This window comes from Microbacterium croceum (assembly GCF_023091245.1).
Lineage (GTDB): Bacteria > Actinomycetota > Actinomycetes > Actinomycetales > Microbacteriaceae > Microbacterium > Microbacterium croceum.
In genome coordinates, this window is record NZ_JAHWXN010000001.1 from 955,033 (window position 1) to 1,011,382 (window position 56,350).

Below are 56,350 nucleotides of genomic sequence, written 5' to 3' on the forward strand. Positions count from 1 at the left end.
CCGTTCCAGGATCTGGGTCGTCGCGGCATCGCCGTGGGCATCGACAACGGAGACCTCATCCGAGAGCACGTCGCCGAGCAGCGAGCCGTCCCAGGGCGTGCCGAGGGTGACCAGACGCGTCACCGAGGGGCCCGCGTCACCCAGCTCGCGGATCGCGGCACGGGAGAACAGACCGCCCATCGAGTGGGCGACGAGGTCGATGCGGGCACAGTGGTACTCCTCGCCGAGCCACCGCAGGAAAGCAGCCAGGCGGGCGCCGCCCTCGTCGATTCCGCCGACCGCGTTGACAGTCATCTCGGCGGGCAGCACGACAGGCACGTCGGCGAACCCCTGCCAGCCGGAGTCCTCCCTGACCTCTCCGGGGCCGAGACGCGCGGGTGCCGTGAAGACCGCCGCGCCGCGGGCGAGCAGATGGGCACGGAGCGCGGTGAGCGTGTTCCCGGCGGCGAGGCCGGAGCCGCTGGCGCGGTCGGGATCCGTGAACGGTGTCACGGCGGCGCCACCGGACACGAGGACGACGGCTTCGGACATGGGCGCTCCTTCTCGACGGGTACGCGGTCAGGATAGGGCAGGATGCCTCAGCCGCCGGATGCCGTCACGGGCCGAGTGCGGACGGGTGGGTGGGCCGCGACTGCGGTGACGGTGCAGATCTGGGGGGAGGAAAGACCTCGAAAGGCGCAACTGCGGTGCATTTCGCCCAAAGAATCCGCAAACGCGGTAAACTCGGCAGCATGCAGACCTATCGGATCGCCCGTGCCGCCCAACTTCTGGGCGTGAGCGACGACACCGTGCGGCGCTGGATCGACCAGGGTCTGCTGCCCGTGACCGACGCCGTGCCGGCGGAGATCCCCGGCGATGCGATCGCGGCGCGGGCCGTGGCCGTCGCGGAGGAGGCGGCGATCGCCGGAGACGCGCTCTCCAGCGCGCGCAACCGCTTCATCGGGATCGTGACCCGCGTGCAGATCGAGGGGCTGATGGCGCAGGTCGACATCCAGTCCGGACCGCATCGCGTGGTCTCGCTCATGTCGGCAGAGGCCGCGCGGGAGCTGCAGCTCGAGGTCGGCTCGCTCGCCGCCGCATCCGTCAAGGCGACCCAGGTCGTCGTCGAAGTCCCGAAGGGCTGACATGAACCGCACGCTCCGCCGCCCCGCCCTTGTCGTGCTCGCCGCAGCACTGCTCGCCCTCACCGGCTGCGCGAATGCCGCCGAATCGGCCTCGTCGCCATCCGCCTCCACCGGTGAGAGCGCCGTGAGCGGCGACCTCACCGTCTACGCCGCCGCATCGCTCACGGGAGCGTTCGACGCGATCGGTGAGGCCTTCGTCGCGGAGCACCCGGACGTGACGTTCAGCCCGGTGTACGACGGCTCGTCGACGCTGGTCACGCAGATCCTCGAAGGGGCGCCGGCCGACGTGTTCGCCTCGGCGGACGAGGCGAACATGGACAAGGCGGCGGATGTCGCGGTCGACCCCGTCCTGTTCGCCTCGAACACCCTCGTGATCGCGGTGCCGGTCGGCAACCCCGGCGGTGTGAAGGCGGTCTCCGATCTGGCCGAGGTGACCACGGTGCTGTGCGCGCCCGAAGTGCCCTGTGGCGCCGCATCCGCGACGCTCCTCACTGCGGCGGGGGTCACGGTCGAGGCCGCGAGTCTCGAGCAGAACGTGACCGCCGTGCTGACCAAGGTCGCCGCCTCCGAAGCCGATGCCGGTCTCGTGTACGCGACCGACGTGATCGGTCGCGACGACGTCGAGGTCATCGTGCCCGACGGTGCCGACGACGTCGTCAACCACTACCCGATCGCCGCGCTCTCCGACGCTCCGAACCCCGATGCCGCCGATGCCTTCGTGGCGTTCGTGCGGTCGGATGCGGGGCAGGAGATCCTGGCGGATTTCGGGTTCGGGACGCCGTGAGCGCGGCCGGGGCGCGTGGCTACGCTCCGCGTGCGCTCGCCATCCCCGCCCTGGTCGGACTGGCCTTCCTGATCGTGCCGCTGACCGCACTCGTCGCGCGGGTGCAATGGTCGACCTTCCTCGCCGACGTGACATCCGAGGTCGCGCTCTCGGCGCTCGGGCTCTCGCTCGGAACCGGGCTGGTGGCCACCGTGCTGTGCATCATCGTGGGGGTGCCGCTCGCGCTGTTCATCGCGCGATCGGGGCCGCGTCTGGCCGCCGTGCTGCGGGCTGTCGTCACGGTGCCGCTCGTGCTGCCGCCGATGGTGGGGGGCGTCGCGTTGTTGTACCTGTTCGGCCGCGCGGGCTGGCTCGGCGGGCTGGGGCTCTCCTTCAGCACACCCGCGGTCGTGCTCGCGCAGACCTTCGTCGCCCTGCCGTTCCTGGTGCTGGCCGTCGAAGGTGCGGTGCGCACCTCGGGCGTGGAGTACGAGCGCACGGCCGCCGCACTCGGCGCCGGTCGCTGGACGATCCTGCGTCGCATCACCCTGCCCCTCGCTGCCCCCGGCATCGTCGCCGGCGTCGTGCTGTGCTTCGCCAGGGCCATCGGGGAGTTCGGGGCGACCGCTCTGTTCGCCGGCAATCGGCCGGGGGTCACCCAGACCATGCCCCTCGCGATCTACACCGCCTTCAACGGCGCCGGAGTGTCGCAGGGCACGGCGGTCGCGCTCGCCCTGCTGCTGCTCGCCGCCGCGATCGTGGTGCTGCTGCTCGTACGCGGCTGGCGACCGGGGGCGGCGCGATGAGCGCCGGGGGCGTCGATGCCCGCACGCCGGGCCTGCGGGCGCACGTCGTGGTCGCCCGCGAGCACTTCGCCGTCGACGTGGAGGTGGAGGTCGCGGCCGGCGAGACCATCGCGGTCATGGGCCCGAGCGGCGCCGGCAAGTCGACCCTGCTGCAGGCGCTGGCCGGACTCGAGCCGTTGACGGCCGGCGAGATCGCGATCGAGGGGCGGATCGTGGACCGCGCTGCTGCTCCGCGCGTGCAGACCCCGCCGATGAATCGCGGCATCGTGCTGCTGAGCCAGGAGCCGCGGCTGTTCCCGCACCTGTCCGTGCGGGAGAACGTGGCCTTCGGCCCCCGCGCCGGTGGTGCCGATGCCCCGACGGCGCGCGACTCCGCGGACGAGTGGCTCGTGCGCGTCGGGCTCCCCGGAGCGGGGGACCGCATGCCGCGGGAACTCTCCGGCGGCGAAGGCCAGCGCGTCGCGGTTGCTCGGGCGCTCGCCGCATCGCCCCGCGCCGTGCTGCTGGACGAACCGCTCGTCGCCCTCGACCCGGAGACGGCAGGCGAGATCCGGCGGATGCTGCGCGACCAGCTCGCCGGAGTGACGACGATCGCGGTGACGCATGACGCGGCCGATGCGGTCGCTCTCGCCGAGCGGCTGCTCATCGTCGAGGCGGGCCGCGTCACGCAGAGCGGACCCGTGCGCGAGGTGCTGGCGGCTCCGGCATCCGGTTTCGTCGCCTCGATCGCGGGTGTCAACCGGGTCCTCGGTGTCGCCGACGATGGAGCGTGGCGCAGTGGCGAGGTGCGACTGCGCAGTGCGGATGCCGCGTCGACCGCGCGGGCGGCGGCGACAGGTGCGCCGCTTGCTGCCGTGTTCCGCCCGCATGCCGTGCGCCTCGTGGATCCGGACGCGGCCGGGTCCTGGCGTAGCCGCATCATCCGGCTCGAGCCCACGCTCGCGGGCATGCGCGTGCACACCGCGCTCTGTCAGGTCGATGTCGCCCTGCCGGATGCCGCGGGTCTCGCGCCGGGCGATGAGCTGCACCTGCAGGTCGACCCCGCGGATGTGCGGTTCGTCGCGGTCGGGTGAACTCCTGAGCGCGGTCCTTCAGGCGCGGTCGTGCAGCGTGATCTGGTAGCCGTCCGGGTCGGCGAACGTGAACGTGCGGCCGAAAGGGCCGTCGATCGGTGCCGACACGATCGTGTGTCCGTCGGCGACCAGCGCATCGTGGATCTCCTGCACCCCGGTGGCGTGCAGCCAGATCGCCGCCCCGATGCCGGGCTGCGCCGCGGAGTCGAGGTCGGTGCCGGGAACGACGTCGCGCAGGGCGAAGGCGATCGGCGTGGTCTGGAACACCACCGCGTGCGGCGGGCCGGCGGGCGAGCGGACGAGACCGAGGTACTTCTCGTAGAAGGCCTGGGATCCGGCGAGGTCGCGTGCCTGGAGGGAGAGGAAGTCGGGACCGGTGACGGGCATGAGAAGCTCCTTGGTTATGTGTCAGTTATCTGACACGCACCACTGTATGTCAGAATACTGACATGAGTCAAGACGGAGAGGTCATCCACCTGGAGACATCGCTCGGCTATCTGCTGAAGGAGGCGTCAAGCGCTCTGCGGGCGGCGATGGAAGAGGTGCTGCGGCCGCTCGGGATGACGGTCACGCACTACTCGTGCCTGGAGCTGTTGGCCCAGCGTCCCGGCCTGTCGAACTCCGAGCTCGCGCGGGGCACCTTCGTGACGCGGCAGTCGATGAACGTGCTGCTGCAGGCGCTCGAACGGGACGGCTCCGTGACGCGGGCGACCGAGGCCCCGGTCGGCAAAGCGCTTCCCACGCGGCTGACCCCGCTCGGCGAGCAGAAGCGGCAGCAGGCGAGCACCGCGGTGCGCTCGGTCGAGGTGCGGATGCTCAGCGGCATGACGGAGGACGAGCAGTCGGGTGCCCGCCGGGCCCTCCGCAGCATGATCCAGTCGCTGCGCGACCCCGGCGACTCCTGACCGCGGTCTCGAAGGACTTCGGGAGAGGAGCGAGGGGGAATGCTCCCCATCGCTCCTCTCCGGAGGCGACTATTAGATTTCCGATGTCGGGCGCATATCGTCGCCGCCCACGAAGAACCGGAGGGGGACGCGGGGCATGTCTGTGAAGGTCTCATGCGATCGGCTGGGAGAGCTGTACACCAATCTCCTGGCGATCTCGACAGAATTCGACGAGGCGTCGAACCGTCGCAGCGACCTCCAGTCCGACGTCGATCGTCCGTACGGACGCGGCGAGCTGCGTGACCTCGCCGGTGACTTCGAGTCCCAGTGGGACGACCGTCGAAACAAGTTGAACGAGGGCTTGAAGAAGGTCAGCGAGCATACGAAGGCGATCCTCGACGGTTTCGGTGACTTCGACACCGAAGCGGCGGCCGAGATGGCCTCAGCGATGCAGGAGGGTTCCTGACCGTGGCGATGCACAACTCTCCCAAGGGGCGGCCGGTCGAGGTCGTCGCCGGGCAACCTGATGACGTCCGGTCCCGCGGTGATCAGATCGTGCGGCTCGGCGGCATCATGCGCTCCGGGTACAACACCATCAGCGACGTCCTGGGCTCCGGTCTCGAGTCCGACATGGAGGGCGAGGCGATCGATTCGCTCGCCGAGGTGAGCCGCGAGATCCACGCCGAGCTCGGCCTTGCGGCCACCCTCTACGAGGAGGTCGGACCCTACATCCGCAACTACGGGCTGACGCTCGGCGAGGTGAAGAGCCGCATGACGGCCATCGTCCCCGCAGCGGATGAGGCGTGGAGGGCCTATCAGGGGGCGCTCGCAGACTATGGCGACGCGCAGCGTGTGCCTACGCCGACGGCGGCTCTGTCCGCTTCGCCGTCATCGACCCAGACGAGCGATGCCGAGCAACAGCGGCAGGACGACATCGACGAGCTTCGCTGGCTGTTCATCGCGGGCGGATGCACGCTGACCGCGATCGCCTCCCCCGTGGGCCAGAGCGCTGCGCTGAGCATCGGCGTGACCGTCGAAGACCTCCTCACCGCCCTGTCGGTCGGCGATCGAGTGCTGAGCCGATCGCCCGATTTCGACCCGGAAGCGCTCGTCCGCGTCGACGAGACGGCCCAGCCGAGGTGGTCAGCGTGACCCATGAGATGACACCCCGCAGTTACGTCGAGGCGCAGGAGCGCTGGAGCCCGGCCTCGTGGTGGCACCTCGAGTCCCACCTGTTCCGTGATGAGCCCGAGGTGCGGATGGCGCTGTGGTTCCGTGCGCCCGCCGACGCACGCCGCGCATTCGCTGCACGGCACTTCTCACTGGGTGGGCTCCTTCTCTCGCTGGCAGAGATCGCAAGCCTCCTCCTTCCGGCGCTCGCACTCGTGACGCTCGTCTCCCGGCACTGGGTCGACGGGCAGCCCGACCTCGTCCGTTCGGGAGTCCTTGCGGGTCTCGCGGCGGCGCTCTCCGTGGTCGGGATGATCGCGCGGCGCTCGCGTCCGGAGGGTGTGGACGCCAGGACGGAGCGGCTCGTCGCCGTGGTGCACATCGTGCCGTCGCTGATCGTCCTCGTGCTCGGTGTGATGTTCCTCACCTCCGGGGCAGTCGACGGCAGCGCCGCGTGGGCGCTCGCAGGTCCGGTCATCGACATCGCGCTGTCGGTCGTCCGCTGGAGGCGGAACCGCCCGGCTGCCGACGCGGCTGCCGAACGCGCGAGCAAGGAGGACGTTCGACTGGATCGTGCGCTCGCCACCATCGCCCCCGAGCGTTCTGTCGCTCTGCGCGCCGAGTTGCATGAGGCTCTGAAGCTGGCGTCGGCACGCGGCCTCGTCGGCCCTGAAGAGACATCTCGTGCCGAGCGGGCGCCGTTCGGACGCCTCGGTGTCACCATGGCGCCGGCGCGCCCTCCTGTCGCCGACGTGGCGCACGGCTGAGGTGGCAGCGGGTAGTCTCGAACGATGACGGGGAGTGCAGGGACGCGATGACCGCCGTGCCGGTCGTCATCGGGGTGCGCGCCCCGCAGGTCGGGCCTGCACCCGCCACCTCGATGGCCGGAGGCCTCGTCGACACGTACGGCCGGGTGCACCGCGACCTGCGCATCTCGCTCACCGATCGGTGCTCGCTGCGCTGCACGTACTGCATGCCCGAGCAGGGCAACGAGTGGCTCGCGCGCACCAGCATCCTCTCCACCGACGAGATCGTCGAGGTGGCGGAGGTGGCCGCTGCGCTCGGCATCCGCACCTTCCGGCTCACGGGGGGCGAACCGCTGCTGCGCACCGACATCGTCGAGGTCGTGCGTCGGATCGCGCGGATCGAGGGGGAGGACGGCCCCGTCGAGGTCGCGATGACGACCAACGGCATCAGCCTGGCCCCGAAGCTCCCCGCCCTGATCGACGCCGGACTCACGCGGCTGAACATCAGCATCGACACGGTGAACCGTCAGCGCTTCGCCGACCTGACCCGACGCGACCGCCTCGACGACGTGTTCGAGGGCATCGCCGCGGCCGCGGCCTCCTCGCTGCGGCCGCTCAAACTGAACGCCGTCGCGATGCGCGGTGTCAACGACGACGAGCTGGTCGAGCTGGTGGAGTTCGCGATCGGCGTCGGCGCGCAGCTGCGCTTCATCGAGCAGATGCCGCTGGATGCCGGGCACACCTGGGATCGCGCCTCGATGGTCACGCGCGAGGAGATCCTCGCCTCGCTGGGTGAGCGCTGGACGCTCGACCCCGTCGAAGGTCGCGGCGGCGCGCCGGCCGAGAAGTGGCGGATCGACGGCGGCCCGCACGAGGTCGGCGTGATCGCCTCGGTCACCGCGCCGTTCTGCGGGGCGTGCGACCGGCTGCGGCTGACCGCTGACGGACAGCTGCGCAACTGCCTGTTCTCCAACGCCGAGTACGACCTCATCGGGGTGCTGCGGGGCGAGGGCTCCGTGCCCGGCGACCGCTCGGGCGGGATCGCCGACATGCTGCGCTCGTGCATACACGGCAAGCTGCCAGGGCACGCGATCAACGACCCCTCGTTCCTGCAGCCGGCGCGCGGGATGAACGCGATCGGCGGCTGAGAGCTCGGCGGCTCGTCGGCTCGTCGTTCACAACTCCTCAGAGAACGAGCGTTCCGGGGGTCGAGCTGTGCACCCGGGCCGAAGGCGACCGGTTCTTGAGGAGTTGTGAACGCCGGCTCAGCCGAGGAACTCGCGCGCCGCCGCCGACAGGGCGGTCACGCCGACCTCGATCGTCGGGTGGATCTCCGGCGCGAAGTACGGGGAGTGGTTCGTCGGGATGTCCTTGTCGAGCGTGCCCGCCGCCATCGCTGCGGCGAAGGTCGCCGGGTCGACGCCGCCCCAGAACCAGAACACCAGCGGGGCGCCGGTGTCGCGCGCGAACCACGACACGTCCTCGCTGCCCGTGAACATGCCGGGGTCGATCACGGACGCCTCACCCAGCACGCGCTGCAGCGCCGTCGTCACGCGGGCCGTGGCCTCGTCGTCGTTGATCGTCGGAGGCAGGGTGTGGTCGGTGCGGATCTCGGGTTCCTTCTCGGCGCCGGATGCCGCGGCCTCCGCCCGCACGATGCGCTCGACGCTCGCGAGCACCTTGTCGCGCATCTCGTCGTTGGGGTAGCGCAGGCTGAGCTCGAGCTTGGCCTCGGCGGGGATGATGTTGTTCTTGAGTCCCGCGTGGATCGAGCCGACCGTCACGACGGCGACGTCGCGGGGGTCGACCTCGCGCGAGGCGATGGTCTGCAGGCGCATGACGGTCGCCGCGGCCATGACGATCGGATCGATCGTGGAGTGCGGCCGCGAGCCGTGCCCGCCGCGGCCGTGGAGCGTGACGGTCAGTCCGTCGGAGGCTGCCATCTGCGTTCCCGGTCGCACGCCGATCGTGCCGGCCGGGAGCGGGGTGACGTGCTGGCCGAGCACGATGTCGGGCTTCGGGACCAGGTCGAGCAGGCCGCCGTCGAGCATCGCCCGCGCCCCGGCCCCGTACTCCTCGGCCGGCTGGATGAGCACGACCAGGGTGCCCGTCCAGTCGGCGCGCTCGGCGACCAGCTTCTCGACCGCGCCGATCATCGCGGTCACGTGCATGTCGTGTCCGCACGCGTGCATGACGGGGACGGTGTTGCCCGCCGGGTCGATGCCGGTCGCGGTGCTGGCGTAGGGGCGACCGCTCTGCTCGCCGACGGGGAGCGCATCCATGTCGGCGCGCACCCAGACGACCGGTCCGTCGCCGTTGACGAGCACGCCCACGACGCCGGTGACGCCGATGCCTTCGTGCACCTCCAGGCCCAGATCCCGCAGATGCGCGGCGGCGATGCCGGCGGTGCGGGTCTCCTGGAAGGAGAGCTCGGGGTGCTGATGCAGGTCGATGTAGAGCGCTTCGAGATCGATCGTCATGGCCCGAGCCTAGCCGGGTGGTCTCCAGAGCCTTCCTGCGCCATCGAGACCCACCACCCGCATCCAGGCCCATCGTCGCCGACGTCGGGAGCGGTGGGTCTCGGTGGGGGTGGTGGGTCTCGGTGGGGTGGTGGAGCGGGCGGATGCCGCGAGCTCAGGACGGGCGCGCGTAGGTCGTGAGCGCGGGTCCGGGGTGCAGCACCGCGTTCACGATCGCCCTGATCGCGAACTCGCTGGTCTCGCCGAGTTCGATCAGCTCGGGGTGCAGCAGCCACTGCAGCTGCAGTCCGTCCATGACCGCGAGGATGCTGGCGGACGCGGCGGCGACCGTGTCGGGCTCGGTCACCCCCTCCTGTGTGCAGAGCTCGTGGAACGCGGCGGCGACCTCGCGGCGGAGCGTGGTGTACCGGTCCTCGAAGTATTCGCGCCCGGGGTGGTCGTCGGTCACGGATTCGGAGGACAGCACGGTGTACGCCTGCACGATGCCGGGGCGGAGCTCGTTGGCGAACGCGGTACGCACGAGGTGGAGGAACAGCTCGGGGCCGTCGGGGATGTGCTTGTCGGCCAGGTTCGCGACATCGGCCTGGTCGCGGTAGGCGAGCACTTCGAGCAGCAGCTTCTGCTTGGAGCCGAAGTGGTGCAGCACTCCGGCGTGCGTGATGCCGACCTGCTCGGCGACGTCGGCGAGGGTGCCGTTGGTCGAGCCCTTGTTGCCGAAGATCTCCACCGCGGCCTTCAGGATCTGCTCGCGTTTCGCTCGGGTCGCCGGGCGCACGCGGGACGTCTCGTCGGTGTCCTTCATCACGACCCCCTCTCGCTTGTGATCATGCACTTGCCATCCTACTTACCAGTGGGTAACCTCACGGAAGCTTACTTTCTCGACAGTAAGCAAATCACGACAGCCGCGGATCCCCATCCGACGGTGACGCAGCACAATGACCGTGCCCAAGGAGAAGCAATGAAGCTCAGAAAGTCTCTGATCGCCGTGACCGCGATCACCGCACTCGGCGTCTCGGCCCTCGCCGGATGCTCGTCGGGCGGTGGCGATGACGCCGCCGACGGCGATTCCCCCGCGCTGACCATCGCGAAGCCGGATGGCGCCATCACCGCCGAGTCGAACAACCCGTACGTCGGCGATTCCTCCGCGTCGAAGTACGGCTACGGCAAGGTGATCTTCGAGACGCTCGGCCTGGTGAACCAGACCGGCGACCGCAGCGTCACCCCCTGGCTCGCCGAGAGCATCGAGTGGAACGACGACTACACCGCCGTCACGGTCGTTCCGCGCAAGGACGTCACCTGGAGCGACGGTGAGCCGTTCACCGCGGATGACATCGTCTACACCTACGAGCTCGTCTCGACGCCCGCGCTCGACACCGCCGGCCTCAAGTTCGAGGGCGCCGAGGTCGACGGTGACGCCGTGACCCTGACCTTCGGCGAGTCGAAGTACGTCAACCAGGCCCGCGTGCTGCACGTGCCGATCGTGCCGAAGCACATCTGGGAGAACCTCGACGAGCCGGCGACCGACCCCGTCAAGGGCGACGACCTGGTCGGCACCGGGCCCTACGCGCTCTCCAACTGGTCCACCGAGTCGGTCACGCTCGAAGCGCGCGACGACTACTGGGGCGGCGACCTCGCCGTGCCCGAGCTGCACTACGTCTCCTACGGCGACAACACCGCTCTCACGACCGCGCTCGCACAGGGCGAGGCGGACTGGGCGCAGGCGTTCATCCCGCAGGTGCAGGAGCAGTTCATCGACGCCGACCCCGAGCACAACGTGTTCTGGGCTGCCCCGACCACCGGCTCCGCGACGCTGTTCATGAACCTGCAGCAGAAGCCGTTCGACGACCCGGCGTTCCGTCAGGCGCTCGCCTGGGTGATCGACCGCGACGCCTACGTCGACATCGCGCGTGAGGGCGCGAGCGAGGCCGTCTGGTCGGTGACCGGTCTCTCCTCGATCCTCGATGACGAGATCCAGCCCGAGTTCCAGGGCAAGGAGTACAAGGTCGATGCCGAGAAGGCGCGCGACCTGCTGACCGACGCCGGTTACACCTGGAAGGACGACGCGCTTGTCGACCCCGACGGCACCCCCGTCTCGTTCACGCTCTCGGTGCCCTCGGGCTGGAGCGACTGGAACACCGCGCAGGAGCTGATCGCCGAAGACGTGAACGAGGCCATCGGCGCCGAGGTCAAGATCGACATGCCCGACTGGGGCGGCTGGCAGGGCCCCCGCGACGACGGCACGTTCTCGGCCATCATCCACTGGCTGGAGGACAGCGGCACGGCCTACGGTCTGTACACGTCGACCATGGACCCGCGCTGGATCTCCCCGGAGGGCATCGCCGGCTTCAACTTCGGCCGTTTCGAGGACCCGGCCGCGACCGAGGCGCTGAACACCTACGCGAACGCCTCGTCCGATGAGGAGCGCACCACCGCGCTCGACACGCTGCAGACGATCTTCTCCGAGCAGGTGCCCGCCATTCCCCTGGGCGCTCACCCGCTGCTGGGCGAGTTCAACACGCGCAACTACGTCGGATGGCCCTCGGATGACGACCCGTACGCCTCGGCTGACCCGACGCAGCAGAACATCGTGCAGATCCTCACCAAGCTGAAGCCCGCCGAGTAACCCTTCGTCTGTGCGCCCTTCGTCTCGTCGCTTCGCTCCTCGCTCAGGGAGCGGGGGCACCTCCGCTCCCTGAGCGAGAGCAGCGAGACGAAGGGCGCACGGCACCCGGCCACACAAAGGACGCCCCATGCCAGACCCCCTGCTCAGCGTGCGCGACTTCTCGGTCGTGTACGACGTCGATCCGCCCGTCGAGGCGGTGAAGAACGTGTCCATCGAACTGCAGCGCGGCGAGATCCTCGGTCTCGCCGGCGAGAGCGGATGCGGCAAGACCACGCTCGCCTATGGCGTGCAGCGTCTGCTGCGCGCGCCGGCCGTCATCACCAGCGGCAGCGTGACCTTCCACGATGCATCCGGTGTCGACATCGACATCAACGCGCTCGACGTCGACGCGATGCAGCGCTTCCGCTGGGACAAGGTCTCGATGGTGTTCCAGGGGGCGATGAACGCCCTGAACCCCGTCGCGACGATCGGCTCGCAGCTCGAGGACGTGTTCGAGATCCACCGCCCCGACATGACCCGCCGCCAGCGCCGCGCCGAGGCGGAGGAGCTGCTCGAGATCGTCAAGGTCGGCAGGCAGCGCATCCGCTCGTTCCCGCACGAGCTCTCCGGCGGCATGCGGCAGCGCGTGATGATCGCGATGGCACTGGCGCTGCGCCCGCAGCTGATGGTGATGGACGAGCCGACCACCGCGCTGGATGTGCTGGTGCAGCGCGAGATCCTCACGCAGATCTCGCAGCTGCGGCACGAGTTCGGCTTCTCGGTCATCTTCATCACCCATGACCTTCCGCTGCTGCTGGAGATCAGCGACCGGATCGCGATCATGCGCGAGGGCGAGATCATCGAGCTCGCCGCGGCAGAGCAGATCTGGACGCAGCCGCAGCAGGAGTACACCCGGACGCTGCTGTCGTCGTTCCCCCGGTTGACCGGGGCGAGAGGAGTGCTGACGCGATGACCACGCTCGAGTTCAGGAACGTCACCAAGTCGTACACCGTGCGCGGAGCAGGGCAGTTGAAGGCGCTCGACGACGTCAGCTTCACCCTCGTCTCGGGTCAGACCATCGGCCTGGTCGGGCAGTCCGGCAGCGGAAAGTCCACGATCGCCAAGATCCTCACGCAGCTCGAGAGCCCGACCAGCGGAGAAGTGCTGCTCGACGGCGCCCCCATCCCGCGCCGAGGCAAGGGGCTGCGAAAGTACCGGCAGCAGCTGCGGATGGTGTTCCAGGATCCGTTCGCCTCGCTCAACCCGTACCACTCGATCCGCTACCACCTGGAGCGGCCCATCCGGCTCGACGCCGTCGTGCCCAAGAACGACACCGAGGACGAGGTGCGCCGTCTGCTCGACCGGGTGCGCCTGGATGCGGACGCGGTGATCGACCGCCGCCCGCACGAGCTCTCGGGCGGTCAGCGTCAGCGCGTCGCGATCGCTCGCGCGTTGGCCTCTCGGCCCTCGCTGCTGGTCGCCGACGAACCCGTCTCGATGCTCGACGTCTCGATCCGCCTCGGCGTGCTGAACCTGCTCGCCGATCTGCAGCGTGAGGAGGGCCTCGGCGTGCTCTACATCACCCACGACCTCGCCACCGCCCGCCACTTCAGCGACGAGATCATGGTGCTCAACCAGGGGCGCGTGGTCGAGCGAGGGGCGGCGGATGACGTCATCCTCCACCCGCAGGATCCCTACACGCGCGAACTGCGCGCCGCATCGCCCGATCCGGACAAGCACTTCGCGACGGCATCGGGTGGGGCCACGAACGGAGGGTCACTGTGAGCACCGCATTCCCGCAGCTCGACGACAACGACCTCATCCCGCGCGATGCGCGCGAGCTCGGCACCACGGCGACCGTCGCCGAGCAGGGGCGTCGACGTGTGCCCTGGCGCTTCTTCGCCGGACGCGCCGCGTTCTACCTGTTCACCCTGTGGGCCGCCATCACGATCAACTTCTTCCTGCCGCGCTTCATGAAGGGCGACGCGGTCAGCTCGTACCTGGCGCGCAACCGCAACGTCAGCCCCGAGGCGGCGGAGTCGCTGCGCATCCTGCTCGGCATCGACTCCGACAAGTCGATCTGGCAGCAGTACATCGAGTACTGGGGGATGCTGCTGCGCGGCGACCTGGGCATCTCGACCCTGCACGGTCTGCGGCCGGTGGCCGAGGTGCTCTCGGCTGCGCTGCCGTGGACGCTCGGCCTGGTCGGAATCGCGACGATCATCTCGTTCGCGATCGGCACGGTCGGCGGCGCGATCGTGGGATGGCGTCGGGGGAGCAAGCTCGACGCGCTGATCCCGATCACGACGTTCTTCAACACGATCCCGTACTTCTGGCTCGGGCTGATCGCGATCGCGATCTTCTCCTCCGCACTGAAGTGGTTCCCCTCGTCGCACGCCTACGACAAGGGGCAGTCGCCCGAGTGGAGCCTCGACTTCATCGGCCAGGTGATCATGCACGGCACCCTGCCTGCGCTCACGATCATCATCGCGTCGCTCGGCGGATGGATGCTCGGGATGCGCAACATGATGCTGACCGTGCTCGACGAGGACTACATCACGGTGTCGCAGGCCAAGGGCATGCCGAACAAGCGGGTGCTCTGGTCCTACGCCGCCCGCAACGCGGTGCTGCCGCAGATCCAGAGCTTCGCGCTCTCGATCGGCTTCATCGTCGGCGGCACGATCGTGATGGAGATGGTCTTCAGCTACCCCGGCGTCGGCAAGCTCCTGCTCGACGCCACCAATGCCAAGGATTACGCGCTCATGCAGGGTGTGTTCCTGGTGATCACGCTCTCGGTGCTCGTGGCCAACATCCTCGCGGATGTCGTCTACGCCTACCTCGACCCGCGCACGCGCCAGACGGAGGCTTGAGATGACCGTTCCCACATCCACCGGTAACGCCGCCCCTGACGGCACCCCCGTCGTCACCGGGATGCCGGAGACCGCCACACTGCGCTCGCCGGTGACCGCCGTTCCGCCGCGCAAGACCTTCTGGTCGCAGCTGGCTCAGGCATTCGCGATGTTCCGCAACCCGAAGTCGGTCGCGGGGCTCATCATCCTCGGGGTGTTCGTGCTCGTCGCGATCCTCGCCCCCTGGATCGCGCCGTACGCACCGACGCAGAAGGACCGCGACGCGCTGCGTCAGCCGCCCTCGTTCGAGCACTGGCTCGGCACCACGCATATGGGCGAGGACGTGCTGAGTCAGATCATCTACGGCACCCAGGGAGTGATCGTCGTCGGCTTCCTCTCGGCCCTGATCGCGACCGTCATCGCGATCACGGTCGGCGTCATCGCCGGGTACGTGCGCGGATGGAAGAGCGAGTCGCTCTCGGCGCTGACCAACGTGTTCCTGGTGATCCCCGGCATCCCGCTGATCATCATCATCGCCTCGCAGTTCGAGAACCCGCCGCTGATCGTGATCGCCGCCGTGCTGGGGCTGACCGGGTGGGCGTGGGGGGCGCGCGTGCTGCGCGCCCAGACGATGTCGCTGCGCAACCGCGATTTCATCCAGGCCGCGCGCGCCAACGGCGAGCCGCTGCGCCGCATCATCACGGTCGAGATGCTCCCCAACCTGATGGCTCTGATCGCGTCGAGCTTCGTCGGCACGGTCACGGCGGCTATCCTCGGCCTCACGACGCTGGCCTTCATCGGGGTGATCCCGGTGAGCAATCTGAACTGGGGGACCATCCTGTTCTGGGCGCAGCAGAACGGTGCCTTCCCGCGGCTCTGGTGGTGGTACGTGCCTGCAGGCCTGTGCATCGCGATCATCGGCGTCGCACTCTCACTGATCAACTTCGGCATCGACGAATACGTCAACCCGCGCTTGCGCTCCGCCGGAGAGCGGGCCAGGGCCATGAAGAAGAAGGGGCTGAACGTGAACGACGCGGTCACCGCCGTGCGCACGGCTGCCCTGCCGGACGAGAACTCCCCGAAGACCACGACATCGACGACCACGACACAGAACTCGAAGTGATGACCTCTCAGACGTTGACCACCGTCCTTCCCTACCAGGACCCCGCCCTCTCGATCCCGGAGCGCGTCGCCGACCTGCTCTCCCGCATGACGGTCGAGGAGAAGGTCGGGCAGATGCTGCAGCTCGACGCGCGCGATGACCTCGACGACCACGTCGCGCGGCGCCATGTCGGTTCGATCCTGCACACCTCGCCGGAACGCATCCTGCGCGCCAACGAGCTCACGGCGCAGACGCGGCTCCGCATCCCGCTGTTGGTGGGGGAGGACTGCATCCACGGGCACTCGTTCTGGCCCGGTGCCACGATCTACCCGACTCAGCTCGGCATGGCCGCGACCTGGGACGCCGAACTCGTCGAACGCGTGGCGCGGGCGACGGCCGAAGAGGTCGCGGTGACCGGCATCCACTGGACGTTCTCGCCCGTGCTGTGCATCGCCCGCGACCTGCGCTGGGGCCGCATCGACGAGACCTTCGGCGAGGACCCGTTCCTGATCGGGGAGCTCGCGTCGGCCATGGTGCGCGGCTACCAGGGCGAGGGGCTCGACGACCCGACCGCGATCCTCGCCACCGCCAAGCACTTCGCCGGCTACTCCGAGACGCAGGGCGGCCGTGATGCGAGCGAGGCCGACATCTCGCGCCGCAAGCTCCGCTCCTGGTTCCTGCCGCCGTTCGAGCGCGTGGCCCGCGAGGGATGCCGCACGTTCATGCTCGGCTACCAGACCACCGACGGCGTGCCGATCACCACGAACGACTGGCTGCTCAGCGATGTGCTGCGCGGCGAGTGGGGCTACACCGGCACCCTCATCACCGACTGGGACAACGTCGGACGCATGGTGTGGGAGCAGAAGGTGCAGCCCGACTACGCGCACGCCGCCGCCGCGGCCGTGAAGGCCGGCAACGACATGATCATGACCACGCCGCTCTTCTTCGAGGGCGCGTTGGATGCCGTCGCGCAGGGTCTGCTCGCGGACGACGCCTTCGACGGCGCAGCTGCACGCATCCTGACGCTGAAGTTCGAGCTGGGGCTGTTCGAGAACCCGCGCCTGCCCGGCACCGAGCTCGACGCCGTGGTCGGCAGCGCGGCGCACGCCGAGCTGAACCTCGAGGTCACCCGGCGCTCGATCGTGCTGCTCGAGAACGACGGCGTGCTGCCGCTCGATGCCGCAGCTCCCCTGAAGATCGCGGTCACCGGCCCGCTGGCTGACGACGCGCAGACGCAGCTCGGCGACTGGGCCGGGGGGTCCGGCCAGGCCGGGTGGCTCGACGGCCAGCCGCGCGAGATGATCACGACCGTGCTCGACGGGCTGCAGGCCGTCGGCGGCTGGACCGTCACGCACACCCGCGGCGCCGACATCCTGACGCTCGAGGACGACCCGCAGGGGGCGCTGTTCCCCGACGGGCAGCCGCGTCCGTCGGTCGTGAAGCCGTGCGCCCCGGACGAGACGCTGATCGCGGAGGCCGTCGCCGCGGCATCCGACGCCGACGTCGTCGTCGCGGTCGTGGGCGACCGGATCGAGCTCGTCGGCGAAGGGCGCTCGACCGCGACGCTCGAGCTCATCGGCGGGCAGAACGCCCTGCTCGACGCGCTGATCGCGACCGGGAAGCCCGTGGTCATCGTGCTGCTCGCCTCGAAGCCGCTCGTGCTGCCGGCATCCGCCGCGCAGGCCGCCGCCGTGATCTGGGCGGCGAGCCCCGGTATGCAGGGTGGGCGCGCGCTGGCCGAGATCATCTCGGGCGCCGTGGAGCCGTCAGGGCGTCTGCCGATCTCGTTCGCGCGTCACGTCGGACAGCAGCCGACGTACTACAACCAGATCCGCGGACAGCACGGCGACCGCTACGCCGACCTCACGCAGGCTCCGGCCTGGGGCTTCGGCGAGGGCCGCTCGTACACGACGGTGGAGTACTCCGACCTGTCGCTGGAGCAGACGTCGCTCACCGCGGCGGACACGATCGTCGGACACGTGACGGTGACGAACACCGGAGCCCGGCCCGTGCGCGAGACCGTGCAGGTGTACGTGCGCGACTCGGTGACGAGCGTGAGCTGGACCGACCGCGAGCTCAAGGCCTACCGCCAGGTCGACCTCGCTCCCGGGGAGTCGGTGCGGGTGCGCCTGGAGCTGCCGGTCGCCGACTGCACGATCGTGGATGCCTCCGGCGTCCGGATCGTCGAGGCCGGCGCCTTCGAGCTGCTCGTCGGCCCGTCATCCCGAGAGGATGTGCTGCTCTCCGCCGGGTTCGAGGTGGTCTAGCCGGCATCCACTCCTCGTCGAGACCCACCCTTCCCGTCGAGACCCCCTGCGGCCGACGCGCGCGGCGGTGGGTCTCGGCGGGGGCGGTGGGTCTCGGCGTCACTCCTCGTCGCGGAGACGGAGCGGGCCGACGCCCTGGGCGCCCAGGGTGTCGTCCGGGTTGAGCAGACCGCAGGCCTTCATCGACAGGCAGCCGCAGCCGATGCATCCGGTGAGCTCGCGCTCCAGGCGCTCGATCCCCTCGCGGCGCTTCTCGAGCTCGCGCTTCCAGCGACGCGAGGCGCGCTGCCAGTCGGCGTGCGTCGGGGTCTCCGTCAGCGGCACGTCGGCGAAGGCGCTCTGCACGTCGGCCAGCGGGATGCCGAGGCGTTTGGCGACCGTGATGAGCGAGACCCGTCGCAGCATGTGCCGTGGGTAGCGGCGTTGATTGCCCGGCGTACGCGTCGAGGCGATCAGGCCGAGCTTCTCGTAGAAGTGCAGAGCGGATGCGGCGACGCCGGTGCGACGCGTCATCTCGCCGATCGTGAGCGGCTCATCGGCGGTGTGCGGGTGCGTCTCGTCATCCATCCCAGACGTCATGCGCGCCTCCCCGCTGCTTGCCGATTTGACCTCAAGCATACTTGAGGTTTTACGGTGGAGGTATCCCGAGGAAAGCCGCCCTGATGACCTATGTGATCGCCCTGCCGTGTGTCGACGTGAAGGACCGCGCCTGCATCGACGAATGTCCCGTCGATTGCATCTACGAAGGCGAACGGTCGCTCTACATCCATCCGGACGAGTGCGTCGACTGCGGCGCCTGCGAGCCGGTGTGCCCGGTCGAGGCGATCTTCTACGAGGACGACCTGCCCGACGAATGGCAGGACTACTACAAGGCGAACGTGGAGTTCTTCGAGGACATCGGCTCGCCGGGCGGAGCAGCCAAGACCGGGATGATCGCCCATGACCATCCGCTCATCGCGGCGCTCCCGCCGCAGGAAGGAGCGGAATGAGCATCCTCGACCCTCGCATCGCCATCGTCGGCGCAGGACCGGCGGGGATCTACGCCGCCGATATCCTGCTCGGGCTCGCACCGACCGCATCCATCGACCTGTTCGAGAAGCTGCCGGCGCCGTACGGGCTGGTCCGCTACGGCGTCGCGCCCGACCACCCGCGCATCCGCAAGATCACCGATGCGTTGCACGACGTGATCCGTGACCCCCGGATCCGCCTGCGCTGCAACGTCGATGTCGGCACCGACATCACGATCGACGAGCTGCGTGCCGCCTACGACGGCGTGATCGTCGCGACCGGAGCCGACCTCGACGTACGTCTCGACATCCCCGGTATCGACCTGCCCGGCTCCTTCGGCGCCGCCGACTTCGTCGCCTGGTACGACGGACACCCCGATGTGCCGCGGGACTGGCCGCTGACGGCGGAGTCGGTCGCGGTGCTCGGCGCGGGCAACGTCGCACTCGATGTGACGCGCATCCTCGCCGTGCACGCCGCGGCGCTCGAGCGCACCGACACCCCGGATCACGTGCTGGCCCAGCTCGGCGCGAATCCCCTGCGCGAGGTGCACCTCTTCGCCCGCCGCGGACCCGCCGACGTGCGCTTCTCGGCCCTCGAACTGCGGGAGCTGGCCGCGCAGCACGACGTCGATGTGGTCGTGGATCCGGAGGATGTCGTGCTCGACGCGCACGCCGAGCGCATGATCGCGCAGTTCTCGCAGCGCCGGATCATCGTGCGCACGCTCACCGAATGGGCCGAACGCGACGAGGTCGGCACGGCGTCGCGCCGCATCCACCTGCATCTGCGCCAGCGCCCTGTGCGCGTGCTCGGCATCGACGGGGTCACCGGTATCGAGATGGAGCGCACCGCATCCGACGAGCTGGGGCGCATGGTCGGCACGGGCGAGCTGCTCCGCTACGACGTGGGCGCCGTCTACCGCGCCGTCGGCTACCGCTCGACACCGGTTCAGGGTGTGCCGTTCGACGACGAGCGCGGAGTGGTCCCGCACGACGAGGGCCGCGTGATCGACGAGAGCGGGACGCCGATTCCACGGCTGTATGCGACCGGCTGGATCAAGCGGGGCCCGGTCGGACTGATCGGCTCGACCAAGTCGGATGCCGCGCAGACGGTCGCGCACCTGGTCGAGGACCTGGAGTCCGCGGAGAGCGTCGCGCGTGACGGAGATCCGGTCGCGCACCTCACCGGCGCCGTCGACTTCGAGGGATGGCTGCGCATCGACGTCGCAGAACGTCATGCGGGCGCAGAACGCGGGCGCGAACGGACCAAACTGGTGGAACGGGCCGAGATGCTCGCCCATGCCGCACACGAACAGATGACGGAGATCGCTCGATGAGCACGAACCCGGTGCCGACCCCGGTCGGCGAAGCACTCAAAGCGGCCTTCCGCACGCACCCGGCGGGGGTCGCGATCATCACGGCATCCACCCCGGACGGGCCCGTCGGTCTCACCGCATCGAGCGTCGCCTCGGTGGCCGTCGATCCTGCGGCGATCATGTTCTCGGTGACCAGGGCGACCGGTTCGGCGGGAGCCATCCTCGGCGCCGACACCTTCGTCGTGCACCTCATCGATGACGAGCACTCCGCGCTCGCGATGAGCTTCGCCACCAGCGGTGCCGACCGGTTCACCCCCGAACAGGGCTGGACGGCGCTCGACACCGGCGAGCCGCATCTCGACTCCGCCCGTGCCGCGCTGCGCTGCCGGGCGCTGCACACCATCGCGGTCGGCACCTCCACGGTCGTGATCGCCGAGGTGCTCGACGTGATCGCCGGTCCCCAGGGGCGTCCGCTCGTCTACGTCGACCGTCGCTTCCACGCCCTGCCGTCTGCCTCCGACCTCTGAAGATCCGCACCACGAAAGGAACACGAATGTCCACTCTGTACACGCTCCCCGAACTCCCCTACGACTTCGCCGCCCTCGAACCGCACATCTCCGGCAAGATCATGGAGCTGCACCACTCCAAGCACCACCAGGCCTACGTCACCGGCGCCAACACGGCGCTCGAGCAGCTCGCCGCCGCCCGTGAGTCCGGCTCCCTGGCGAACGTGAACAAGCTCGAGAAGGATCTCGCGTTCAACCTCGGCGGGCACATCAACCACTCCGTCTTCTGGCAGAACCTCTCGCCCGAAGGCGGCGGCGCCCCCGAGGGTGAGCTCGCGGCGGCACTGGCCGACGCATTCGGCTCGATCGACGCGTTCCGCGACCACTTCACCGCTACGGCGCTCGGCGTGCAGGGCTCCGGCTGGGCGGTGCTCGCCTGGGACAGCGTCGGCGCACGCACGGTGATCTTCCAGCTGTTCGACCAGCAGGGCAACGCACCCCTCGGCGTCATCCCGCTGCTGCAGCTCGATGTGTGGGAGCACGCCTACTACCTCGACTACCTCAACGTGCGCGCCGACTACGTCAAGGCGTTCTGGAACATCGTGAACTGGGCCGACGTGCAGCGTCGGTTCGAGGCCGCGCGCACCGCGACGCAGGGACTCATCACCGCGGTCTGAGTGTACGGCCCCCGGGCCGAAAGGCCCCCGAATCCGAGGATTCGGGGGCCTTTCTCCGGAGTTGTGGACGCGGTCCGGCGTTCACAACTCCTCCAACTTCGCCCGCAGAGCCCGAAGAGACCCCCCGAGGCTGATGTTCAGGGGCCTTTTTGAGGAGTTGTGAACGGACCGGGAGCGAGAGCCTCGCCTCAGCCCTGCACCGGCAGCAGGCGCGAGGTGGTGCCGCGCACGTTGAGCTCGTACGGCAGGGCCGAGGGGATGCGCACGGCATCCGGCGCGGTGAGCTTGGCGAGCACGGCATCGGCTACGCGTTCGCCCTGGCCGAGCGGGAACTGGTCGACGGTCGTGAGGCGGAAGAACTCGCCGAGCTCGTGGCCGTCGATGCCCACGATCGACAGGTCCTCCGGCACACGGAAGCCCAGGTCGCGGGCGGCGAGCAGTGCGCCGATCGCCATCTCGTCCGACGCGGCGAACACGGCGGTCGGGCGAGGGCCCGGACGCCCGAGCAGCTGCTTGGCCGCCCGGTAGCCGCCCTCGACCGTGAAGTCGGCCGGCTCCAGGAACGCCGGATTCAGAGGGATGCCGGCCGTGGCCAGCGCGCGCTCGAAGCCCAGTCGTCGGTTGGTGGGGATGTGGAAGTCGAGGTCGAACTCGGGGTTCGCGCCGATGTGCGCGATGTCGGTGTGCCCGAGGCTGATCAGGTGCTCGGTCGCCAGCTGCGCCACCGCGACGTCATCGACCGTGAGGGTGTCGAGCTTCGGGTTCGGTCCGCCGATCGCGATGACCGGGAGTCCGAGGTCGAGCAGGTACTGCGTCTCGTCGTCGTCGAGCTCGATCGACACCGCGATCACGGCATCCACCCGCTGGCGGCGCAGGAAGGTGTCGAACACGTGCCGGCGCACATCCTTGTCGGCCGTGATGTTGTAGAGGGTGATGTCATAGCCCTCGCGCATCAGCGCGGCCGAGACGCCCGAGAGCACGGTGCTGAAGAACCAGCGGTCGAGGAACGGCACGACCACGCCGATGTTGCGGGTGCGCCCTGAGGCGAGGCTCGACGCGCGCGAGGAGACGACATAGCCGAGGGACTGCGCCGCTGCCTGCACCCGTGACCGCGCGGCCTCCGACACGTGACCGCGTCCGCTCAGTGCGCGCGACACGGTCGCCGTGGAGACCCCGGCCATCCGGGCGACCTCATCGATGCTCGCCATGTGTTCCTCTGTCGATTCCCTTCCGGTCGCGATCTCTGTCGGCTGTCGAGCGATGAGCGTCGGAGATCGCGACCGTAACCGGGCGGTGCGGGCTTACGCCTGGGTGTACCAGACGGCGGTGTCGACCGGGAGGGAAGTGCCCTCGAACGGCTGGCTCTTCAGCACGACGGTCGCTCCGGCGGGGAGCTCGAGCGGGGCGCTGCCGAGGTTCGCGACGACGTGCACGTCACCGCGGCGGAACGCCACGGCATCGTCTCCGGCGTCTTCCCAGACCAGCGAGCCGGAGCCGAAGCCGTGTGCGCGGCGAGCGGCCAGCAGCTCCTTGTAGAGCGACAGGGTCGACGTGGGGTCGGCCTCTTCGACATCGCGGGCGTAGGCCGCCCACTCCGCCGGCTGCGGCAGCCACGACAGGTTCGTGGTGTTGAAGCCGAACGCCGGAGCATCCGCCTCCCACGGCAGCGGCACGCGGCAGCCGTCACGACCGTAGCGCTCGTGCTGCGTGCGGAACCAGGTCGGGTCCTGACGGAACTCGTCGGGGATCTCCATCGCCTCGGGCAGGCCGAGCTCCTCGCCCTGGTACAGGTACGCGGAGCCGGGCAGCGCCAGCATCAGCGTGGTCGCCGCGCGGGCGCGGGCCAGACCGATCGCGGTGTCGGGCTTGTGCGGGGTCTTCGGGCCGATGCCCTCGCCCTGCGGGTTGTCGGCCGTGAGCGCGAGGCGCGAGGCGTGGCGCACGACGTCGTGGTTCGAGAGCACCCAGGTGCTGGGGGCGCCGACGGCACCGAAGTCGTCGAGCGACTCGCGGATGACGTCGCCGAGAGCCTTCGCGTCCCACGGAGTCATCAGGTACGGGAAGTTGAAGGTCTGGTGCATCTCGTCGGGGCGCACCCAGAGGGCGGTCTGCTTCAGCGTCGGCATCCACGCCTCGCCGCACAGGGCGCGGTCGCCGTCGTACTCGGCGAGCACCTTGTGCCAGTCGCGGTAGATCTCGTGCACGCCGTCCTGACCCCAGTACGGTACGTTCGCCTCGCCGCCGCCCATGGAGTCGGCGTCGGCGGGGGGCGTGTAGTCGGGCAGCCCCTCGGCCTTGATCATGCCGTGGGCGACGTCGACGCGGAAGCCGTCGACACCCCGGTCGAGCCAGAAGCGCAGGATGGAGCGGAACTCCTCGCGCACCTCTTCGTTGTTCCAGTCGAAGTCGGGCTGCGTGGCGTCGAAGATGTGCAGGTACCACTGGCCGGGGGTTCCGTCGGCCTCGGTGATGCGCTGCCACATGCCGCCGCCGAACACGGACTCCCAGTTGTTCGGCGGGAGCTCGCCGTTCTCGCCCTTGCCGTCGCGGAAGATGTAGCGCGCACGCTCGGGGCTGCCCGGGGCGGCCTTCAGCGCCTGCTGGAACCAGACGTGCTGGTCGGACGAGTGGTTCGGGACCAGGTCGACCACGACGCGGATGCCGCGGGCGTGTGCCTGGGCGAGCATCTCGTCGAAGTCGGCGAGGGTGCCGAACAGCGGGTCGACGTCGCGGTAGTCGGCCACGTCGTAGCCGGCGTCGCGCTGCGGGCTCGTCATGAACGGGCTCAGCCAGATCGCGTCGACGCCGAGCTCCTGCAGGGAGTCCAGGCGGCTGGTGATGCCCGGCAGATCGCCGATGCCGTCACCCGACGCGTCCGCGAAGGAGCGGGGGTAGATCTGATAGATGACGGCGCTGCGCCACCACTCGGAACCGGGGGCTGCGATCTGCTCAAGCTGTGCCATGGGAACAGGCTAGTGCAAACGCTTACATGGTTGCCAGAGCAGGGATCGAATCGGTTCGATCAGGTCACAGTCGCACGATCAGGTGACGGATGCGCGACCTCACCGGCTCGGTGGTCGTGCATCAGCGACACGGCCGTGCATCCGCGACACGGTCGTGCATCCGCGGGCGCACCCCCGGGAGTAGTCTGACCGCACCGATTCGAGGAGGAATCATGGTTCCCGAGATCAACTACTGGGCCGTTCTGCTGGCCACCGCATCGAGCATGGTCGTCGGCTCGATCTGGTACGCGCCGAAGGTGTTCGGGACGCGGTGGTCGAAGCTCGCGAAGGTCGACATGGACCGCCCCGCATCGAGCGCGACCATGGCCATCATCACCACCGTGATCGTGAGCTTCATCACGGCGTGGGTGCTCGCCGGGGCATCCGCCATCGCCTGGCACTTCTACGGCGGATCGTTCTTCTGGGGAGCGATCGTCACCGCGGTCACACTGTGGGCGGGCTTCACGGCCGCGCGCTTCATCACGCACGATGCGTTCGAGGGGCGGCCGACCGCGCTCACGACGCTCAACATCGCGCACGAGCTCGTGACGGTCGTCATCATGGGTGTGCTGATCGGGGTATGGCCGCCGGCGCTCGTCTGACGGCTCCATGACTTTCCTCCACTGCGGCCCGCACGCGCGGCAGTGGACGCGGATCGCCAAGAATTTGCCTGGCCCCGAGCCTTCCCCGATGCATGGAAATATGCCAGTATTTCGCTGCGACGGTTTACTCCGCGCTCGCGGGCTCCCCCCGGCTCGCGGACGTATCCGAGAGGTCTCGATGTTCGGCCCGCTCCGCAGATCCGCCCCCTGGGCGAGCGCAGCCGCGCTCATCCTCGCCGGTGCGTTGTCGGCGGGAGCCATGGCCGCCGCAGAGGAGCCCGATCAGGGATCCCTCCTGGACCCCACGCTCTCCGTCGCCCGCGCTTACGAGTTCCTGGACGCCCGCGTCGATGAGTTCTGCGACGGCGACGGGCACTGCCTCCCTCGCAGCTATCAGGGCGGATTCTTCACCACGCCGACCTGGGACTTCACCCCGTCGTTCGTCTACGACGATGCACTGGTCGTCATCGCCTACACCGCGAGGGGGCTGCCGGACGACATCCGACGCGCCAGGACGATCGGTGACACGTTCCTGTTCGTGCAGGCGAACGACCCGATCGGCGACGGCCGCACGCGCGCGTCCTACGAGCCGCACGGCATCCGCCAGGGGCGGGTGGAGATCACGGGGCCCGGCACGTTCACGGGGAATCAGGCGTGGGTGGGGATGGCGCTCGCCCGGCTGTTCCACGCGACCGGCGACCAGAAGTACCTCGACGGTGCCGTCCGCGTCGCGCAGTGGATCCAGACGAACACGGCCGACATGGTGCGAGCGCCCTACGGCTACACCGGCGGGCAGCTCGAGGACGGCACCTCGCTCGTGTGGAAGTCCACGGAGCACAACACCGACATCGCCGGCTTCTTCTCACAGCTCGCCCAACTCACCGGAGACACGGTCTGGGCGGATCGGGCGGCCGTCGCCGCGAACTTCGTGACGGCGATGCAGGCCGCAGACGGGCACGTCGACACCGGCACGCTTCTCGACGGCTCCACCGTCAACACCTACCCCGTGCCCCTCGATGCTCAGACATGGAGCTACCTCGGCACCGGCGATGCTCGCTACGGAGCCGCCCTCGACTGGACGCTCGCGCACCTCATCGCGACGGACGGCCCGTACAGCGGTCCCTCGATCAGCGGCACCGACGTGTCGAAAGTCTGGTTCGAGGGGAGCGGCCACCTGGCGCTGTCGCTGACGCTGCGCGCAGGCCCGGGTGATGCGGCGAGCGCGGAGTCGCTGCTGGCCGGCATCCGTCTGGCGCAGCGTGACGCCCCCAACGGCGACGGGAAGGGCATCGTCGCGACATCGACGGACGGCCTGGACTCGGGCTTCGGCGACCTCTACTACGCCAGCCTGCACACGGGCACGACCGCGTGGTACCTGCTCGCAGCAGCGGGGGACAACCCCTTCGCCCTGCCGTCGAACTGAACCGACCGACCGCTTGCCGGACCGGCCGACGAGTCCGAGGAGGCTACGCGGCGACGCGGGCGATCGCGGCGATCGCGCTCGCGAAGAAGCCGATGCCGTCGACACCGGAGCGCATCGCGACCGCGGTGTCGGGACCGAAGCCGGGCTCGACGGCGTGCTCGGGGTGTGGCATGAGGCCCACGACGTTGCCGGCTTCGTTCGTGAGGCCCGCGATGTCGCGCAGCGAGCCGTTCGGGTTCACGCCCGCGTAGCGGAAGGCCACGAGCCCCTCGCCCTCGAGGCGGTCGAGCGTCTCGTCGTCCGCGATGTAGCCGCCGTCGCCGTTCTTCAGCGGGATCACGAGCTCCTGGCCGGTGCGGAAGGTGTTGGTCCACGCCGTGTCGGAGTTCGCGACCGTGAGCTTCTGGTCGCGACGCACGAAGTGCTGGTGGTCGTTGCGGATCAGGCCGCCGGGCAGCAGGTGCGCCTCGACGAGCATCTGGAAGCCGTTGCAGATGCCGAGCACGGGCATGCCCTTCGCCGCGGCATCCTTGACCTCGCTCATGATCGGCGACAGCGCGGCGATCGCACCGGCGCGCAGGTAGTCGCCGTAGCTGAAGCCGCCGGGCAGCACGAGTGCGTCGACGCCCTCGAGGTCGTGCGAGCCGTGCCAGAGCGCCACCGGCTCGGCGCCGGCGATGCGCACGGCGCGCTGGGCGTCGCGGTCGTCGAGCGAACCGGGGAAGGTGACGACGCCGATGCGTGCGGTCATTCGACGACCTCGATGCCGACGACATCCTCGATCACGGAGTTGGAGAGCACCTCGTCGGCGACGCGCTTCGCCTCGGCGAGCAGCTCGTCGGTGACCTCGCCCTCGACGGTGAGCTCGAACCGCTTGCCGATGCGGACATCGGTGAAGCCCTCGACGCCGAGACGCGTGAACGCGCCGGAGACGGCCTTCCCCTGAGGGTCGAGAAGTTCGGGCTTGGGCATGACGTCGACGATGATGGTGGGCATCTTGATCCTCTTGGCGGCCGAAGGCCGCACCTCTCGGTCATTGAGCGACGAGCGCAGCGAGGAGTCGAAACGCCGGAAGTCGCGGGAAGCTGGCGCGCCCAGTCTACCGTCCCTCGTCGCACCCCTCCGCCGTGCGACGAGGCCCGCCGTGACGCCGAGTGCACGGGGTGTTGCCCGGTGCACGGGCTGTCGACGCGTGGATGCCGTGCACTCGATACGATCCCGTCCAGTCGGCGAGAGCCTGCGGGCGTGCGGGGGCTACTCCGCGTGGAACACGGTGTGCAGGTCGCCGATCAGCTCGCGGCCGCCGAGACCGTCGATCTCGAACAGCACCGAGATGCCGATGACATGGCTGCCGAGCTGCTCGACCAGCTGGCGTCCGGCGGCGAGGGTGCCCCCGGTGGCGAGCACATCGTCGATCAGCAGCACGCGCGATCCGGCCGGCAGGTCGTCGTGCATCTCGATCGTGGCGGTGCCGTACTCGAGCGCATAGTCGACGGATGCCGCGGGCCGGGGGAGCTTGCCCGCCTTGCGGATCGGGATGAGCCCGACCCCCGCGGCGATGGCAGCGGCGCCGGCCAGGATGAACCCGCGTGCCTCGATACCGGCGACGACGTCGAACTGCCCGGCGAACGGCTCGAGGATCGCCTCGGTCGTGGCCTTCAACGCCTCCGCATCCGCGAGCAACGGCGTGATGTCGCGGAACACGATGCCGGGTTCGGGGTAGTCCGGGATGCTCCGGATCAGCGAGGCGGCGCGGGCGAGGGCGGGGGAGAGTTCGGCTTCGGGCACCGGGCAAGGTTACCCGCGTTCACAACTTAGCAGAAATGACGCGGTTCGGGTCGGAACTGCCCCGATCCGGGCGGATCGCCCCGGTTTTTGAGGAGTTGTGAACGCGAGATCCCGGTGCCGGCTCCCGATCCGCCCGGATGATCGTTTCGAGAACCGAGCGTCAGACGCGCGCTTGACATTCATGGGAGCGCTCCCATAGAGTGACTGGTCAGTCCGTGGGAGCGCTCCCATGGATCCCCGAAAGCACCATCACCGCACGAAAACCCGCACAAAGGAGTGACTTGTGAACACACGTGCCCGCCGCCGGATCCTGACGATTGCCGCCGCGGCATCCGTCTCCGCCCTCGCCCTCGCCGGCTGCTCTGCCAACACCGGCGGAACGGACGGGGCCGATGGCGACGAAGACGTCACGCTGACCGTGACCACCTTCGGAACCTTCGGCTACGAAGACCTGTACAAGGAGTACGAGAAGCTCCACCCGAACGTGAAGATCGAGGCCACCAACATCGACACGGGTGGCAACGCCCGCACCGATGCCTTCACCAAGATCGCCGCCGGCTCCGGCCTCAGCGACATCGTCGCGATCGAGGAAGGCTGGCTCGGCGCGATCATGGACGTGTCCGACACCTTCGTCGACCTGCGCGACTACGGCATCGAGGACCGCAAGGACGACTGGGTCGACTGGAAGTACGGCCAGGCCACGGATGCCGAGGGCCGCGTGATCGGCTACGGCACCGACATCGGCCCCTCGGGCATCTGCTACAACGGCGCCGCGTTCGAGGCCGCAGGGCTCCCGAGCGACCGCGAGTCCGTTGCCGAGCTGCTGAACGGCGACTGGGAGAACTACTTCGCGGTCGGCGCCGACTACACCGCCAAGACCGGCAAGGCCTGGTACGACCACTCCGGCTTCGTCTGGAACGCCATGGTCAACCAGCTCGACGAGGGCTACTACACCTCCGACGGCAAGCTGAACGTCGAGGGCAACGACCAGCTCAAGGAGCGCTTCGAGCTGCTGGGCGCGGCAACCGAAGGCGGCCAGTCCGCTGCGCAGACCGCGTGGGACTGGAACGGCGGCAAGTCCTTCGTCGACGGCACATTCGCGACCTTCGTATGCCCCGGCTGGATGCTCGGTGTCGTGCAGGGTCAGGTCGAGGCCGGTGGCGGAGACGCCTCCACCGGCTGGGACTTCGCGGACGTCTTCCCCGGAGGAGCCGCGAACTGGGGTGGCGCATTCCTGTCGATCCCGGAGTCGTCCGAGCACAAGAAGGCAGCCGCTGAACTCGCCGACTGGCTGACGCAGCCCGAGCAGCAGGTCAAGCAGTCCGAGGCCGCAGGCAACTTCCCCTCGACGGTCAAGGCGCAGGAGACGCTTGCCGCCGATGCCACGCCGAACGCGTTCTTCAACGACGCTCCCACCGGCGCGATCCTGGCTGAGCGTGCCAAGGGCGTCGTGGCGCAGTTCAAGGGTGCGGATGACTCGGTCATCCAGGAGAACGTCTTCGGTCCGGCTCTGAACAGCCTCGACCGCGGCGAGACCGACACCAAGGGCGCCTGGGATCAGGCCATCCAGCTGCTGAACGACCTGGTCGGCTGACACCTCCCCTCGACAGGCTCAGCGACCCATCGACATCGGGTCGCTGAGCCTGTCGAATCATCCCGCCCTTCGATGAGCTCGGGGACCCAGGCTCTTGGACAAGGAAGATCTCATGACTCTCACCGCGGAACGCCGCGCGACGGCATCCGACACGGCGCCTGATGCGTCGGCGAAGCGCCCCTGGCGTCACCGGCTCTCCCGGTTCGACCAGAACGCCTCCCCGTACTTCTACATCTCGCCCTTCTTCCTGCTGTTCGGACTCGTGGGCCTGTTCCCGCTGCTGTACACGGTCTACGTGGCCGTGCACGACTGGGATCTGCTCAAGGGCGAAGGCGACTTCGTGGGCGCCGGGAACTTCGTCAAGATCCTCGGCGACGCGATGTTCTGGAACTCGATCGGCAACACCCTGAGCATCTTCCTGCTCTCCGCCATCCCGCAGCTGGCCGTCGCCCTCGTGATCGCCTACCTGCTCGACCGTGGCCTGCGGGCGCCGACGTTCTGGCGCATGAGTGTGCTCATCCCGTTCGTGGTCACTCCCGTCGCGGTGGCCATCATCTTCTCCAGCATCTTCAACGAGGCGGACGGCCTGGCCAACAACCTCCTGAACCTCATCGGCATCGCCGACCAGGAGTGGAAGCACAACACCGCCCTCTCGCACCTCGCGATCGCGGTGATGGTGAACTTCCGGTGGACGGGATACAACGCCCTCATCCTGCTCGCCGCGATGCAGGCGGTGCCGCGCGACCTCTACGAATCCGCCGCTCTCGACGGTGCGGGGGCTGCGCGCCGCTTCTTCTCCATCACGATCCCCACCATCCGTCCCACCCTGATCTTCGTGATCATCACCGCGACGATCGGCGGGCTGCAGATCTTCGCCGAGCCTCGCCTGTTCGACGTGTCGACAGCGGGTGGCATCGGCGGCAGCGACCGGCAGTTCCAGACCACGGTGCTGTTCCTGTGGGAGCTGGCGTTCTTCCGCCGCAACCTCGGGGAGGCATCGGCGGTCGCCATCCTGCTGTTCGTGCTGATCGTCGGGATCGGCGTGATCAACTTCCTGATCTCACGCCGCATCTCCACCGGCGACTCCCCCAAGAACCGCGCCGCGCGCCGCCGAGCCCGCATCACCACCGAGAAGGACGCACGATGACCGCGACCCAGGCACTGAGCGTGCCCGAGAAGATCCGCCGTCGTCGGAGCATGTCCGTCGGCACGGCCGGCATCGGCAGCCGCCCCGGCTTCCTCACCTACGGTCTGCTGGCTGCCTTCATCATCGGCAGCGTCTACCCGCTGTGGTGGTCGGTCGTGGTGGCGAGCGGCACGAACGCGACCAGGGGCGAGACCCTGCCCGTGATCCCCGGCGGCAACTTCTTCACGAATGCCGCGAAGGTCTTCGACGCGATCCCGTTCTGGCTGGCGCTGGGCAACTCGTTCCTCATCTCGTCGATCATCACGATCTCGGTCGTCACCTTCTCGACCCTGGCGGGCTACGCCTTCGCGAAGCTCAAGTTCAAGGGTCGCGAGGGTCTCATGATCTTCGTCATCGCGACCATGGCGATCCCCACGCAGCTGGGCATCATCCCGCTGTTCATGGTGATGCGCGAGCTGGGCTGGACCGGGTCGATCGGCGCGGTGATCGTGCCCACGCTCGTCACCGCGTTCGGGGTGTTCTTCATGCGGCAGTACCTGGTCGACGTGATCCCCGACGAGCTGATCGAGGCGGCCAGGATGGACGGGGCGAACCAGTTCCGCACCTTCCTCACGGTCGGCATCCCTGCGGCACGGCCCGCGATGGCGATCCTCGGACTCTTCACGTTCATGACCGCGTGGACGGACTACCTCTGGCCGCTCATCGTGCTCTCCCCGCAGAACCCGACGCTGCAGACCGCGCTCAGCCAGCTGCAGTCCGGTTACTACATCGACTACTCGATCGTGCTCGCCGGTGCGGTGCTCGCGACCCTTCCGCTTCTCGTGCTCTTCGTGGTCGCGGGCCGGCAGCTGGTCAGTGGCATCATGGCGGGCGCGGTGAAAGGATGACCTTCATGACCCGCCCCTTCCCTTCGAACTTCCTCTTCGGTGCCGCGACCGCCGCCTACCAGATCGAGGGCGCGGCTTTCGAGGACGGCCGCACCGCGTCGATCTGGGACACGTTCTCGCGTGTGCCCGGCGCCGTGATCGGGGGAGATAACGGCGATGTGGCGTGCGACCACTACCACCGGTATGCGGAGGACGTCGCGCTGATGGCCCGACTCGGACTGCAGACCTACCGCTTCTCGACGTCGTGGTCGCGCGTGCGTCCGGACGGCGGCGCGGTGAACCCCGCGGGTGTCGACTTCTACCAGCGCCTGGTCGACTCGCTGCTCGACGCCGACATCCTGCCCTGGCTCACGCTGTACCACTGGGACATGCCGCAGGCTCTGCAGGAGAAGGGCGGATGGACGAACCGCGACACCGTCGACCGCTTCCTCGAGTACGCGGGCACCATGCACGACGCGCTCGGCGACCGGGTGAACGTGTGGACGACGCTGAATGAGCCGTGGTGCTCGTCGTTCCTCTCGTACACGGGCGGTGAGCACGCGCCGGGGCACACCAGCGTCGCCGAGGGGCTGCTCGCCTCGCACCATCTGTTGCTCGCTCACGGCGAGACGGTGCGAGAGCTACGTCGTCGTGACTCCTCGCTCGACCTGGGGATCACCTTGAACCACACCGTCGCGGATGCGGCGGACCCGCAGAACGCCGGGGATCTCGACGCGGTGCGCCGCATCGACGGACAGTTCAACCGCTGGTTCCTCGACCCGATCTACCGGGGTGCCTACCCGGCCGACATCGTCGAGGACATCCGGGCGGTGGATGCGGATGCCGTCGCGCAGTTCGAGGCCGCGATCCACGAGGGCGACCTCGAGACGATCTCGCAGCACATCGACACGCAGGGCGTGAACTACTATCACGGCGACTTCCTCTCGGGCACGGCGCCGGCCGAGGCTGCGGTCGAGAGCGTGCCGGACACCGAGCGCAAGGTGCGCAGCCCCTACCCGTCGTTCGAGAACATCCACAACGTCGAGCGCGGTCTTCCCCGCACGGCGCAGAACTGGGAGGTGCAGCCCGAGGGGCTGACCCGCCTGCTGCAGCGCGTGTGGACCGAGTACGCCGAACCCGCAGGAACCGTGCTGTACATGACCGAGAACGGCGCGGCCTACGATGACGTCGCGGTGGTCGAGGACGGCGAGACGCGCGTGCACGATGCCGAGCGCACCGAGTTCCTGCGCCTGCATCTGGGCGCGGTGCTGGATGCCGTGGATGCTGGCGTCGATGTGCGCGGCTACTTCTACTGGTCGCTGTTCGACAACTACGAGTGGGCCTGGGGTTACGACAAGCGATTCGGCATCGTGCGGGTCGACTACGACACACAGGAGCGGAGCGTCAAGGACTCGGGGCGGGAGTACGCTCGCATCATCGCCGCACGCAGCCTCTGAGCTCGGGCGGCTCGGGTCCGGAGCATCCGGCCCGCTGTCGGATCAGAGGGAGAACTGTGTCGTCACGAGCGACCATTGAAGAGGTGGCTTCTGCCGCCGGGGTGTCCCGGTCGACCGTGTCACGTGTGGTCAACGGCTCGACGGCCGTGAGCCCGGAGGCGCTGATCGCGGTGCGCACCGCGATCGAGCGGCTCAGCTACGTGCCGAACCGCGCGGCGCGTTCGCTCGCGTCGAATCAGACGCAGGCGATCGCCCTGATCATCCCCGAAGACACCACGCGCGTGTTCGGCGACCCGTTCTTCGCGGCCATCGTCGCGGGCATCACCGGGGTCCTGCGCACCTCCGACTACCTGCTGAACCTGCTCATCGCGAGCGACGACCCCGGCGACAAGATGACCAGCTTCGTGCGCAACGGTGGCGTCGACGGCGCGCTGATCGTGTCGCACCACACGAGCGACGCCTACATCGAGCGGATCGCCGACGCGATCCCGGTGGTCTATGGAGGCCGTCGGCGCGAGGGCGACTACGTCGTCGACGTCGACAACGTCCTGGGGGCCAGAACGGCGACCGGGCGACTGATCGACATCGGACGCACCCGCATCGCCACGATTTCGGGAACGCCCACCATGCTGTCGTCGCGCGACCGCATGCAGGGTTTCCGTGACGCACTGGCAGAGGCCGGGCTCGCCCCGTTCGCCGAGGAAGCGGGCGACTACAGTGAGGCGAGCGGGGTGGATGCCGCACGGCGCATCCTCGCTGCGGGGAGGCCGGACGGGATCTTCGTCGCGAGCGACCTCATGGCCCGTGGTGCGCTGACGGTGATCCGCGCCGCGGGGCTGCGCGTGCCCGAAGACGTCGCGCTGGTGGGATTCGACGACTCTCCCGTCGCCACCACGACCGATCCGCAGCTCACCACGATGCGCCAGCCGATGTATGCGCAGGGCGAGGCGATGGCGAGTGTGCTGCTGTCGCGTCTGGCCGGCGGAGACCCGGCTCACACCACGATCCTGTCCACCGAGCTGGTGGTGCGCGCCTCGGCGTGACCGTGTCGCAGCACCTGTCCTGACGCCATCGGCCGTGGCGCGACACAGGACCGATCCTGTCGCCCCTCCGGACAGGATCGGCCCCGTGCGTGTGCGGTCGCGGCACCGCAGGGATATGGCGCGGTGGTCCGGCGGACCGACGGAACGTGGTCATGCCCCCCGGCATGACTCATATTCTTAGACTGAAGAATCGTTCAGTCATTAATCTATAGGGCAGATGGCCGAACCGGAAGTCAGCCGGTGCCGGGAAGGGGGAGGTGGCCGTGGCACGCTCCGAGGAGCAGAACCGACTCGCCCGTGAGCGTGCGCGTGAGCTGATCCTGGAATCCGCGATCGAGCTGTTCGCCGAGCGGGGCGTCTCGGGTGCCAGCATCGCCCAGATCACGCAGCGGGCCGGCGTCGCCCAGGGCCTCGTCAACTACCACTTCGGCGGCAAGGAACAGCTGATCGTCGCCGTGATCGACGCCTGGTTCGAGGCGCTGTTCGGGCTGCCGGGTGTCGAGGGGACAGCGGACGAGCGCCTGGCCGGCCTGATCGACTCCGTCGTCATGGCGACCGGCTACGCGCTGCCGCTGCAGCGCGCGGTGCTGGCCATGCAGCAGCAGCCCTCCACGCACCGGCTGTTCGCCGAGGCCGAAGAGCGCTACGCCGACCGCGCGCTGATCGCCGAGGAGTCGGTGCGCGACGTGTTCCGCGAGCGCGGTGCGATCGACCCCGAGCTCGAGGAGATCATGCTGCGCAGCACGCTCGAGGGCATCCTGGTGAAATTCGCAGTGTACGGCGACACCTTCCCGCTCGAGGATGCGCGTCGTTGGATGTACCGCATCTATGCGCTCCCCGAGCCGTCAGACCGCCTCCCGCTCGACGCGCCGCCGCGGGCGGGATCGATCCGGCTGCGGGCGATGGGCGCGGTGCGCGACCCCCTGATCTGACGCGCGCGGTGCGCCACCCCCTGATCTGACGCGCGCCGTCGCGCTCGCTGAGCCTTCATGCCCTGTCGGGCGGGCCGCAATCTCGGCTCCATGCATCTTCTGCGGCCTCGTGGGCGGCGGATGGCCGCAGAAGGCGTGGGCTTCCGAAATCTCGGCACGGCGCGGATGCCTGTCGCCGCCACACGCAGAGATCCCGGACGCCTCGGGTGAGGCATCCGGGATCTCCCGATTCAGCGCGTGTGCTGATCAGGCGGGGTCGCCGCCGAGCGGTCCGACCGCCGAGAGCGGCTTCGGGTCGTCGGCGCCGGTCTTGCGCGCGCGGGCGATCAGGTTGCCCAGGTGGTAGATGAGGAGAGCTGCGACGGTGCCCAGCACGATGCCGCCGAAGGCGAAGTCGCCGAGCTGCATCGAGAAGCCGGCGATGCCGATGACCAGCGAGACCGCAGCGGTGTACTGGTTCACCGGACGCGAGAAGTCCACCTTGCTGTCGACCCAGATCTTGATGCCGATGATGCCGATGAGCCCGTAGAGCGCGGTGGTCGCACCGCCGAGCACGCCCGCGGGGATCGAGTTGAAGACCTCGCCGACCTTCGGGGAGAACGCGAGCAGGATCGCGAAGAGCCCGGCCACCCAGTAGACCGCGGTGGAGTACACACGAGTCGCCGCCATGACGCCGATGTTCTCGCCGTAGGTGGTGGTGCCGGAGCCGCCGAAGCCTCCGGCGATGGTGGTGGCGACGCCGTCCGCGATGAGCGCGCGTCCGGTGTGCTTGTTGATCGCGGGATCCTCGGTCATGGTGGCGACGCCGCGCACGTGGCCCACGTTCTCGGCGACGAGCACGAGCACGACGGGCAGGAACATCGCGATCGTCGACCAGGTTCCCGGGGCGATGAAGTCGGGCAGCTGGAAGTGCGGCAGGCCGATCCACGGCGCCTCGGCGATGAGCTCGGAGGGGGTCTTGCCGCCGCGCAGGGCGTTGGGCACCTCGAACGAACCGGTGAAGGCGGCGTAGATGAACCCGACCGCGACGCCGAGGAAGATCGAGATCCGGCCGAGGAAACCGCGGAACAGCACGGCGAACAGGATGATCGCGACGAGGGTGATCGTGGCGGTGACCGGGTCGATCCGGAAGTTGTTCCAGGCGGTCGGGGCGAGGTTGAAGCCGATCAGGGCGACGATCGCGCCGGCGACCACCGGGGGCATCAGTGCGTCGACCCAGCGGAGCCCGGCGAACTGCACGACCAGGCCGACGACCGTGAGCAGGATGCCGACCGCGACCACGCCGGCGAGGGCGGATCCGGTGCCGCCCGCGGCGACCGCGGCGGTGATCGGGGCGATGAACGCGAACGAGGAGCCGAGGTAGCTGGGCAGCTGGTTCTTGGTGATGAGCAGGAAGAGCAGCGTGCCGACACCGCTGAACAGCAGTGTGGTCGGGACGGGGAAACCGGTGAGGGTCGGCACCAGGAACGTCGCGCCGAACATCGCGATCACGTGCTGAAGGCCGATCGCGATCGTGGCGGGCCAGTTGAGGCGTTCATCGGGACGGACGACGGCGCCGGGTTCGACGGTGCGGCCGTCTCCGTGCAGTTTCCACAGGGCCATGCGGGCTCCTCAGGTTCGGGGGATGTCGGGAGTGCTGGAGCAACCCTATCGATTCCTGAGTGTTCCCTGGGTGCCCTCCGTCTCGCCGCTGCACCACCTCGTCGTGCGACCTGCAGGAGAATGTGCGGACTGCAGGACGGATGGGCCCTCATCCCTCCTGCATCCGGCGGATCATCCTGCACGTCGCGGGAGAGTCGCGCCGGAAGAGCGCCCGTCGTCTCGTCGCTGCGCGCCGTGCTCGGGAGCCGCGGGTCTCCGCACCGCCTGCGCCGAGCCGCGAAGCGAGAAGAAGGGCGTCAGACCCCGAGGCGGGCGAGCAGCTCGCGGTAGCGGTCGGCCGTGCGGCCCACGATGTCGTCGGGGAGCAGCGGGGGCTCGCCCTGCTTGTCCCAGTTCGCGGCGAGCCAGTCGCGCACGATCTGCTTGTCGAAGCTCGCCATCCGCTCGTTCGGAGTGGTGCCGGTCTTCCAGGCCGCGGCGTCCCAGTAGCGCGAGGAGTCGCTCGTGAGCACCTCGTCGGCCAGGCGCAGCACGCCGTCGGCATCCGTCCCGAACTCGAACTTGGTGTCGGCGAGGATCAGGCCCTTCTCCTCGGCGATCGCGGCGGCGCGGGAGTAGATCGACAGCGCGGCGTCGCGCAGCTCGTTCGCCCGCTCGGCGCCGACCAGATCCACGGTCTGCGCGAACGTGATGTTCTCGTCGTGCTCCCCCATCGGCGCCTTGTAGGCGGGGGTGAAGAGGGGCTCGGGAAGGCGGTCGCCGTTCTGCAGGCCGGCGGGGAGGGGAATGCCGCAGACGGTGCCGCTCTCGGTGTACTCGGCCCAACCGGACCCGGTGATGTATCCACGCACGACGCACTCGATCGGCAGCATCTCGAGCGACTGCGCGAGCATGGCGCGGTCGGCGACGGATGCCGGGATGTCTCCTTCGGCGAGGTGGTTGGGCACGTCGTCCAGCTGCGCGAACCACCAGCGGCTCAGTCCGGTGAGCAGGGCGCCCTTCTCGGGGATGCCGGGGGAGAGCACGAAGTCGAACGCGCTGACGCGGTCGCTCGCCACGACGAGGATGCGGGTGTCGGACGGATCCTCCGAGGCGTACAGGTCGCGGACCTTGCCCGAGTAGATGTGCCGCCAGCCGGGGATGCTCTGTGCCGTGCCTTCTGAAGGTGTGCTCACCCGCCCATTATCCCGGTGATCCGCCCCGCTCCGTGGCCCTGTGTCGGCGTCGGGCGCAGAGGCGCGCCCTGAGCTGTTGACCTCTGCGATCGGATGGGCGTATAGTCCACGTGGACTAATTGGGATGGAGTAGGTGATGAAAGACCCGGTGGACACGTTGACCCCCATGGGTGTGATGGTGCTCGCACTGCTGCGCGAGAGCGACATGCACCCCTACGAGATGGTGCGTCTGCTGCGCGCGCGCCACGACGACCGGCTCCTCACGATCACCAACGGCACGCTCTATCACACGGTCTCGCGCCTGCAGAAGGCCGGGCTGCTCGACGAGGTGGGCATCGACCGCGACGGCAACCGTCCGGAGCGCACGACGTACACATTGACGGATGCCGGGCGCTGCGCCGTGATCGCCTGGGTGCAGCGTGAACTGCCCAGGATCGATCGCCCCACCGACTTCCGGATCGCGCTTGCCGAAGCGCACAACCTCGAACGCGACGAGGTGATCGCGCTGCTCGGCGAACGTCGGGTCGCTCTCGCCGACGATCATGCGGTGCACCGCGACGGCCTCGCCAGAGCGAGGTCCAAGGGCGTCCCTGCCCAGGTGCTCGTCGAGATCGAGCGCCAAGAGGTGCTCCTCGAGGCCGAGCTGCGCTGGCTCGACTCCCTTCTCTCCCGCCTCGACACCGACAGCATCCCCTGGGGCCCGTCGGCGTTCACCGACTCAGACCGCTATCTCGCTCAGCGAAAGGTTGCACAGCAATGACCGATCCACGCCAGAAGGCCGGCACCGACACCGGCCCGTTCGCCGCAGGGCACGCGCCCCAGAGTCCGTGGCCCGCCCTGTGGGCGCTCGTCATCGGCTTCTTCATGATCCTCGTCGACACCACGATCGTCTCGGTGGCGAACCCGGCGATCAAGGCCGCGCTCGACCCGAACACCAACAACCTCGACAACGTGGTGTGGGTCACCAGCGCCTACCTGCTGACCTACGCCGTGCCGCTGCTGATCACCGGGCGCCTCGGTGATCGCTTCGGCCCGAAGAACATCTATCTGATCGGTCTCGCGATCTTCACCGCTGCTTCGCTCTGGTGCGGTCTGTCGAGCTCGCTGGAGGGGCTGATCGCCGCCCGCGCGGTGCAGGGGCTCGGCGCCGCGTTCATGACGCCGCAGACCATGGCCGTCATCACCCGCACCTTCCCGCCCGAGCGCCGCGGTGCGGCCATGGGCCTGTGGGGCGCCACGGCCGGTGTCGCGACGCTGGTCGGGCCGCTGCTCGGCGGGGTGCTGGTCGATGGCCTCGGTTGGCAGTGGATCTTCTTCGTCAACGTGCCCGTCGGCGTGATCGCCTTCGTCGCTGCCTGGATCCTGGTGCCCAAGCTCACGACGCACCCGCACCGGTTCGACATCCTCGGCGTCGCCCTCAGCGCCATCGCGATCTTCCTGGTGGTGTTCGGCCTGCAGGAGGGTGAGAAGTACGACTGGGGCGTCATCTGGGGACCCATCTCGGTCTGGGGCCTGATCATCGTCGGCGTCGTCGTGCTCGCGCTGTTCGTCCTGCAGCAGTGGAAGACCAAGAACGAAGCCCTCGTGCCCCTCGACCTCTTCCGCGACCGCAACTTCTCCGGCGCGAACATCGCGATCGCTGCGGTCGGGTTCGCGGTGACGAGCATGTCCTTGCCCCTGATGTTCTTCCTGCAGATCGCTCGGGGGCTCACCCCGACCGAGGCCGCGCTGCTGATGATCCCGATGGCGGTGTTCTCGGGTGTGCTCGCCCCGCTCGCGGGCAAGATCCTCGACCGCACCGACCCGCGCCTGATCCTCATCCCCGGCCTGCTCGCCTTCACCGCGGCGCTGATCTGGTACTCGGCGCTGGTGAACATGGACACCGAGATCTGGATGTTCCTGTTCCCGTCCGCGCTCCTCGGGATCGGCAGCGCCGGCATGTGGGGGCCGCTGGCGACCACCGCCACCCGGATGCTCCCGATGCGTCAGGCCGGTGCCGGTGCGGGCATCTACAACACCACGCGCACGATCGGCTCGGTCGTCGGTTCCGCGGCGATCGCGACCTTCATGCAGGCGCGACTCGAGGCGAACCTCCCGGGGATGGGGGATTCCGCCGGCTCCATCAGCTCCGGAGGGACCCTGCCGGCTCCCGTTGCAGAGGGCTTCGCGGCGGCGATGTCGCAGGCCATCCTGCTGCCGGCCGGCGTCATCGTGATCGGACTGATCGCGGCGCTGTTCCTGCGCGGCGCCCCGCAGAAGCGCCCCACCGCGGCCGACGTCCCGGCGCCGGCATCCGCACCCGCTCCCGCCGAGTGATCGCGACGGGTCGTTCCGGTCGCGGAGGAGCATCCGTCCGCCGCGACGAGCGTGCTTCTCCGCGACCGGAACGGGCCTGACCTCGCCGGGAGCATTCCCAGGCGTTTACTAAGGTTGATCCTCGGCGACTGTCCGGTCGTCCTCGCCGATCCGAGGAGCATCCGTCGTGATCCGAAATCCATCCCCCGCGCTCGCGCGGCTGCGCCTGCTCGGGCGCACCGCCGTCGCCACCGCGCTGACCGCCTTCGTCGCGGCCGGCGCCCTGCTCGGAGGAGCATCCGCCGCGTCTGCCGCAGACGCCCCCGACACCTACGTGATCGGCACAGACACCACGTTCGCGCCGTTCGAGTTCACCGACAAGAACGGCGACCTGGTCGGCATCGACATGGACCTGCTCCGCGCGATCGCTGCGGACCAGGGCTTCGAGGTCGAGATCCGCCAGCTCGGCTTCGACGCCGCCGTGCAGGCGCTGCAGGCGAACCAGGTCGACGCCGTCATGGCCGGCATGTCGATCACGGACGAGCGCAAGCAGGCCTTCGACTTCAGCGATCCGTACTTCACCAGCGGCATCCAGCTCGGTGTGCTCGCATCCAGCGACGTGCAGTCCCTGGATGACCTCGACGGCAAGGCCGTCGCCGTCAAGACCGGCACCCAGGGCCAGACCTTCGCCGAGGAGAACCAGGAGAAGTACGGCTTCCGGGTCACTCCGTACCAGGACACGACCGACATGGTCGACGCGGTCAAGGCCGGCCAGGCCGTCGGCTACTTCGAGGACTTCCCGGTGCTCGCCTACGGCATCCAGCAGGGGTCGGGCTTCCGCCTGATCGGCGAACCGGAGCTGGGCGGCGAGTACGGCTTCGCGGTCAACAAGGGGCTGAACCCCGAACTGCTCGAGATGTTCAACGCGGGCCTCGCGAACCTCCAGGCCTCCGGCGAGTACGACACGATCGTCGACCGGTACCTGAGCGGCGGCGAGGAGAGCACGCAGCCGACCGACATCATCTCGGTCGCGGTGCAGTACTGGCCTGCGCTGATGGAGGGCCTGTGGCTCACGATCCTCGCGACCATCGTCGCGATCGTGGCCGCGTTCATCCTCGGCATCGTGTTCGGGTTCGGACGGATCTCGAAGTTCGCCCCGTTCCGCTGGATCGCCACGGCCTACGTCTACGTGTTCCGCGGCACCCCGATCCTGGTGCAGGCGTTCTTCGTGTTCTTCGCGATCCCGCAGCTGTTCCCCGGTCTGACGTTCAACCCGTTCGTCGCCGGTGCGATCACGCTCTCGCTCAACACAGGCGCCTACATGACCGAGATCATCCGCGGTGGTATCCAGGCCGTCGACCCCGGGCAGAACGAGGCGTCTCGTTCGCTCGGCCTCGGGCACTGGAAGACGATGCAGAAGGTCGTGCTCCCGCAGGCGTTCCGCATCATGATCCCCTCGTTCGTGAACCAGGGCATCATCACCCTCAAGGACACGTCGCTGATCAGCGTGATCGGTCTCGCCGAGCTCACGTTCGTCTCGCGCCAGATCATCGCCTCCACCTACCTGTCGGCACAGGTGCTGACCATCGTCGCCGTGATCTACTTCGTCGTGATCACGCTGCTGACGCTGCTCGCGAACCGCCTGGAGAGGAAGTTCAACGCATGAGCAAGATCGAAGTCCGGGACCTGCACAAGTCCTTCGGAGACAACAAGGTGCTCAAGGGCATCGACCTCACGGTGGAGGACGGCGAGGTCATCGCGGTCATCGGTCCGTCCGGTTCGGGCAAGTCGACCCTGCTGCGCTGCCTCAACAAGCTCGAGGAACCCACGTCGGGACACGTCGTGATCGACGGGGTCGACCTGACGGACAAGAGCGTGAAGCTCGATGAGGTGCGTCAGCGCATCGGCATGGTGTTCCAGCACTTCAACCTGTTCCCGCACATGACCGTGCTCGAGAACATCACGCTCGCGCCGATCGAGCTGGGCAAGCTCTCGAAGGCGGATGCTCGCGCCCGCGCGACCGCTCTGCTCGAGCGCGTCGGTCTCGCGGAGAAGGCGGATGCCAAGCCGGCATCCCTCTCCGGTGGTCAGAAGCAGCGTGTCGCGATCGCCCGGGCGCTCGCGATGGACCCCGAGATCATGCTCTTCGACGAGGCCACCAGCGCGCTCGACCCCGAGATGGTCGGCGAGGTGCTGCAGGTCATCCGCGACCTGGCATCCGGCGGCATGACGATGGTGCTGGTCACGCACGAGATGGGCTTCGCCCGCGAGGTCTCGGGCCGCACCGTCTTCATGGACGGCGGTGTCGTGGTCGAAGAGGCCCCGCCCGCTGAGCTGTTCGGCGCCCCGAAGAACGAGCGTCTGAAGGACTTCCTCTCCAAGGTGCTCTGAGCGCTCGCGCCCCGGCGGGCGCTCCGGCGCCCCGGCGCGCCCGGCCTGTCGAGACCCATCGCCCTCGTCGAAACCCACCGGTTTCGACGCTGAGGGCGGTGGGTCTCGGTCGTTGTGATGGGTCTCGGCGCGGCGGAGCGCCGGGCCGCGGGACTACTCCGCGACGCGGGCGGCGATGTCGGTGCGGTAGTGCGAGCCGTCGAGTCCGATCAACGCGATCGCCTCGTAGGCACGGGCGCGGGCCGTGTGGAAGTCGGATGCCACCGCGACCACGTTCAGCACGCGTCCACCGGTCGCGATGAGCGATCCGCCGGGGGCGTCAGGCGACGCGGTCGCGGCATGCACGAGGCGCACGCCCTCCACGGCTCCGGCCGCGGCGAGGCCCTCGATCGGACGACCGGTCTGCGGCGCCTCCGGGTAGCCCTCGCTCGCCAGCACGACCGTGATCGCGACGTCGTCGCTGAACTCCGGTTCCGGCTGGTCCTCGAGCGTACCGGATGCGGCGGCGAACAGCAGCTCCGACAGCGGGGTGACCAGACGAGGCAGCACGATCTGCGTCTCCGGGTCGCCGAAGCGTGCGTTGAACTCGATCACCCGCACGCCGGCGGGCGTCAGGATGAGCCCGGCATACAGCAGTCCGATGAACGGGGTGCCCTCGGCGTCGAGCTGGCGGATGACGGGAAGCGCGACATCGCGGGTCACCTCGGCCACGAACTCCTGCTCGCTGCCGAACTGCTCGGCGAGCCAGGGCAGCGGCGAGTAGGCCCCCATGCCGCCCGTGTTGGGGCCGGCGTCGCCATCGAGTGCGCGCTTGAAGTCCTGCGCCGGGCTCAGCGCGCGCACGGTGTCGCCGTCGCTGAGGAAGAACAGCGAGACCTCGGGGCCCGAGAGGAACTCCTCGATCAGCACCGGGCCCGCTGGCAGGTAGTGCTCGGCGTGGGCGAGCGCCTCGGCGCGCTCGGAGGTCACGATGACACCCTTGCCCGCGGCCAGGCCGTCGGCCTTCACGACATAGGGCGCGCCGAGGTCATCGAACGCGGACTCGACGTCGGCGACGGTCGCGGCCCGGACCGCGCGTCCGGTGGGCACTCCGGCCGCGTCCATGATCCGCTTCGCGAACGACTTCGAGCCCTCGAGCTGCGCCGCCGCCTTGCCGGGGCCGAAGACCGGGATGCCATGGGCCCTCAGCGCGTCCGCGACGCCGGCGACCAGCGGAGCCTCGGGGCCGATCACGACGAGGTCGATCGCGTGGGTGTTCGCGAACGCGGTCACCGCACCGCCGTCGAGGGGGTCGAGCGTGACGGGTGTCGCATCCTGCGCCATGCCGGCGTTGCCGGGAGCGACGAAGATCTCGTGCTCCGTCTGCTCTGCCCGCAGGGAGAGGATGATCGCGTGCTCACGGGCACCGGAACCGAGGACGAGAATCTTCACAGGTCCAGACTACCGACGCTCGTGCGCGGGGTTTCGGTTCGTAACTCCTCAAGAAAGCGTGCCTGCGGGCCGTCTGGGCCGGATCCGGACGCAGAGCCTGCCGAATCTGAGGAGTTGTGAACGGGCGACGGCGTCCACAACTCAGGAAGATCGGGTCGGATGGGGGCCTGGAGGCGCGAAATCAGGCCGATGCCCACCGGTCCTCCTGAGTTACGGACGCCGCTGCGCCCAGACCGGGTGGAGCGCAGACCGCCGCTCCGCGCAGACCGGGTGTCGACCGGAGGCCGGCAGTCGGTTCAGACCGGCCGCTCGTCCTCGACGTTCCACGGCACCGTCCAGCCGGCGGCGTCGAACAGGCCGCTGAGCACCATGGCGGTGAAGCCCCACACGATCGTGCCGTCGACGTCGAACGCCGGCGCGCGGAAGGTCAGGTCGCCGTAGCGCCGTACCGAGGTGTAGCGGGTAGCGGGGTCGAGCAGTTGCGCGACCGGCACGCGGAAGACCTCCACGGTCTCGGCATGGTCCACCGCGGCGACGCGGGACGGCGTCTGCCACCAGCCGAGCACCGGGGTGACGCGGTGGTTGCTCGCGGCGAGCGGGATCTCGGGCAGAGTAGCCAGGACCTCGACGCCGGAGGGATCGAGTCCGGTCTCCTCCTGGGCCTCGCGGAGCGCGGTGGCCACGGCATCGGAATCGTCGGGCTCCGCGCGACCACCGGGGAACGAGACCTGACCGGGGTGCGACGAGAGGGTCTCCGCGCGTCGCTGCAGCAGCACGTCGAGGTCGCGGGCCACAGCGGCGTCTGCGGTCGGGGCGGGGATGCTGTCGAGCACACCGAACAGGATCAGCACCGCGGCGTCGTGCGCCGCGTCGGGGTCGGCGAGCTGCGGGAACGGTCCGCCCCAGGAGTGTGCGGCGACGCCGGCGAGCAGTTCGGCGCGTGCGCCTTCCGGATACTGCGTGCTCATGGCATGAGCCTAGACGCCGCCCGCCCGGCTGGGCCCGCTGGCGCGTCGAGGATAGGCTCGGCGGATGAGGCGATGGCAGGCTGCGGCGCTCGGTGCGCTGCTGGTGATCGGACTGAGCGGGTGCGCGGCGCCCGAGGTCGACCCGGATGCGGTGCAGGAGTGGCTGCAGCAACAGGAGGCCGTCGAGGTTCCTGGTGCGCTCGGGTCGATGAGCGGCCTGGCGTCCGAGGCCACCGATGCCATCGATGCTCACGGGATCGCGATCACCTTCGAGAAGCCGACGGCCGTCACGAAGATCGTGTTCTCCTGCGTCGGTCCGGAGAAGATGAGCGTCGATGTCACGATGAGCGCGCAGGAGTCTGAGACGGAACTGTCTCAGGGCATCCGCACGGAGGATCTCGTCTGCGCCGATAGCCCGCATACGATCGAGCAGGTGCAGGATGCTGCGACGAAGGTCCTGATCGATGGGCTCAGCGCCGATGGTCAGGGCGCCTGGTCGGCTGTCGTGGTCGGGGAGGACTGACGCATGGCGAAGAAGATCGACATCATCGATGGCCGTGCCGCTCTCGATGCGGTGCGCGCGGCGCAGGCCACCGACGGGAAGCCGGCGCGCACCGACCTGGCCACCGCGGTGCGGTACCTCCTGCAGCTGCTCGACGAGAAGGCTCCGGGCAACAGCGTCGAGGTGCGGGTTCCGCCGTTCGGTGCGGTGCAGGTCATCCAGGGTCCTCGGCACACGCGGGGCACTCCGCCGAACGTGGTCGAGATGGATGCTGCGACCTGGATCGCGGTGGCGACCGGGCAAGAGGCCTGGGACGACGTCGCGACCGCCGGGCGCATCCATGCATCGGGGACGCGCGCCGACCTCTCCGACGTCCTCCCGCTGCGGCCGTAGCGCACCGCGACCGGTTCCAGAGTCGCGACCGGTTCTAGAGTTGACGGATGGGCTATCTCGTCGACGACTCGCGCGATCGTATCGACCCGGATGCGGTCTGGGCCGCGCTGCGCGAGGCGTACTGGGGGAAGTGGCGCAGTCGAGAGGATGTCGAGACCCAGATCCGTGAGGCGTGGCGGGTCATCGGCGTGTACGACGAAGAGACCGGCGTGCAGGTCGGCTTCGCCCGTGCGGTGTCGGACGGCCTCGGTTTCGCGTATCTCGCCGACGTCATCGTGGCCGAGGGGCACCGGGGGAACGGCCTGGGCAAGCGGATCGTCCAGGCGATGATCGACGACGGTCCCGGAGCCCACTTCCGGTGGACGCTGTTCACGAGCGATGCGCACGGTCTGTACGAGCAGTTCGGCTTCGAGGCTCCCGACCGCACCGCACTGGTGCGTCCGGCGCCGGCGCTTCCGGTCCACCCGACGCAGGCGCCTGCCGACCGCTGACCCTGCTCAGCGTCGCGCGACCACCAACGGCACACCGGTCGTGGGGTGCGGGAAGACGTCGACGGACTGGCCGTACACCGCCTCGATCCGCTCCGCCGTGAGCACCTCCGCCGCCGTCCCTGAGGCCGCGACCCTGCCGCCCGCGAGCAGGGTGACCCGGTCGGCGTGGGCGAGAGCCGCGTTGAGGTCGTGCAGCACGATGGCCACGGCGGTCCCGGCATCCGCCTGCGCTCTGATCAGCCGCATGACGTCTTCGTGATGCTTGAGGTCGAGCGCCGCGGTCGGCTCGTCGAGCAGCAGGATGCCGGTGTCCTGCGCGAGCACGCGTGCCAGGGCGACGCGGGCGCGCTCGCCGCCGGACAGCGAGGTCACCGGACGCGACGCGAGGGGCGCGACCTCGGTCGCGGTCATCGCCGCGGCGACGAGCTCATCGTCCTGCGCGGCGGACTCGGTGCGGGCCCAGGGCGCACGGCCCATCCGCACGACCTGCTCGGCGGTGAACGGGAACGACACCGCGTTCTCCTGCAGCAGCACGGCGCGCGCGCGGGCGAGCGCCGGGGGGCGGATGCCGGCGATCGGCGCCTCGTCGAGGGTGACCGCTCCGGTCTGCGCGGCGACGTCGCCGGCGAGCACGCCGAAGAGCGTCGACTTGCCGGCGCCGTTCGGTCCGACCAGCGCATGGATCTCTCCCGCGCGGATGTCGATCGCGGCGTCGTCGAGGATGGCTCTCCCTCCGCCGACGCGCACCGTGAGCCCCGTGCCGCGCAGTCGCACGCTCATGCCCAGCCTCCCGAACGGCGCCGCGTGCGCACGAGCAGCCAGAGGAAGAAGGGACCGCCGACGAGTGAGGTGATCATGCCGATCGGCATGTCGGCCAGGGGGACAGCGGTGCGGGCGACGAGATCGGCGACCGCGATCAGCAGCGCTCCACCGAACGCCGAGGCGACCATCAGCGGCAGGTGCGCGGGGCCGATGATCATGCGCATCAGGTGCGGGACGACGAGGCCGGCGAAACCGATGATCCCGGCGAAGGCGACCGCCGCGCACACCAGGATCGCGACCGTCACGATCACGACCATGCGCAGCAGCTCCACGTTCACGCCGAGATGTCTGGCCGTGCGCTCGCCGAGGGCGAAGAGGTCGAGCTGCGGCGAGACGACCAGCGCGATCACGATGCCGATCGCGACGAGCGGAGCGACGAGGGCGACGTTCGACCACAGCGCGCCGTTGAGCGAGCCGAGCTGCCAGAACACGATCTGCTCGCGCGTGGAGGTCGTGCCGAGGAACGTGAGGAAGGCCATGCCGGCACCCGCGATCGCGTTGATGGCGATGCCGGTGAGCAGAAGCGTGACGACCTCGGTGCGTCCGCCCGATCGGCTGATGAAGTAGACCGCGAGCACCGCGATGAGACCGCCGAGGAACGCGAAGAGCGGCGTCGTCCACATCCCGAGCGACGCGATGCCGAACGTGATGCTGGCCGCGGCGCCCAGTGCGGCGCCGGAGGAGACGCCGACCACGCCGGCGTCCGCGAGCGGGTTGCCGAAGATCGCCTGCATGAGCACGCCCGAGACCGCGAGCGCGGCGCCGACCAGCAGGCCCAGCACCAACCGGGGGAGGCGCAGGTTGTAGATCACGCCGTAGTCGGTCGCCGATGAGGGAGCCCAGGCCGTGTCGATGCCGATGCCGCGCAGCAGCACCCCGATCAGATCGGTGGGTGAGAGCGAGTACTGGCCGCTCGTGATCGACACGACGCAGGTGATCGCGAGTGCCACGAGCAGCCCGCTCGTGACCAAGGTGAACCGCAGTGTGCGGTGCGTGGCGGGCGTGGAGGTGACGACCTCTCCGGTCATTTCTCGGACTCGGCTGTCGAGTGTCCTGGTGCGTACAGCGCGCGGGCGATCGCTCCGATCACCTCGGCGGACCGGGGCCCGAAGCTCAGGATCTCGCTGTCGGCCATGTCGATCACGCGGCGGTTGATGCCGGCGGGTGTCTCGGCGACGGCGGGCACGCGCTCGATCAGGCCGTCGATACCGCCGACCGACTCGAGCCCGTCGGTCATCATCACCAGCACGTCGGGACGAGCGGCGACGAGCGCCTCGGCGGTCATGGGCTTCATGCCCTCCCAGCCGATCTCGGCGGCGACATCCACTCCGCCGACGGCGTCGATGAGGGAGTCGGCGCCGGAGTCCTCGCCGAAGATGTAGTACACGTTCGCGCTGCCGCGCACGTAGAGGAACAGCATCCGTGCGCGGTCCTCTTCGTCGGCGGGGACGACGTCGGCGATCTCGGCGAGCGTCTCGTCGACCGCGGCGTCGAGTCGCGCGATGAGCGCCTCTCCGCGGCTGGGCACGCCGAGTGCCGTGGCGATCTCGGTCACGAGCTCGTCGGTGGTGTCGAGGCGGCGGTCGCTGGAGATCACGACGACGGTGATGCCGGCGTCACGCAGCTGCTGGCGGATCTCCTTCGGGCCGATCGTGGTGTCGGTGAGGATGACGGTCGGCGCGAGTTCCAGGATGGCCTCGGCGTTGAGCGTGTGCCCGGTCTTGGTGACGACGGGCAGGTCCTCGGTGCCGGCGAAGACGGTGGACGAGTCACGGCCCACGACCTGGTCGCCGAGCCCGAGGGCGAACACGGTCGAGGCGATGGTGCCGGAGATGTCGATCGGGAGGATGCGGTCGACGTCGGTGATCTCGATCTCGCGGCCTTCGCTGTCGGTCACGGTCACCGGCAGCACGGGAGCGGTGTCGTCGTCGACCGGCGTGATGGCATGGCTCGAGAGGCAGGCGGTCGAGGGGCCGGTATGCCCGCGGACATCGTCTACCAGGTCGAGGGAGGCGAGCGGGACGGATGCCTGCGGGCAGCTGTCTTCCCCGGCGGACGAAGGTGCTGCGGTCGCGCCCGGCTCCGCGCACGCGGTGAGACCGACGGCGAGAGCGGCGACGAAGAGGGCGGAGAGGACGCGGCGCATTAGGCAAGGCTATCCTAAAACTTGACGCACTCTCCTGTGCGCCCCTACGCTCGGGAAGGGCGGCTTGCTTAGCTAAGCCTAACCAAAATCAAACCTTCGCCCGACTGCATTGCGGCACCGCCGGCGCGCGTCCTCGGCCGCGTGCCCGGGGGCCGTGGAGAATCGTGAACGACACAGCCATCGCATCCCCAGGGAGCACTCGCCTACGCGTCCTGCTCGCTGCCCTCGTCTCCTTCCTCCTCATCGCCGCCGGCGCGGTGATCGCTCCGCCCGCACATGCGGCCGGAGGTACGGTCACCGCCGGCGTCACCTCCGCCAGCTCCTCGGGCGTGAGCGTGCAGGTGCAGGCCAGCGGCCTCCCCGACGTCGCCGGCGCGTATGCGGCGCTCATCGTGAAGGGCACGGAGGGCGGACTCACCGGTGCCGGTGGCTACGCCGCCTTCGCCATGCCGTTCCCGGCCGTCGCCGCAGGGGCGACCTCGTTCACGCTGACCGCGCCCGCCGGTTCGCTGGACCGCACGAAGGTGTACGAGGTGCTCGTCTGGAAGCAGCACTCGAACCCCGATGCCTCCACCATCTACGGTCGTGGCGACGTCGCGATCTCCTCGGGGCAGTGGGATGCCGTCTTCGGTGCGGAGACCACCGAGCCGGGCACCGACCCCGGAACCGAGCCTGGTACCGACCCGGGCACGGACCCCGGTACCGACCCGGGCACCGACCCCGGAACCGACCCTGGTACCGACCCGGGCACGGACCCCGGTACCGACCCGGGCACGGACCCCGGAACCGACCCGGGCACGGACCCCGGCACCGACCCGGGCACCGACCCTGGCACCGACCCGGGCACGGATCCGGAGCCGGCCGATGCGTCGATCTCGGTGTTCCTGGCGGATGGCGTGACGCCGGCTGCGGGTGTGGCGTTGAAGGCGGGCGACAAGGTCGTGGTGAAGGGGTCGGGGTATGACCCGACAGCGAATGTGGGTGGTCGGGGTGTTCCGATCCCGGCGAACCTTCCGCAGGGCACGTATGTGGTGTTCGGCAACTTCGCCGCGACGTGGCAGCCGTCCGCGGGGGCGGCGTCGTCTGCCCGGTCGGTGGGCGCGCAGGTGTGGGCGCTGTCGGAGGGCGTGCTGAACCAGGTGCCCTCGCAGTACCAGAACGCGATCCGTGCGCAGTGGGTGGACATCGCCGATGACGGCACGTTCACCGCGACCCTGACGTTGAAGGATGCCGCGGCGACTCCCGGCTCCTACGGTGTGTACACCTATCCGGCCGGTGGCGTCTCGAACCCCGACCAGGAACGCAGCGTCGCCCTCGACTACTCGGTTGCGCCGGTCGTCACCGCCTCGGTGAAGTCCGCGACGGCGGAGGACGGCCTGACGGTCACGGCATCCGGTAAGAACCTCGGCGCGATCACGGGGGCGTACGTCGCGCTGATCGAGTCCGGCACGGAGGGGGATGTCACCGGCAGCAGCGGCTTCTTCGCGATGCAGTTCGTGCGCAGCATCTCGGGTGGCGCGTTCAGCGTCGACCTCACTGCGGCGGCCGACGCGCTCGACCGCACCACGTCCTACGAGGTGATCGCGTGGCAGCAGCACACCAATCCGAGCGCCTCGACGATCTACGCCCGCTCCGCGGTCGCGATCAGCGACGCGCAGTGGACGGCTCTTCAGCCTGAGCCCGGTCCCGCGGTCATCACTTCGGTGAAGTCGGCGACGGCGAAGGGCGGCCTGACGGTGACGGCATCCGGGAGGAATCTCGGCACGATCGCGGGCGCCTATGTCGCACTGATCGAGTCCGGCACCGAGGCGGATGTCACCGCCGGCGGTGGATTCCTCGCGATGAAGTACGTGCAGAAGGTCGCGTTCGGCGCGTTCTCGGTCGACCTCACGACCGCAGCGAAGACGCTCGACCGCACGAAGTCGTACGAGGTCATCGTGTGGCAGCAGCACTCCCTGCCCACCGCCGACACGATCTACGCGCGTTCGACGGTGGCGATCACCCCGGCGCAGTGGGACACGCTGTTCGACATCACGAAGCCCGAGACGCCCACCACGCCCGTGACCCCGCCGGCGAACGTGCCGGGCGGTTCGCTCCGCTGGGCGATCTCCTCGTCGTTCACGGACTACATCACGAGCGACATCGCCAAGGGCGCCATCGACGTCTCGAACGGCGCGACCCGCTCGGGTGGTCAGTTCCAGTTCGGCCAGACGGTCGGCGGCGACTACGACACCAGGACGGGACTCGGTTCGGTGGTGTACCGCGGCTCGGTGCGCTTCACCGGCCACAACGGCGTCCTCGACGTCACGGTCGCGAATCCGCAGATCCGCATCACATCCGCAGCAGCCGCGACGCTGTACGTGTCGAGCGGTGGTGCGCAGGTCGCGTTCGCGACGGTCGACCTCTCTCGTGCCGCGCGCACGACGGCGAACGGCGCGGTGACCTACACCGCGGCGCCGACCGCGCTGACGGATGCTGGTCGCGACCGTGTGCTGTCGGGCTACTCGACGGTGCTGAACCCGGTCACCTTCACGATCGGCTCGGTGGCGGCGGCGCCCTCGGGCACGACAGGCACGGTGGCTGCGGCGGTGGTGAAGGCGAAGCCGACGCTCCCCGCCACCCCGCCGAGCGCCGAGGGCATCGTGATCGACGACGACAACCTCGCCGCCCTCGAGTCCGGACTCCCGGCGACGATCTCGGCATCCGGGTTCCAGGCGAACGAAGAGGGCATCAAGGTCGTCGTCTACTCGACACCGGTGCTGCTCGACACGGTGAAGGCGGATGCCGATGGCGTCGCCACCTGGACGGGCACGCTGCCGGCGAGCCTGGAAGACGGCGCGCACACGCTGACCCTGCAAGGGTCGGTCGACCGCGGACTGGCGTTCACGCTGACCCGCGCGACGACCGTGATCGGCGCCTGCACGGTCGAGGATGCCACGCTCAAGTGGGGCTACAAGGAGTCGTTCCGCACCTACATCGAGGGCATCGCGAAGGGCGGCTGGACTCTCACCGACGTCGCCTACCAGTACCCCGACTATGTGTGGGAGAACGGCACCGGCTCGTTCGACGACGAGTCCCTCACAGGCCTGGTGACCTACGGCGGCAGCATCACCTTCACGGGCCACGACGGCGCGCTGAACACGACGCTGGCGAACGCCCGGATCGAGCTGGCCGGTGACACCGGCTATCTCGTGTTCGATGTGACCGGCACCACGCAGGACGGCGCGAGCGTCGACCAGAAGGGTGTGCGTCTCGCGGAGTTCGGTCTCGGAGACGCGGCCGTCGTCGACGGCGTGCTGTCGCTCGACGCGATCCCGACCACCCTCACCGATGCCGGCTCCGCCGCGTTCGGCACCTACGCGGCGGGCGAAGACCTCGACCCGGTGACCGCGGTGATCCCGGTCGATGCGGAGTGCGGCGTCGCAGTGGAGGAGGAGCCCGCGGCTGAGTCCGGGGCCTCCACTGCCGTCAGCGCGGTGACGACTCCGGCCGACTCCGAGGATGCCCCGGTGTGGCCCTGGCTCGTCGGCGGACTGGTCGTCGTCGCTCTGGCCGCCGGCGGTGGCGTGCTCATCGCCCGCCGCTCCAAGAAGGACGAGACGGCCGAGGTGACCACCGAGGTCTGATCTCGGACGCAGGACCGAACCGCCCTCCCCGCAGCGGACGCGAGGAGGGCGGTTCTCTGTGTGCCGAACGGGTGCCGACTGTCAGGCTCCCGGCACCTGCAGCACAGTGGTGTTCTCGAGCTTCGGTCCGCGCCACACCGCCGCACGCCGAGGGGTCTGCGCGTCGGAGATCGTGGCACGCAGCACGAGTCCGTTCTTGAGGTTCTCCAGCCCGAAGTGGGCGCTGGGTTGATCCGACCGCGGGTTCCCGGCCGTCACGCTGATCTTGGTCTTCGCCGCCGTCACGTTGGTTCCCGCGCCGAGGTAGACGCCGAACCGCGGAGCATCCTCGATGGTGTTGTCGGAGATCGCGATGTTGCGGTGCACCCGTGAGGTGCCCACGGTGTAGGACGAGGTGAAGTGCTGGAGCATGATCGCGGCCGCCGAGGTCGGCCAGGGTACAAGTGTCTGGTCGAGACAGACCCGGCGGATCTGGTTGCCGCTGACGACGAGGTTCTCGGAGCCGATGGGGCCTTCGCCGTAGGCCGTGTCGTTCGCGATCCAGATGCCCCAGTTGGTGAGGTCGCTCATCCGGTTGTCGGTGATCACTCCGTTACTGGCCTTCATCCGCACACCCAGCCCGCGCGACTCCTCGATGACGTTGCCGGTGATCACGAAGCCCGAACCGGAGTAAGAGCGGTTGAAGACGTGATCGCCCGCCGCCGCGCCGGACACGGCAGACGCGATCGTGACGACCAGGGGAGTCGCGGCGCGCGGATCTCCGTCGACGGCCGTCACGCGGGCCGTGCCGCGCACGGTGCCGTCGCTCGACTGCACGATCTGGAGGGTATCTCCGACGGCGACTTCGGCAGAACCTCCCGCGAGGTGGAGCTTCTTGCCGCCCTCGCTGAGGGACTGGAGTGCACGCAGCTGCGAGTAGACGTTCATGCCGTCGTCGTGCAGCCGCGCGAAACGGTTACCGACGACAGTCGGCCCTCGGCGCCCTCCGTGATGGTGGTACCCGTCGGCGTTCACGCTGACCCAGCGGCCGGAGCCTGCGCGCACGTCGACCACGGTGCGGCGCAGCACGGTCGCCTCCGAGTTGTTCGAGATGACGGCGGCTCCGGGGCCGGCGTGGATGATCAGGTCCTTCAGCGTCGTGTCGGCGGACTGGTGCAGGGCGATGGCGTTGCGGTCGCCGCGGTATCCGGTGGCGAAGCCGTCTCCGATGGCGATGTCGGGCATCCGCCCCCGATGCGCCGTGTCGACGGTGAACGTCCAGCGACCATCGGCGCCGGCCGTAGCGGGGTAGGAGACGGAGAAGGTCGACTGGACCCCGCGCTTGAAGAGTCCGCTCGCGGCGTCGTGCAGGGTGCCGTATCCGGCCCCGCTGAACAGCGTGCGGTCGGTGAGGGACGGGAACCCGGACAGGAGCTCGAGCTGGAAGGTGCCGGCTGTCGGATCGACCGCACGAATGATCCCCTGCGTGAAGGGCGGGGTCTCGTAGTCGAGCGTGAGGCCGGTGACCGTGATCCCGGTCGAGCGAGTGATGGCGATGCCGCCCTTGTGCGGGTCGAGCATGAGCAGCTCGGTCCCGTTGCCGAGCAGTTCGATGCGTGCTGTTTCGGTGAGTTCGAGGGCGTACCAGGAGGGCGTGCCGTCGTCGCCGATCCGGTAGACGCCGCGGTCGAACAGGACACGCGCGGTGTTCTTGGCGGATGCAGCGGTCCACGCCACTGCATCAGCGATCGTCCGTCGGATGGCCGGACCGCTGTCTGAGGCGCCGGGTGCGGCACCTCGGGCCGAGACCGGGAAATCCCTGCGGTTGCCGGCTCCTCCGGCGCGGACGGGGCCGCCGCTCGTGGCGCCCGCCGCCGCCGGGGATGCGGATCCGCCGATGACAGCGAGGCTGCCCGCGCCGACCGCGGTGCCGATCAGCAGTGTGCGTCGAGTCATCCTCTGTTCTGCGTCGTTCATGGACTGCCTCCCTCATCGTGGCGACGCGGCCCTGCGGCATCGTTGCCTGATTCAAATAATCGGAAGGTAGCACCAATAGTTTGAATATGCGAGACTTTCCTGGTCGAAGGGATGGCAATGACCGGCACCACCTCATCACGCCCGCCGTGCGGACCGGCCGAGATCCGGATCGTCGAGGGGGAGGGCGCGCAGCTCCCGCCGTACTCGGACGACGTATGGACCGGGCGCTACGTGCCTCGCGGCATCCTCGTGCCCTTCCGTGGTCAGGTAGGAACCCCTGCGCCCTCCGCGCTCGATCGGGCCTCCCTCGTCATCCGCGCCGGTGGGACCCTGCTGCGCGAGGGTGTCGACTACGTCGTCGACCCGGTTTTCGGAACGATCTGTCTGCCGACCGTCGATGCGGCGCCGTTGCCCGTGTCGATCGACTATCGATACTCCCTGCTGCGCATCGACAGCATCGTCCGTGAGGGCTCGGGGGAGAAGCTGCTGCTGCGTGGCGTCTCGCACCTGACGAACCCGCACCCGCCGCACCCTGCCGTGGGAGGGGCCATCGAGGAGAACCTCCTGGTCGAGGCCTTCAGCGATGGGGTAGCGACGGTATATGCCCCGCGCGCTCCGCGGTGGCCGCTGCCCGCGGTGCCGGCGGGTGCCCTGCCGCGCGCGGCGCGAGTCCTCAACGACGGAGAGCCGCTCCGGCTGCTGTTCCTGGGAGACTCGATCACCGAGGGAGGGGATGCCTCGACCGAAGAGTCGACCTTCCGTGCGATCGCCGGAGGCCGGGTGCGGGACGTGCATCCTCAGGTGCAGGCTTCGTATGCCGCGACCGGCGGCTCGCGTTCGGTGCAGTGGCTCGACGACCGCGACGGCTCGTGCGACTGGAACCGGGTGACGGAGGCCGCGCCCCACGTCACCGTCGTGGAGTTCCTGAACGATTCCTACCTCGACCCCGCGCAGTGGGAGCCCGCCTACGACGAGCTCCTGTCGCGGCTGCGCTCTGCGGGCAGCGAGGTGGTGCTGCTGACGCCGACGTTTGCGATGCGCTCGGCCATGAACGGCTCTGAGAAGACCGATGACGGGCGGCCCTACGTCCGTTTCGTGCGCGACTACGCCGCGCGCACTGGCGTTCCGCTGATCGACGTGTCTGCGCGCTGGGACAGGCTTCGCGACGAAGGGCTCCCGTACTGGACTCTGCTCGCGAACGGGATCAACCACCCCGATGACCGCGGGCATCGTCTGACCGGCGAGTTCATCGCGGACGCCCTGCTGACGCTGCTCTCCCCGGCGGCGGACGCATGAGCGGGCGCCGAGAGGACTCCGCACTCATCGCTA

At 69.2% G+C, this 56,350-nt stretch carries 55 protein-coding genes (2 of these 55 running past the window's edge); 37 read left to right on the forward strand and 18 right to left on the reverse strand.

The features are described 5' to 3' along the window. Positions 1-531, reverse strand: partial view of a lipase family alpha/beta hydrolase gene (locus tag KZC51_RS04550; RefSeq protein WP_247628825.1) — the 5' portion only. 366 nt of this gene lie to the left of the window's left edge; only the first 531 of its 897 coding nucleotides appear in the window; it begins with the start codon at positions 529-531; its stop codon lies beyond the left edge, outside the window. A 200-nt stretch (positions 532-731) separates the two neighbouring features. On the opposite strand from KZC51_RS04550, the gene KZC51_RS04555 reads away from it, so the two are divergent. From KZC51_RS04555 to KZC51_RS04570, 4 genes are read left to right on the forward strand one after another with little or no spacing between them, the layout of a single operon-like run. After that, positions 732-1,124: a TOBE domain-containing protein gene (locus tag KZC51_RS04555; protein WP_247628826.1), complete on the forward strand. Its 393-nt coding sequence runs from the start codon at positions 732-734 to the stop codon at positions 1,122-1,124. Position 1,125: 1 nt separating this feature from the next. Continuing rightward, the gene (modA, locus tag KZC51_RS04560; RefSeq protein WP_247628827.1) at positions 1,126-1,908 is read left to right on the forward strand and encodes a molybdate ABC transporter substrate-binding protein; all 783 of its coding nucleotides are present in this window, start codon (positions 1,126-1,128) and stop codon (positions 1,906-1,908) included. Further along, a complete protein-coding gene (modB, locus tag KZC51_RS04565; protein WP_247628828.1) occupies positions 1,905-2,693 on the forward strand; it encodes a molybdate ABC transporter permease subunit in 789 nt (262 codons plus the stop codon). Before modA ends, modB begins: the two co-directional genes overlap by 4 nt. Continuing rightward, entirely contained in the window at positions 2,690-3,766 is a 1,077-nt protein-coding gene (locus KZC51_RS04570; RefSeq protein WP_247628829.1) for a sulfate/molybdate ABC transporter ATP-binding protein, read from the forward strand. Before modB ends, KZC51_RS04570 begins: the two co-directional genes overlap by 4 nt. A gap of 18 nt (positions 3,767-3,784) precedes the next feature. Here KZC51_RS04570 and KZC51_RS04575 read toward each other — a convergent pair whose 3' ends face one another. Continuing rightward, a complete protein-coding gene (locus tag KZC51_RS04575; protein WP_247628830.1) occupies positions 3,785-4,153 on the reverse strand; it encodes a VOC family protein in 369 nt (122 codons plus the stop codon). Positions 4,154-4,215: 62 nt separating this feature from the next. Here KZC51_RS04575 and KZC51_RS04580 point away from each other — a divergent pair, with 62 nt between their 5' ends. The 5 genes from KZC51_RS04580 (at position 4,216) to moaA (ending at position 7,714) form a co-directional block, all read left to right on the forward strand. Then, positions 4,216-4,671 carry a MarR family winged helix-turn-helix transcriptional regulator gene (locus KZC51_RS04580; protein ID WP_247628831.1) on the forward strand — a complete coding sequence of 152 codons (456 nt, stop codon included), beginning with the start codon at positions 4,216-4,218 and terminating at the stop codon, positions 4,669-4,671. 136 nt (positions 4,672-4,807) lie between these two features. Continuing rightward, entirely contained in the window at positions 4,808-5,116 is a 309-nt protein-coding gene (locus KZC51_RS04585) for a hypothetical protein (protein WP_247628832.1), read from the forward strand. A gap of 2 nt (positions 5,117-5,118) precedes the next feature. Continuing rightward, on the forward strand, positions 5,119-5,802 hold the full coding sequence (locus tag KZC51_RS04590; protein WP_247628833.1) for a hypothetical protein: 684 nt from the start codon (positions 5,119-5,121) through the stop codon (positions 5,800-5,802). Then, positions 5,799-6,587, forward strand: a complete 789-nt coding sequence (locus KZC51_RS04595; RefSeq protein ID WP_247628834.1) for a hypothetical protein — start codon at positions 5,799-5,801, stop codon at positions 6,585-6,587. The genes KZC51_RS04590 and KZC51_RS04595 overlap by 4 nt, the downstream gene beginning before the upstream one ends. 47 nt (positions 6,588-6,634) lie before the next feature. Further along, the gene (gene moaA, locus KZC51_RS04600; protein WP_247628835.1) at positions 6,635-7,714 is read left to right on the forward strand and encodes a GTP 3',8-cyclase MoaA; all 1,080 of its coding nucleotides are present in this window, start codon (positions 6,635-6,637) and stop codon (positions 7,712-7,714) included. Positions 7,715-7,831: 117 nt separating this feature from the next. On the opposite strand, the gene KZC51_RS04605 is transcribed toward moaA, so the two are convergent. After that, the gene (locus KZC51_RS04605; RefSeq protein WP_247628836.1) at positions 7,832-9,046 is read right to left on the reverse strand and encodes an amidohydrolase; all 1,215 of its coding nucleotides are present in this window, start codon (positions 9,044-9,046) and stop codon (positions 7,832-7,834) included. Positions 9,047-9,200: 154 nt separating this feature from the next. Beyond that, positions 9,201-9,848, reverse strand: a complete 648-nt coding sequence (locus KZC51_RS04610) for a TetR/AcrR family transcriptional regulator (protein ID WP_247628837.1) — start codon at positions 9,846-9,848, stop codon at positions 9,201-9,203. A 156-nt stretch (positions 9,849-10,004) separates the two neighbouring features. Between KZC51_RS04610 and KZC51_RS04615 the strand changes: the two genes are divergently transcribed. From KZC51_RS04615 to KZC51_RS04640, 6 genes are all read left to right on the forward strand, one after another. Then, positions 10,005-11,669 carry an ABC transporter substrate-binding protein gene (locus KZC51_RS04615; RefSeq protein ID WP_247628838.1) on the forward strand — a complete coding sequence of 555 codons (1,665 nt, stop codon included), beginning with the start codon at positions 10,005-10,007 and terminating at the stop codon, positions 11,667-11,669. Between the two features lie 127 nt (positions 11,670-11,796). Next, positions 11,797-12,621, forward strand: coding sequence for an ABC transporter ATP-binding protein (locus tag KZC51_RS04620; RefSeq protein ID WP_247628839.1), 825 nt, complete (start codon positions 11,797-11,799; stop codon positions 12,619-12,621). Further along, positions 12,618-13,433 carry an ABC transporter ATP-binding protein gene (locus tag KZC51_RS04625; protein ID WP_247628840.1) on the forward strand — a complete coding sequence of 272 codons (816 nt, stop codon included), beginning with the start codon at positions 12,618-12,620 and terminating at the stop codon, positions 13,431-13,433. Before KZC51_RS04620 ends, KZC51_RS04625 begins: the two co-directional genes overlap by 4 nt. After that, entirely contained in the window at positions 13,430-14,518 is a 1,089-nt protein-coding gene (locus KZC51_RS04630; RefSeq protein WP_247628841.1) for an ABC transporter permease, read from the forward strand. The genes KZC51_RS04625 and KZC51_RS04630 overlap by 4 nt, the downstream gene beginning before the upstream one ends. Position 14,519: 1 nt before the next feature. Next, on the forward strand, positions 14,520-15,620 hold the full coding sequence (locus tag KZC51_RS04635; RefSeq protein WP_247628842.1) for an ABC transporter permease: 1,101 nt from the start codon (positions 14,520-14,522) through the stop codon (positions 15,618-15,620). Further along, positions 15,620-17,866: an exo-beta-d-1,3/1,6-glucosidase gene (locus tag KZC51_RS04640; protein WP_247628843.1), complete on the forward strand. Its 2,247-nt coding sequence runs from the start codon at positions 15,620-15,622 to the stop codon at positions 17,864-17,866. The genes KZC51_RS04635 and KZC51_RS04640 overlap by 1 nt, the downstream gene beginning before the upstream one ends. 99 nt (positions 17,867-17,965) lie before the next feature. Here the strand turns inward: KZC51_RS04640 and soxR are convergent, their stop codons facing one another. After that, complete coding sequence (soxR, locus tag KZC51_RS04645; RefSeq protein WP_247628844.1) at positions 17,966-18,445, reverse strand: redox-sensitive transcriptional activator SoxR; 480 nt, start codon at positions 18,443-18,445, stop codon at positions 17,966-17,968. Between the two features lie 83 nt (positions 18,446-18,528). On the opposite strand from soxR, the gene fdxA reads away from it, so the two are divergent. From fdxA to KZC51_RS04665, 4 genes are read left to right on the forward strand one after another with little or no spacing between them, the layout of a single operon-like run. After that, entirely contained in the window at positions 18,529-18,855 is a 327-nt protein-coding gene (fdxA, locus tag KZC51_RS04650; protein ID WP_247628845.1) for a ferredoxin, read from the forward strand. Next, entirely contained in the window at positions 18,852-20,207 is a 1,356-nt protein-coding gene (locus KZC51_RS04655) for an FAD-dependent oxidoreductase (protein ID WP_247628846.1), read from the forward strand. Before fdxA ends, KZC51_RS04655 begins: the two co-directional genes overlap by 4 nt. Further along, entirely contained in the window at positions 20,204-20,713 is a 510-nt protein-coding gene (locus tag KZC51_RS04660) for a flavin reductase family protein (RefSeq protein ID WP_247628847.1), read from the forward strand. The genes KZC51_RS04655 and KZC51_RS04660 overlap by 4 nt, the downstream gene beginning before the upstream one ends. A 26-nt stretch (positions 20,714-20,739) precedes the next feature. After that, positions 20,740-21,369, forward strand: coding sequence for a superoxide dismutase (locus tag KZC51_RS04665; RefSeq protein ID WP_247628848.1), 630 nt, complete (start codon positions 20,740-20,742; stop codon positions 21,367-21,369). A 188-nt stretch (positions 21,370-21,557) separates the two neighbouring features. Here KZC51_RS04665 and KZC51_RS04670 read toward each other — a convergent pair whose 3' ends face one another. Continuing rightward, positions 21,558-22,577, reverse strand: coding sequence for a LacI family DNA-binding transcriptional regulator (locus tag KZC51_RS04670; RefSeq protein ID WP_247628849.1), 1,020 nt, complete (start codon positions 22,575-22,577; stop codon positions 21,558-21,560). A 93-nt stretch (positions 22,578-22,670) separates the two neighbouring features. After that, the gene (locus KZC51_RS04675; protein ID WP_247628850.1) at positions 22,671-24,332 is read right to left on the reverse strand and encodes a glycoside hydrolase family 13 protein; all 1,662 of its coding nucleotides are present in this window, start codon (positions 24,330-24,332) and stop codon (positions 22,671-22,673) included. Positions 24,333-24,544: 212 nt separating this feature from the next. On the opposite strand from KZC51_RS04675, the gene KZC51_RS04680 reads away from it, so the two are divergent. Both KZC51_RS04680 and KZC51_RS04685 read left to right on the forward strand, forming a co-directional pair. Next, positions 24,545-24,973, forward strand: a complete 429-nt coding sequence (locus KZC51_RS04680; protein ID WP_247628851.1) for a DUF1761 domain-containing protein — start codon at positions 24,545-24,547, stop codon at positions 24,971-24,973. Between the two features lie 178 nt (positions 24,974-25,151). After that, the gene (locus tag KZC51_RS04685) at positions 25,152-26,396 is read left to right on the forward strand and encodes a glycoside hydrolase family protein (RefSeq protein WP_247628852.1); all 1,245 of its coding nucleotides are present in this window, start codon (positions 25,152-25,154) and stop codon (positions 26,394-26,396) included. A gap of 43 nt (positions 26,397-26,439) precedes the next feature. On the opposite strand, the gene purQ is transcribed toward KZC51_RS04685, so the two are convergent. The 3 genes from purQ to KZC51_RS04700 all read right to left on the reverse strand — a co-directional run bounded on the left by purQ (position 26,440) and on the right by KZC51_RS04700 (position 28,184). Beyond that, positions 26,440-27,147, reverse strand: coding sequence for a phosphoribosylformylglycinamidine synthase subunit PurQ (gene purQ / locus KZC51_RS04690; protein ID WP_247628853.1), 708 nt, complete (start codon positions 27,145-27,147; stop codon positions 26,440-26,442). After that, positions 27,144-27,392 (reverse strand): phosphoribosylformylglycinamidine synthase subunit PurS, encoded by a 249-nt coding sequence (purS, locus tag KZC51_RS04695; RefSeq protein ID WP_247628854.1) that lies wholly within the window; start codon positions 27,390-27,392, stop codon positions 27,144-27,146. Before purS ends, purQ begins: the two co-directional genes overlap by 4 nt. A gap of 258 nt (positions 27,393-27,650) precedes the next feature. Beyond that, on the reverse strand, positions 27,651-28,184 hold the full coding sequence (locus KZC51_RS04700; protein WP_247628855.1) for an adenine phosphoribosyltransferase: 534 nt from the start codon (positions 28,182-28,184) through the stop codon (positions 27,651-27,653). Positions 28,185-28,467: 283 nt separating this feature from the next. On the opposite strand from KZC51_RS04700, the gene KZC51_RS04705 reads away from it, so the two are divergent. From KZC51_RS04705 to KZC51_RS04730, 6 genes are all read left to right on the forward strand, one after another. Then, positions 28,468-29,778, forward strand: a complete 1,311-nt coding sequence (locus KZC51_RS04705) for an ABC transporter substrate-binding protein (protein WP_247628856.1) — start codon at positions 28,468-28,470, stop codon at positions 29,776-29,778. A 112-nt stretch (positions 29,779-29,890) separates the two neighbouring features. Next, on the forward strand, positions 29,891-30,925 hold the full coding sequence (locus KZC51_RS04710) for a carbohydrate ABC transporter permease (protein ID WP_247628857.1): 1,035 nt from the start codon (positions 29,891-29,893) through the stop codon (positions 30,923-30,925). Next, the gene (locus KZC51_RS04715; protein ID WP_247628858.1) at positions 30,922-31,812 is read left to right on the forward strand and encodes a carbohydrate ABC transporter permease; all 891 of its coding nucleotides are present in this window, start codon (positions 30,922-30,924) and stop codon (positions 31,810-31,812) included. The genes KZC51_RS04710 and KZC51_RS04715 overlap by 4 nt, the downstream gene beginning before the upstream one ends. A 5-nt stretch (positions 31,813-31,817) precedes the next feature. Then, on the forward strand, positions 31,818-33,248 hold the full coding sequence (locus tag KZC51_RS04720) for a GH1 family beta-glucosidase (RefSeq protein WP_247628859.1): 1,431 nt from the start codon (positions 31,818-31,820) through the stop codon (positions 33,246-33,248). A 56-nt stretch (positions 33,249-33,304) separates the two neighbouring features. Continuing rightward, on the forward strand, positions 33,305-34,291 hold the full coding sequence (locus KZC51_RS04725) for a LacI family DNA-binding transcriptional regulator (protein WP_247628860.1): 987 nt from the start codon (positions 33,305-33,307) through the stop codon (positions 34,289-34,291). 263 nt (positions 34,292-34,554) lie between these two features. Continuing rightward, on the forward strand, positions 34,555-35,223 hold the full coding sequence (locus tag KZC51_RS04730; protein WP_247628861.1) for a TetR/AcrR family transcriptional regulator: 669 nt from the start codon (positions 34,555-34,557) through the stop codon (positions 35,221-35,223). Between the two features lie 246 nt (positions 35,224-35,469). Here the strand turns inward: KZC51_RS04730 and KZC51_RS04735 are convergent, their stop codons facing one another. Next, positions 35,470-36,825: a uracil-xanthine permease family protein gene (locus KZC51_RS04735; RefSeq protein WP_247628862.1), complete on the reverse strand. Its 1,356-nt coding sequence runs from the start codon at positions 36,823-36,825 to the stop codon at positions 35,470-35,472. 296 nt (positions 36,826-37,121) lie between these two features. After that, positions 37,122-38,000 (reverse strand): phosphoribosylaminoimidazolesuccinocarboxamide synthase, encoded by an 879-nt coding sequence (locus KZC51_RS04740; protein WP_247628863.1) that lies wholly within the window; start codon positions 37,998-38,000, stop codon positions 37,122-37,124. A gap of 136 nt (positions 38,001-38,136) precedes the next feature. Between KZC51_RS04740 and KZC51_RS04745 the strand changes: the two genes are divergently transcribed. The 4 genes from KZC51_RS04745 to KZC51_RS04760 all read left to right on the forward strand — a co-directional run bounded on the left by KZC51_RS04745 (position 38,137) and on the right by KZC51_RS04760 (position 42,686). Next, complete coding sequence (locus KZC51_RS04745) at positions 38,137-38,760, forward strand: PadR family transcriptional regulator (protein ID WP_247628864.1); 624 nt, start codon at positions 38,137-38,139, stop codon at positions 38,758-38,760. Then, entirely contained in the window at positions 38,757-40,316 is a 1,560-nt protein-coding gene (locus KZC51_RS04750; RefSeq protein WP_281731713.1) for a DHA2 family efflux MFS transporter permease subunit, read from the forward strand. Before KZC51_RS04745 ends, KZC51_RS04750 begins: the two co-directional genes overlap by 4 nt. A gap of 166 nt (positions 40,317-40,482) precedes the next feature. After that, positions 40,483-41,961: an amino acid ABC transporter substrate-binding protein/permease gene (locus KZC51_RS04755; RefSeq protein WP_247628865.1), complete on the forward strand. Its 1,479-nt coding sequence runs from the start codon at positions 40,483-40,485 to the stop codon at positions 41,959-41,961. Next, complete coding sequence (locus tag KZC51_RS04760) at positions 41,958-42,686, forward strand: amino acid ABC transporter ATP-binding protein (protein ID WP_247628866.1); 729 nt, start codon at positions 41,958-41,960, stop codon at positions 42,684-42,686. The genes KZC51_RS04755 and KZC51_RS04760 overlap by 4 nt, the downstream gene beginning before the upstream one ends. A gap of 153 nt (positions 42,687-42,839) precedes the next feature. On the opposite strand, the gene purD is transcribed toward KZC51_RS04760, so the two are convergent. Together purD and KZC51_RS04770 are read right to left on the reverse strand one after the other, a co-directional pair. After that, positions 42,840-44,117: a phosphoribosylamine--glycine ligase gene (purD, locus tag KZC51_RS04765; protein ID WP_247628867.1), complete on the reverse strand. Its 1,278-nt coding sequence runs from the start codon at positions 44,115-44,117 to the stop codon at positions 42,840-42,842. A 296-nt stretch (positions 44,118-44,413) separates the two neighbouring features. After that, entirely contained in the window at positions 44,414-45,085 is a 672-nt protein-coding gene (locus KZC51_RS04770; RefSeq protein ID WP_247628868.1) for an NUDIX hydrolase, read from the reverse strand. A gap of 64 nt (positions 45,086-45,149) precedes the next feature. On the opposite strand from KZC51_RS04770, the gene KZC51_RS04775 reads away from it, so the two are divergent. The 3 genes from KZC51_RS04775 to KZC51_RS04785 are packed head-to-tail and all read left to right on the forward strand — an operon-like array spanning position 45,150 to position 46,471. Beyond that, positions 45,150-45,608: a hypothetical protein gene (locus KZC51_RS04775; RefSeq protein WP_247628869.1), complete on the forward strand. Its 459-nt coding sequence runs from the start codon at positions 45,150-45,152 to the stop codon at positions 45,606-45,608. 3 nt (positions 45,609-45,611) lie between these two features. Next, the gene (locus KZC51_RS04780) at positions 45,612-45,980 is read left to right on the forward strand and encodes a sterol carrier family protein (protein WP_247628870.1); all 369 of its coding nucleotides are present in this window, start codon (positions 45,612-45,614) and stop codon (positions 45,978-45,980) included. A 47-nt stretch (positions 45,981-46,027) separates the two neighbouring features. Next, on the forward strand, positions 46,028-46,471 hold the full coding sequence (locus KZC51_RS04785) for a GNAT family N-acetyltransferase (RefSeq protein ID WP_247628871.1): 444 nt from the start codon (positions 46,028-46,030) through the stop codon (positions 46,469-46,471). Positions 46,472-46,477: 6 nt separating this feature from the next. Here the strand turns inward: KZC51_RS04785 and KZC51_RS04790 are convergent, their stop codons facing one another. Genes KZC51_RS04790 through KZC51_RS04800 form a run of 3 tightly spaced genes read right to left on the reverse strand, consistent with a single transcriptional unit; the run spans position 46,478 to position 49,439 of the window. Next, on the reverse strand, positions 46,478-47,251 hold the full coding sequence (locus KZC51_RS04790) for a heme ABC transporter ATP-binding protein (RefSeq protein WP_247628872.1): 774 nt from the start codon (positions 47,249-47,251) through the stop codon (positions 46,478-46,480). Further along, positions 47,248-48,321: a FecCD family ABC transporter permease gene (locus KZC51_RS04795; protein ID WP_247628873.1), complete on the reverse strand. Its 1,074-nt coding sequence runs from the start codon at positions 48,319-48,321 to the stop codon at positions 47,248-47,250. The genes KZC51_RS04790 and KZC51_RS04795 overlap by 4 nt, the downstream gene beginning before the upstream one ends. After that, positions 48,318-49,439, reverse strand: coding sequence for a heme/hemin ABC transporter substrate-binding protein (locus KZC51_RS04800; RefSeq protein WP_247628874.1), 1,122 nt, complete (start codon positions 49,437-49,439; stop codon positions 48,318-48,320). The genes KZC51_RS04795 and KZC51_RS04800 overlap by 4 nt, the downstream gene beginning before the upstream one ends. A 164-nt stretch (positions 49,440-49,603) precedes the next feature. Between KZC51_RS04800 and KZC51_RS17810 the strand changes: the two genes are divergently transcribed. After that, complete coding sequence (locus tag KZC51_RS17810; protein ID WP_247628875.1) at positions 49,604-53,065, forward strand: HtaA domain-containing protein; 3,462 nt, start codon at positions 49,604-49,606, stop codon at positions 53,063-53,065. Between the two features lie 81 nt (positions 53,066-53,146). Here the strand turns inward: KZC51_RS17810 and KZC51_RS04810 are convergent, their stop codons facing one another. Beyond that, entirely contained in the window at positions 53,147-55,021 is a 1,875-nt protein-coding gene (locus KZC51_RS04810) for a right-handed parallel beta-helix repeat-containing protein (protein WP_247628876.1), read from the reverse strand. Positions 55,022-55,138: 117 nt separating this feature from the next. On the opposite strand from KZC51_RS04810, the gene KZC51_RS04815 reads away from it, so the two are divergent. Then, complete coding sequence (locus KZC51_RS04815) at positions 55,139-56,317, forward strand: SGNH/GDSL hydrolase family protein (RefSeq protein ID WP_247628877.1); 1,179 nt, start codon at positions 55,139-55,141, stop codon at positions 56,315-56,317. Continuing rightward, positions 56,314-56,350, forward strand: the 5' end (the start) of a protein-coding gene (locus tag KZC51_RS04820; RefSeq protein ID WP_247628878.1) for an SGNH/GDSL hydrolase family protein. The gene runs 791 nt beyond the window's last position; the window shows 37 of its 828 coding nt (coding positions 1-37); it begins with the start codon at positions 56,314-56,316; its stop codon lies off the right edge, out of view. Before KZC51_RS04815 ends, KZC51_RS04820 begins: the two co-directional genes overlap by 4 nt.

Bases quoted from the DNA above. Each gene is read 5' to 3' on its own strand.
- KZC51_RS04555 (WP_247628826.1), top strand. From the start codon at position 732: ATGCAGACCTATCGGATCGCCCGTGCCGCCCAACTTCTGGGCGTGAGC.
- modA (WP_247628827.1), top strand. From the start codon at position 1,126: ATGAACCGCACGCTCCGCCGCCCCGCCCTTGTCGTGCTCGCCGCAGCA.
- KZC51_RS04570 (WP_247628829.1), top strand. From the start codon at position 2,690: ATGAGCGCCGGGGGCGTCGATGCCCGCACGCCGGGCCTGCGGGCGCAC.
- KZC51_RS04575 (WP_247628830.1), bottom strand. From the start codon at position 4,153: ATGCCCGTCACCGGTCCCGACTTCCTCTCCCTCCAGGCACGCGACCTC.
- KZC51_RS04580 (WP_247628831.1), top strand. From the start codon at position 4,216: ATGAGTCAAGACGGAGAGGTCATCCACCTGGAGACATCGCTCGGCTAT.
- KZC51_RS04585 (WP_247628832.1), top strand. From the start codon at position 4,808: ATGTCTGTGAAGGTCTCATGCGATCGGCTGGGAGAGCTGTACACCAAT.
- moaA (WP_247628835.1), top strand. From the start codon at position 6,635: ATGACCGCCGTGCCGGTCGTCATCGGGGTGCGCGCCCCGCAGGTCGGG.
- KZC51_RS04605 (WP_247628836.1), bottom strand. From the start codon at position 9,046: ATGACGATCGATCTCGAAGCGCTCTACATCGACCTGCATCAGCACCCC.
- KZC51_RS04610 (WP_247628837.1), bottom strand. From the start codon at position 9,848: ATGAAGGACACCGACGAGACGTCCCGCGTGCGCCCGGCGACCCGAGCG.
- KZC51_RS04615 (WP_247628838.1), top strand. From the start codon at position 10,005: ATGAAGCTCAGAAAGTCTCTGATCGCCGTGACCGCGATCACCGCACTC.
- KZC51_RS04620 (WP_247628839.1), top strand. From the start codon at position 11,797: ATGCCAGACCCCCTGCTCAGCGTGCGCGACTTCTCGGTCGTGTACGAC.
- KZC51_RS04625 (WP_247628840.1), top strand. From the start codon at position 12,618: ATGACCACGCTCGAGTTCAGGAACGTCACCAAGTCGTACACCGTGCGC.
- KZC51_RS04635 (WP_247628842.1), top strand. From the start codon at position 14,520: ATGACCGTTCCCACATCCACCGGTAACGCCGCCCCTGACGGCACCCCC.
- KZC51_RS04640 (WP_247628843.1), top strand. From the start codon at position 15,620: ATGACCTCTCAGACGTTGACCACCGTCCTTCCCTACCAGGACCCCGCC.
- soxR (WP_247628844.1), bottom strand. From the start codon at position 18,445: ATGACGTCTGGGATGGATGACGAGACGCACCCGCACACCGCCGATGAG.
- fdxA (WP_247628845.1), top strand. From the start codon at position 18,529: ATGACCTATGTGATCGCCCTGCCGTGTGTCGACGTGAAGGACCGCGCC.
- KZC51_RS04655 (WP_247628846.1), top strand. From the start codon at position 18,852: ATGAGCATCCTCGACCCTCGCATCGCCATCGTCGGCGCAGGACCGGCG.
- KZC51_RS04660 (WP_247628847.1), top strand. From the start codon at position 20,204: ATGAGCACGAACCCGGTGCCGACCCCGGTCGGCGAAGCACTCAAAGCG.
- KZC51_RS04665 (WP_247628848.1), top strand. From the start codon at position 20,740: ATGTCCACTCTGTACACGCTCCCCGAACTCCCCTACGACTTCGCCGCC.
- KZC51_RS04670 (WP_247628849.1), bottom strand. From the start codon at position 22,577: ATGGCGAGCATCGATGAGGTCGCCCGGATGGCCGGGGTCTCCACGGCG.
- KZC51_RS04675 (WP_247628850.1), bottom strand. From the start codon at position 24,332: ATGGCACAGCTTGAGCAGATCGCAGCCCCCGGTTCCGAGTGGTGGCGC.
- KZC51_RS04680 (WP_247628851.1), top strand. From the start codon at position 24,545: ATGGTTCCCGAGATCAACTACTGGGCCGTTCTGCTGGCCACCGCATCG.
- KZC51_RS04685 (WP_247628852.1), top strand. From the start codon at position 25,152: ATGTTCGGCCCGCTCCGCAGATCCGCCCCCTGGGCGAGCGCAGCCGCG.
- purQ (WP_247628853.1), bottom strand. From the start codon at position 27,147: ATGACCGCACGCATCGGCGTCGTCACCTTCCCCGGTTCGCTCGACGAC.
- purS (WP_247628854.1), bottom strand. From the start codon at position 27,392: ATGCCCACCATCATCGTCGACGTCATGCCCAAGCCCGAACTTCTCGAC.
- KZC51_RS04710 (WP_247628857.1), top strand. From the start codon at position 29,891: ATGACTCTCACCGCGGAACGCCGCGCGACGGCATCCGACACGGCGCCT.
- KZC51_RS04715 (WP_247628858.1), top strand. From the start codon at position 30,922: ATGACCGCGACCCAGGCACTGAGCGTGCCCGAGAAGATCCGCCGTCGT.
- KZC51_RS04720 (WP_247628859.1), top strand. From the start codon at position 31,818: ATGACCCGCCCCTTCCCTTCGAACTTCCTCTTCGGTGCCGCGACCGCC.
- KZC51_RS04735 (WP_247628862.1), bottom strand. From the start codon at position 36,825: ATGGCCCTGTGGAAACTGCACGGAGACGGCCGCACCGTCGAACCCGGC.
- KZC51_RS04745 (WP_247628864.1), top strand. From the start codon at position 38,137: ATGAAAGACCCGGTGGACACGTTGACCCCCATGGGTGTGATGGTGCTC.
- KZC51_RS04750 (WP_281731713.1), top strand. From the start codon at position 38,757: ATGACCGATCCACGCCAGAAGGCCGGCACCGACACCGGCCCGTTCGCC.
- KZC51_RS04760 (WP_247628866.1), top strand. From the start codon at position 41,958: ATGAGCAAGATCGAAGTCCGGGACCTGCACAAGTCCTTCGGAGACAAC.
- KZC51_RS04770 (WP_247628868.1), bottom strand. From the start codon at position 45,085: ATGAGCACGCAGTATCCGGAAGGCGCACGCGCCGAACTGCTCGCCGGC.
- KZC51_RS04775 (WP_247628869.1), top strand. From the start codon at position 45,150: ATGAGGCGATGGCAGGCTGCGGCGCTCGGTGCGCTGCTGGTGATCGGA.
- KZC51_RS04780 (WP_247628870.1), top strand. From the start codon at position 45,612: ATGGCGAAGAAGATCGACATCATCGATGGCCGTGCCGCTCTCGATGCG.
- KZC51_RS04785 (WP_247628871.1), top strand. From the start codon at position 46,028: ATGGGCTATCTCGTCGACGACTCGCGCGATCGTATCGACCCGGATGCG.
- KZC51_RS04790 (WP_247628872.1), bottom strand. From the start codon at position 47,251: ATGAGCGTGCGACTGCGCGGCACGGGGCTCACGGTGCGCGTCGGCGGA.
- KZC51_RS04795 (WP_247628873.1), bottom strand. From the start codon at position 48,321: ATGACCGGAGAGGTCGTCACCTCCACGCCCGCCACGCACCGCACACTG.
- KZC51_RS04800 (WP_247628874.1), bottom strand. From the start codon at position 49,439: ATGCGCCGCGTCCTCTCCGCCCTCTTCGTCGCCGCTCTCGCCGTCGGT.
- KZC51_RS04810 (WP_247628876.1), bottom strand. From the start codon at position 55,021: ATGAACGACGCAGAACAGAGGATGACTCGACGCACACTGCTGATCGGC.
- KZC51_RS04815 (WP_247628877.1), top strand. From the start codon at position 55,139: ATGACCGGCACCACCTCATCACGCCCGCCGTGCGGACCGGCCGAGATC.